Annotated in this window: 41 protein-coding genes, 1 tRNA gene and 2 pseudogenes (2 of these 44 running past the window's edge); 22 read left to right on the top strand and 22 right to left on the bottom strand. The window is 54.7% G+C overall.

The genetic code is table 11. The features are described 5' to 3' along the window. Window positions 1-654, bottom strand: partial view of a hypothetical protein gene (locus NMAG_RS20765; protein ID WP_004213847.1) — the 5' portion only. Its footprint begins 591 nt before the window's first position; only the first 654 of its 1,245 coding nucleotides appear in the window; its start codon is at window positions 652-654; its stop codon lies off the left edge, out of view. Window positions 655-824: 170 nt separating this feature from the next. Here NMAG_RS20765 and NMAG_RS01665 point away from each other — a divergent pair, with 170 nt between their 5' ends. The 3 genes from NMAG_RS01665 to NMAG_RS01675 are packed head-to-tail and all read left to right on the top strand — an operon-like array spanning window position 825 to window position 5,737. Beyond that, the gene (locus NMAG_RS01665) at window positions 825-2,141 is read left to right on the top strand and encodes an SMODS domain-containing nucleotidyltransferase (protein WP_237076804.1); all 1,317 of its coding nucleotides are present in this window, start codon (window positions 825-827) and stop codon (window positions 2,139-2,141) included. Window positions 2,142-2,160: 19 nt separating this feature from the next. Continuing rightward, entirely contained in the window at window positions 2,161-4,476 is a 2,316-nt protein-coding gene (locus NMAG_RS01670) for a ThiF family adenylyltransferase (RefSeq protein ID WP_004213849.1), read from the top strand. Between the two features lie 40 nt (window positions 4,477-4,516). Further along, window positions 4,517-5,737 carry an SAVED domain-containing protein gene (locus NMAG_RS01675; RefSeq protein ID WP_004213851.1) on the top strand — a complete coding sequence of 407 codons (1,221 nt, stop codon included), beginning with the start codon at window positions 4,517-4,519 and terminating at the stop codon, window positions 5,735-5,737. Window positions 5,738-6,351: 614 nt separating this feature from the next. On the opposite strand, the gene NMAG_RS01680 is transcribed toward NMAG_RS01675, so the two are convergent. Continuing rightward, complete coding sequence (locus NMAG_RS01680) at window positions 6,352-7,365, bottom strand: nucleotide kinase domain-containing protein (RefSeq protein WP_012996342.1); 1,014 nt, start codon at window positions 7,363-7,365, stop codon at window positions 6,352-6,354. Window positions 7,366-7,480: 115 nt separating this feature from the next. Between NMAG_RS01680 and NMAG_RS01685 the strand changes: the two genes are divergently transcribed. From NMAG_RS01685 to NMAG_RS01710, 6 genes are all read left to right on the top strand, one after another. Next, window positions 7,481-8,368, top strand: a complete 888-nt coding sequence (locus tag NMAG_RS01685) for a hypothetical protein (protein ID WP_004213857.1) — start codon at window positions 7,481-7,483, stop codon at window positions 8,366-8,368. Next, window positions 8,365-8,940, top strand: coding sequence for a hypothetical protein (locus NMAG_RS01690; protein WP_004213858.1), 576 nt, complete (start codon window positions 8,365-8,367; stop codon window positions 8,938-8,940). The genes NMAG_RS01685 and NMAG_RS01690 overlap by 4 nt, the downstream gene beginning before the upstream one ends. Window positions 8,941-8,955: 15 nt before the next feature. Continuing rightward, window positions 8,956-9,396 (top strand): DUF4231 domain-containing protein, encoded by a 441-nt coding sequence (locus tag NMAG_RS01695; protein ID WP_004213860.1) that lies wholly within the window; start codon window positions 8,956-8,958, stop codon window positions 9,394-9,396. A gap of 44 nt (window positions 9,397-9,440) precedes the next feature. Further along, window positions 9,441-9,911 (top strand): TIR domain-containing protein, encoded by a 471-nt coding sequence (locus NMAG_RS01700; RefSeq protein WP_004213862.1) that lies wholly within the window; start codon window positions 9,441-9,443, stop codon window positions 9,909-9,911. Between the two features lie 596 nt (window positions 9,912-10,507). Beyond that, window positions 10,508-10,708, top strand: a complete 201-nt coding sequence (locus tag NMAG_RS01705) for an AbrB/MazE/SpoVT family DNA-binding domain-containing protein (protein ID WP_004213864.1) — start codon at window positions 10,508-10,510, stop codon at window positions 10,706-10,708. Beyond that, complete coding sequence (locus NMAG_RS01710) at window positions 10,701-11,450, top strand: recombinase family protein (RefSeq protein ID WP_004213866.1); 750 nt, start codon at window positions 10,701-10,703, stop codon at window positions 11,448-11,450. Before NMAG_RS01705 ends, NMAG_RS01710 begins: the two co-directional genes overlap by 8 nt. Before the next feature lie 160 nt (window positions 11,451-11,610). On the opposite strand, the gene NMAG_RS01715 is transcribed toward NMAG_RS01710, so the two are convergent. Continuing rightward, complete coding sequence (locus NMAG_RS01715; protein ID WP_004213868.1) at window positions 11,611-12,522, bottom strand: recombinase family protein; 912 nt, start codon at window positions 12,520-12,522, stop codon at window positions 11,611-11,613. Between the two features lie 4,925 nt (window positions 12,523-17,447). Here NMAG_RS01715 and NMAG_RS01720 point away from each other — a divergent pair. Beyond that, window positions 17,448-18,719 (top strand): Cdc6/Cdc18 family protein, encoded by a 1,272-nt coding sequence (locus NMAG_RS01720; RefSeq protein WP_004213870.1) that lies wholly within the window; start codon window positions 17,448-17,450, stop codon window positions 18,717-18,719. A gap of 472 nt (window positions 18,720-19,191) precedes the next feature. Here the strand turns inward: NMAG_RS01720 and NMAG_RS21905 are convergent, their stop codons facing one another. The 4 genes and pseudogenes from NMAG_RS21905 to NMAG_RS01730 all read right to left on the bottom strand — a co-directional run bounded on the left by NMAG_RS21905 (window position 19,192) and on the right by NMAG_RS01730 (window position 21,205). Beyond that, window positions 19,192-19,353, bottom strand: coding sequence for a hypothetical protein (locus tag NMAG_RS21905; RefSeq protein WP_012996345.1), 162 nt, complete (start codon window positions 19,351-19,353; stop codon window positions 19,192-19,194). A 504-nt stretch (window positions 19,354-19,857) separates the two neighbouring features. Then, window positions 19,858-20,244 (bottom strand): serine integrase family protein, encoded by a 387-nt coding sequence (locus NMAG_RS22310; RefSeq protein ID WP_004213878.1) that lies wholly within the window; start codon window positions 20,242-20,244, stop codon window positions 19,858-19,860. A gap of 30 nt (window positions 20,245-20,274) precedes the next feature. Further along, window positions 20,275-20,415 (bottom strand): annotated as a pseudogene (locus tag NMAG_RS22735) (recombinase family protein); the annotation flags it as partial. A gap of 607 nt (window positions 20,416-21,022) precedes the next feature. Continuing rightward, window positions 21,023-21,205, bottom strand: coding sequence for a hypothetical protein (locus NMAG_RS01730; protein ID WP_237076805.1), 183 nt, complete (start codon window positions 21,203-21,205; stop codon window positions 21,023-21,025). Between the two features lie 717 nt (window positions 21,206-21,922). Here NMAG_RS01730 and NMAG_RS01735 point away from each other — a divergent pair. The 4 genes from NMAG_RS01735 (at window position 21,923) to NMAG_RS01750 (ending at window position 27,030) form a co-directional block, all read left to right on the top strand. Next, a complete protein-coding gene (locus NMAG_RS01735; RefSeq protein ID WP_049939262.1) occupies window positions 21,923-22,741 on the top strand; it encodes a hypothetical protein in 819 nt (272 codons plus the stop codon). A gap of 114 nt (window positions 22,742-22,855) precedes the next feature. Beyond that, entirely contained in the window at window positions 22,856-23,422 is a 567-nt protein-coding gene (locus NMAG_RS01740; protein ID WP_237076806.1) for a hypothetical protein, read from the top strand. A gap of 615 nt (window positions 23,423-24,037) precedes the next feature. Then, window positions 24,038-25,270 (top strand): AAA family ATPase, encoded by a 1,233-nt coding sequence (locus NMAG_RS01745; protein ID WP_004213885.1) that lies wholly within the window; start codon window positions 24,038-24,040, stop codon window positions 25,268-25,270. Continuing rightward, a complete protein-coding gene (locus NMAG_RS01750; RefSeq protein ID WP_004213886.1) occupies window positions 25,270-27,030 on the top strand; it encodes a 5-methylcytosine restriction system specificity protein McrC in 1,761 nt (586 codons plus the stop codon). The genes NMAG_RS01745 and NMAG_RS01750 overlap by 1 nt, the downstream gene beginning before the upstream one ends. A 9-nt stretch (window positions 27,031-27,039) precedes the next feature. Here NMAG_RS01750 and NMAG_RS01755 read toward each other — a convergent pair whose 3' ends face one another. Continuing rightward, window positions 27,040-27,423, bottom strand: a complete 384-nt coding sequence (locus NMAG_RS01755) for a hypothetical protein (RefSeq protein ID WP_004213890.1) — start codon at window positions 27,421-27,423, stop codon at window positions 27,040-27,042. 240 nt (window positions 27,424-27,663) lie between these two features. On the opposite strand from NMAG_RS01755, the gene NMAG_RS01760 reads away from it, so the two are divergent. Further along, a complete protein-coding gene (locus tag NMAG_RS01760) occupies window positions 27,664-30,348 on the top strand; it encodes a DUF1156 domain-containing protein (protein WP_012996351.1) in 2,685 nt (894 codons plus the stop codon). 328 nt (window positions 30,349-30,676) lie between these two features. Then, window positions 30,677-31,475, top strand: a pseudogene (locus NMAG_RS01765) (IS5 family transposase). A 45-nt stretch (window positions 31,476-31,520) separates the two neighbouring features. Here the strand turns inward: NMAG_RS01765 and NMAG_RS20775 are convergent. From NMAG_RS20775 to NMAG_RS01775, 3 genes are all read right to left on the bottom strand, one after another. Continuing rightward, window positions 31,521-31,979, bottom strand: a complete 459-nt coding sequence (locus tag NMAG_RS20775; protein ID WP_004213896.1) for a hypothetical protein — start codon at window positions 31,977-31,979, stop codon at window positions 31,521-31,523. Next, complete coding sequence (locus NMAG_RS01770; RefSeq protein ID WP_237076807.1) at window positions 31,976-32,974, bottom strand: phospholipase D-like domain-containing protein; 999 nt, start codon at window positions 32,972-32,974, stop codon at window positions 31,976-31,978. Before NMAG_RS01770 ends, NMAG_RS20775 begins: the two co-directional genes overlap by 4 nt. 196 nt (window positions 32,975-33,170) lie before the next feature. Continuing rightward, window positions 33,171-36,377, bottom strand: a complete 3,207-nt coding sequence (locus NMAG_RS01775; protein WP_004213898.1) for a DUF499 domain-containing protein — start codon at window positions 36,375-36,377, stop codon at window positions 33,171-33,173. Window positions 36,378-36,520: 143 nt separating this feature from the next. Between NMAG_RS01775 and NMAG_RS01780 the strand changes: the two genes are divergently transcribed. Beyond that, window positions 36,521-38,275 (top strand): DEAD/DEAH box helicase, encoded by a 1,755-nt coding sequence (locus NMAG_RS01780; RefSeq protein ID WP_004213899.1) that lies wholly within the window; start codon window positions 36,521-36,523, stop codon window positions 38,273-38,275. Further along, window positions 38,268-39,434 (top strand): hypothetical protein, encoded by a 1,167-nt coding sequence (locus NMAG_RS01785; RefSeq protein WP_004213900.1) that lies wholly within the window; start codon window positions 38,268-38,270, stop codon window positions 39,432-39,434. The genes NMAG_RS01780 and NMAG_RS01785 overlap by 8 nt, the downstream gene beginning before the upstream one ends. A 1,259-nt stretch (window positions 39,435-40,693) precedes the next feature. On the opposite strand, the gene NMAG_RS01790 is transcribed toward NMAG_RS01785, so the two are convergent. From NMAG_RS01790 to NMAG_RS01800, 3 genes are all read right to left on the bottom strand, one after another. After that, entirely contained in the window at window positions 40,694-41,329 is a 636-nt protein-coding gene (locus NMAG_RS01790; protein WP_004213902.1) for a hypothetical protein, read from the bottom strand. A 455-nt stretch (window positions 41,330-41,784) separates the two neighbouring features. Next, window positions 41,785-41,859 (bottom strand) — tRNA-Val (locus NMAG_RS01795). Window positions 41,860-42,073: 214 nt separating this feature from the next. Further along, on the bottom strand, window positions 42,074-42,607 hold the full coding sequence (locus tag NMAG_RS01800; RefSeq protein WP_004213903.1) for a cob(I)yrinic acid a,c-diamide adenosyltransferase: 534 nt from the start codon (window positions 42,605-42,607) through the stop codon (window positions 42,074-42,076). A 123-nt stretch (window positions 42,608-42,730) separates the two neighbouring features. Here NMAG_RS01800 and NMAG_RS01805 point away from each other — a divergent pair, with 123 nt between their 5' ends. The 3 genes from NMAG_RS01805 (at window position 42,731) to NMAG_RS01815 (ending at window position 45,654) form a co-directional block, all read left to right on the top strand. Next, complete coding sequence (locus tag NMAG_RS01805; RefSeq protein WP_004213904.1) at window positions 42,731-42,910, top strand: DUF7838 family putative zinc beta-ribbon protein; 180 nt, start codon at window positions 42,731-42,733, stop codon at window positions 42,908-42,910. A gap of 90 nt (window positions 42,911-43,000) precedes the next feature. Next, complete coding sequence (locus NMAG_RS01810; protein ID WP_004213905.1) at window positions 43,001-44,824, top strand: NAD(+)/NADH kinase; 1,824 nt, start codon at window positions 43,001-43,003, stop codon at window positions 44,822-44,824. Window positions 44,825-44,991: 167 nt separating this feature from the next. After that, on the top strand, window positions 44,992-45,654 hold the full coding sequence (locus tag NMAG_RS01815) for a GNAT family N-acetyltransferase (protein WP_012996353.1): 663 nt from the start codon (window positions 44,992-44,994) through the stop codon (window positions 45,652-45,654). Window positions 45,655-45,714: 60 nt separating this feature from the next. On the opposite strand, the gene gcvPB is transcribed toward NMAG_RS01815, so the two are convergent. From gcvPB to NMAG_RS01855, 8 genes are all read right to left on the bottom strand, one after another. Then, on the bottom strand, window positions 45,715-47,214 hold the full coding sequence (gene gcvPB, locus NMAG_RS01820) for an aminomethyl-transferring glycine dehydrogenase subunit GcvPB (RefSeq protein WP_004213907.1): 1,500 nt from the start codon (window positions 47,212-47,214) through the stop codon (window positions 45,715-45,717). Then, a complete protein-coding gene (gcvPA, locus tag NMAG_RS01825) occupies window positions 47,211-48,560 on the bottom strand; it encodes an aminomethyl-transferring glycine dehydrogenase subunit GcvPA (protein WP_012996354.1) in 1,350 nt (449 codons plus the stop codon). The genes gcvPB and gcvPA overlap by 4 nt, the downstream gene beginning before the upstream one ends. 260 nt (window positions 48,561-48,820) lie before the next feature. Continuing rightward, complete coding sequence (locus tag NMAG_RS01830; RefSeq protein ID WP_004213910.1) at window positions 48,821-50,098, bottom strand: AI-2E family transporter; 1,278 nt, start codon at window positions 50,096-50,098, stop codon at window positions 48,821-48,823. 187 nt (window positions 50,099-50,285) lie between these two features. Further along, window positions 50,286-52,910, bottom strand: a complete 2,625-nt coding sequence (locus tag NMAG_RS01835; RefSeq protein ID WP_004213912.1) for a heavy metal translocating P-type ATPase — start codon at window positions 52,908-52,910, stop codon at window positions 50,286-50,288. 60 nt (window positions 52,911-52,970) lie between these two features. Then, window positions 52,971-53,864, bottom strand: a complete 894-nt coding sequence (locus NMAG_RS01840; RefSeq protein ID WP_012996355.1) for a sulfite exporter TauE/SafE family protein — start codon at window positions 53,862-53,864, stop codon at window positions 52,971-52,973. A gap of 260 nt (window positions 53,865-54,124) precedes the next feature. Next, window positions 54,125-55,462, bottom strand: a complete 1,338-nt coding sequence (hmgB, locus tag NMAG_RS01845; RefSeq protein ID WP_004213928.1) for a hydroxymethylglutaryl-CoA synthase — start codon at window positions 55,460-55,462, stop codon at window positions 54,125-54,127. Window positions 55,463-55,776: 314 nt separating this feature from the next. Beyond that, window positions 55,777-56,355: a DUF2150 family protein gene (locus tag NMAG_RS01850; protein WP_004213930.1), complete on the bottom strand. Its 579-nt coding sequence runs from the start codon at window positions 56,353-56,355 to the stop codon at window positions 55,777-55,779. Window positions 56,356-56,428: 73 nt separating this feature from the next. Then, window positions 56,429-57,301 carry a TatD family hydrolase gene (locus tag NMAG_RS01855; RefSeq protein ID WP_004213931.1) on the bottom strand — a complete coding sequence of 291 codons (873 nt, stop codon included), beginning with the start codon at window positions 57,299-57,301 and terminating at the stop codon, window positions 56,429-56,431. A 200-nt stretch (window positions 57,302-57,501) separates the two neighbouring features. Here NMAG_RS01855 and NMAG_RS01860 point away from each other — a divergent pair, with 200 nt between their 5' ends. Continuing rightward, window positions 57,502-57,671: the 5' portion of a DUF7127 family protein gene (locus NMAG_RS01860; RefSeq protein ID WP_004213933.1), read on the top strand. The gene runs 79 nt beyond the window's last position; 170 of the gene's 249 nt are visible here — the first part of the coding sequence; it begins with the start codon at window positions 57,502-57,504; its stop codon lies off the right edge, out of view.

Below are 57,671 nucleotides of genomic sequence, written 5' to 3' on the forward strand. Positions count from 1 at the left end.
AATAAGCATTAATGCACCAAGTATTAGCTTAAAAATAGGTGTTCCACCACCTGTTCTGTATTCATTACCTTCAAACCATTCTTCCTGATATATATCAAATAGTTTCCCTGTTATATCAGGTAATTCAAGGAGAATAGCATCCCAATCTTCATCTATACGTTCGTATAATTCTCCTTGGTCAAATTTATCATCACCATCTAATCTCCTAGAATATTTGAGGATTGAATTTACGGCGTTGTTTTCATCCTCTATTGGAGAATTTCTAACAACATTTCTGATCCAATGTCTAATCGAATGGTATTTTGGGTTCTTTGAGTTTATCGTTAATTCATGATAATTAAGTTCATTCCCTTCTGGTGGCAGGTTTCGAATGTGCTCCACCCCATATGAAGATAGTAATTTATTCATTTTTACAATTGAATCATTTATATTTTTAATTGATTCTCTTATGTTTGATGGATGGAATTTATGTGAGAGCTCATCTCTTTCATTTCCTTTGAAGTTGCCGTATTCATGGAGAGTCATAAAGCCGTCATAGAATATTTCAAGTTCATTTTCTAATTCTAGCGCAACTCCTCTTGGAGATTGTCCATCCAAACTAGCTAATGGTGAATCTGGGTCTAAATTAGAAAGTTCATGTCTGCAGTTTCCCATACATGATTGATGCCATAACCCACATAATATTCTATTGATTGATGTCTGAATAACATCTTGATTGCAGAATGGATGTTTAATCAAATATGTGGATGGTCTATTGAGAACCTACTTAATTTGAGATCAAAGCTAGCTGTGGTGTGTGACAGGCTCGTACATGGTATAGGGATTTGACCAGCGGATCACTGGTTTCGTGGAACCTGTCGATCCTGCCTCTTGGGAAACTGAGTGGCCACGAGTTCCACACTAAGCAGTACGTTGAGCACACCGACGGCAGAGCGAAATCAGGATTTGCTAGCTATTTTTGGGACCGACCACTTTCACCCTGCTCTCACCACATATTTGAACAGGCAATACGTGACGTCATTATGGCGACTCTCCCGTCCCTCTTCGAGCAATTCTTATCGGACATCCGGCCGACAGAGGAAAACAAGCAAGATTACAAAGACGGCCACGAGACACTTCGTGAGCGGTTACGAGAGGATGACACGGTGAGTGAGTTCTACGTCGGAGATTTCCTTCAGGGAAGTTATCGACGCTGGACCGCTGTGAAGCCGATTGGTGACGAAAAATCCGACGTGGACATTATCCTCGTTACGAACCTCGACAAGAACGACAATTCTCCCGCTGAGGCGATGGAGAACTGCGAGCCGTTCCTAGAGGAACATTACAGCGGACAATGGGAACGGAAACACCGGGCCTACCAAATCGACGAGGAGAGCGTCGAACTCGATCTCGTATTGACCGCCGCACCAAGTGAAGCAATGCAGGACGCGATAGGCCCAGACGGCTCCATCGGATCACTGTCAGTCGATGCAGCCTTGGACATGGGAGAGACCGAAGAATTGCTGCAGGGTCTCGGATTCGAACCTAGTACGAAAAGCGACGAGTGGAAAGTCGATCCGCTCGATATCCCCGACCGCGAACTCGAAATCTGGGAAAAAACCCACCCACTCTACACCATCGCTTGGACCATCGACAAGAACGCCCGCACAAACAAGCACTACGTCAACGTCGTCAAGACCATCAAGTGGTGGCGGCGAACCCAAGTATCGGAACCAGAGCGCCCGAAGGGCTACCCACTTGAGCACATCGTCGGCTGGTGCTGTCCGGACGACATCGAGAGCGTCGCAGAAGGTGTGACTCTCACCTTCGAAGACATCGCGCAGCGCTACGACACTCATGCACAGAACGAGGAAACACCATTCCTCGGAGCCAGGGGCCTCCCCGACAACAATGTCTTGGCCCGCATCGATGGCGAGGATTTCGCTGCGTTCCATGAGAACGTCGTTGAAGCCGCCGAACTCGCCCGGCAGGCCCTCGATGAGGAAGACCCGTCTACCTCCCGTGATCTGTGGCACTCTCTTCTTGGAGACGAATTCCCACCGTACGGGAGCGATGACGACGACAGTGACGGCGAGCGTCAGTCTGCACAGTTCCGCTCCTCGTCAGGATCTACCAGTGTTTCCGACCAGCGATTCGCCTAACACACTGCTGAACTAACGTATGCCACCTAGGGAACTAACGCAGGCAGTGGATACTCTTGCCCAACTCGACGCAGTCACGGTACGTGAAGACCTCCGACAGAAGGAGGACGGGCGCAAATGGATACTCAAGGTCCAGCTACGCCTCACCGACCCCCCAGCAGACACGCAGGTGCCGCGAGAGACCGACTGGTATGTCCTGATCGAAGATACCTATCCGTGGGGATCAATCGAGATCCACCCGTCTAAGGAAAACAGCATCACTGCAACCTTCCCCCATCAACGACGGAACCACCCCGGTAGTGAAGAGGAGCCGTGGCGAAACGGGAACATCTGTGTCTCTCAATACGGCCACATCCTTGGCCGGTCAGGTGCAATTACCGAACCACGCGACCCAGACGAACGGCTCCGGTGGCACCTAGAGAGAGCCGTTGCGTGGTTGGAGACTGCCGCAAACGGAAACCTTCAGCAGCCAGGTGATCCGTATGAGGTGCCAGAATTCGATACCAGAGCAGCCCCGAATCGAACCCTTGCCTTCAATGAGACCTATGACTCATTCGAAGACTGGCAATCAGTTAGCGGATCGTGGGGTACTGTCGAGCTTCGACAGTTAGCGGAGCCCACGGGAACACTCGCCACCGGCGAGTTCAGAGATCTGGACGATCACGTCATTCACCAACCTGAGTGGGGCGACTACATCAAGGACAATACCGAGGACGTATTCCACGGAGCTTGGATTCTCCTCGATTCGACACCGTTCGAACCCCCATGGGAAGCACCAGAAACATGGCGTGAATTGGAGAACGTCCTCGAAGACGCTCCCATTGAACTGTACGAACTCTTGGGGAAGGTCAGTTCAACTGTCACGGAGGAAGACATCCAAATCCTACTCATTGGGTTTCCCATTCCCGAAGAGATTGGTGACCCTGACGCTCTCATCCGGTGGCAGGCTGTCAAGCTCCCCAGTCTCAAACAACCAGCCGAGCATGCCGGCGGATTCCGGAACACTGAGCGAAACCGCGAAATCCTCGCCCGCGTCGATTTAGTGAACAAGGAGATTCAATGGCTGGACTCGGAGAATTGGGCACACGAGCAACTCGCACGGCGTGGATCATTGTCGAAGCCGCTATCTGAGACGAAGGTCCTCCTCATTGGGACTGGAGCGTTGGGGAGTACACTTGCGGAGTGTCTTGTACGAGGAGGCGTTCAGGAGTTGACGCTCGTTGATGGTGAAACATTCGAAATCGGGAATCTCGCGCGCCACACTCTGACGCTTCCCGACGTTGGCGAAGAGAAAGCCACTGCACTTGCTGAGCGACTCCAGTCACTCACCCCGCATGCCAGCGTCGAAGCGATAACCGAGGATTTCCCACCGACCGACGAATCACGGGATGCAGTCGCTTCATCAGAGATCGTTATCGATTGCACTGGGTCAAACGCTGTGCTGGGAGCACTTCGCCGCTTCCCGTGGAAGCAACCAACGTTGTTCACCTCCGCCTCGATGGGACGACGCGGCAACCGGTTGTTCGTCTATTCTGCGTACGATACTGCCTTCCCACATAATCGCTTCCGAGAGGCGCTCGAACCGTGGCTACTCCAAGAACGACTAGAGTGGTCTCACGGAGAGGATGCTGTGCCGGAACGAGTTGGCTGCTGGCACCCGGCGTCCGTTATCCGGATGGACCGAGTGACCACGTGGGCAGGTACGATCTCCCGGTACCTCGACCAAACAACAGACCTCGGGCACGGCCAATCCAAACTCACTGTTCTTGAAACGCAGGCAGAAGGTGAAGTACCACTTGTGTCTGAAGCCGAGCCACCATTCCAAGACTCGATAGAGTGGGCATCCGCAGACTCGTCGATCACTGTGAGAATCCCGGCGGGTCGTCTTGCTGCTGTGAAAGACTTGTGTGCTGAAGCAAAGGAGGTTGAAACCGGCGGGATTCTAGCAGGGACATACTTCTCGGGAGGTGAAGCGCTTGTTGTTCGGGCGACAGACCCGCCGAGCGATTCGACTCACGGGCCGACGACCTTTCACCGGGGAACCGAGCAAGTGGATGAATGGCTCCAAGCGGCTAACGAACGCCTCGGCATCCAGTATCTCGGAGAGTGGCATTATCACCCGGCCGCACCACCGGAAGCAAGTGATGACGACTATGACGAGATGGTGTCCATCGCTACGAACGAGAGTTACCATTGCCCCGATCCAATCCTCGTCATTATCGGCGGATCACCACCCGATGATCTCTCTGTGAATGTGTACGTCTTCCACCGCGAAGGCGACTTCGAAGAGCTCCATCGTGCGAACCCGGAGGACGAACCGGAAGATAGTCAGTGAGATAGGAGTAACTATCTTTTCAGATCAACAGTGACCGACTATGACTGACCCAACGGGGAAAATGTTCGTCAGCTATCGAAGGAGCCAAGCGGACATCGCTGAAGCGCTCATCACGTCGTTACACGAGCATGGGATACGGACCTGGCAGGACATTTCCGATCTGCCTACCGAGCCAACCCAGCCCGAGATCAGGAACGTATTAGAGGTAGAGAATCCTGAACTTGCCGGTGGCATTGTACTGGTGAGTGAGGATGTCACCAAATCGGATATCATTCTCGAACTGGAACTCCCTGGTCTTCATAACCGATGGAAGAACGAGGAAGAGTTCTTCGTGGTAGTCGCGCTCTGTCCTGGGATTGACTATGACGACGCGAACGAGATCCTCTCCGAATCTCCGACACTGCTCGACTTCTCCGATTGGAACATGATTAAACTGGGGTCTACAGCGGATACGCCAGCAGCAGCCGATGATGTCGCTACTGCCGTTCTCACTGAACGGGTTCGTCTCAACCATGAACGACTTGATGAGGACCATCCGTTCGACATATCTCTCGATACGTACGCTCCTCCCACCCATGCATCTCGACCAGCGGTTACCATCGATTGGTCATCGTATTTCGCAGACGGGGCTCCGACGCCTGATCACTGGAATCAACGGCTTCTCCCTCGACTCCAAAGGGTCATCGACCTTGTGGAAGAATCTGCTCCCGGGAGATCTCTCCGCGTCCGCGGACAGGCTCACTTGCCAGCCGCGTTCGCATTAGGACACTGCCTCCAAACGACCAGAGCGATCGACGCGACGTGGCTGCAATACAGCGCAGGCCAGCATAACCCATGGAACCTCCACACCGATCAGCAAGACAGTGGATTGGAGAGCGACTTCCATGTGAATGACATTACGGGTTCTGACTTGGCCGTCTTGGTCAGTGTCACGAATGAGGTAGACGCAGCTGTCGGGAGATCCAAATCATCGCTTCCTGATTTCAGCGGCGTTCTTGAACTCTCGCTTGGCGATGTCATTGGATCAGCACTTAATGCTTCAGAGGCCGCACACGCCGCGCATATGTTTCGCCAAGAGGTGCAAAGGGCACTGAATGAACTATCTGCCACATCAACCATACATCTCTTCATGGCGGTCCCAGCGGGCCTCGCGTTCCTATTCGGTCAATTGAGTAACACCTTCCCCGAAATCCAGACCTATCTCTTCGAGACTACGAACGGAGCAAGAACCTACCAACCTGCTGCCTCACTAGGAAACTGACTGTGCTTGAAAGCACCTTGTTGTGCCCAACTAAAGACTCCGGTAAAGATGACTGAGGACTCCAACGACTCAGAGGACTTTACAGACCTATCAGACGAGGAGATCTAAGACCTCTCACAGGAATTCACCGAAGCAGTTCCAGAGGCGCTGGGGAAAACATTGGGTCTAGACTTGTTTAGTGGTGCTGGGGTGGGTGACACAGATGAGGACGAAACTATTCGAAGTGGCCTTGTTCCTTAAGGAGCTCCAGTATGCAAACTTCGGTGGAACCCACCCTCTCGTTTGACCATCAAACGAAAGCAAGACCGTGCCTGTTCGACCGATAATCGCTGTCCTATCTGGCGATTATGTGAAATCCCCCATACCACTTGTTGCCTGCACACCACACTGGCATGATGTACACGGTCAAAGCAGCTCACACACATAATTTACTTGCTACCATCATTTGGAATATGCTTCACTCATCAAATTAGCAAAACCACTAGGCAGCGGCGGTTCTCATTTGGAATCTACACACCCCCCACCCATGAGCCGAGACGGATCTTAAAACGCTAATTCAGCGATATCGGGACATAGAGGGGGTGGTAGGTGTCTTGGATCGGAAATGAGGTGTTCTAATCGGCGGAGTTGGGAAGGCTAATCACTGGCGCTCGTTCGTACATTTCACGTAGTTCGCCATGTGATCGTGCTTCGGTATTCCGGAAGCAGCGCCGAGCACGACCGTTCGAATGTCGAATCTTATGATACTTGTAGAACTCGCAGAGGCAGTTCTGGATGTTTGCTAATGATAGCTCCAAGCCGCCCTTGTCTTCTGTCTCCAGATAGGGAAAGTCCAGATCCAACCGTTCAAACTCCTGTTGCTGGTTCTGGCGGAGCCACCGCATCACGTCAAGACGACCGAAACCGTTGAACTCCGTGACAAGCTGTTTCAGCCCCTTCTGAGCACCCGGACCGGGAGCCGACCAGTCGTTCGGAGAAAACGGGAGTACGGAGTTCCCATCGTAGTAGTCCACAGGATACAGAAGATCAACAAGAACCTGATACGAAAGAAAATTTCCGAACCCGGGCTGTGAACGGATCAGCTTGTAGGTGCCTTCCAGCGATTCGGTAGAAAGCATGTCGTCAAAGAACTCCGGATCATCCGTGATTTCGCCGAAAAGCGCAGCCACGTTTTCTACTTTGTCAGAAGACCCCATCTGATTGTAACCACTCACCATGTATGCGCCAGTGAACACCGTCTCCCCCAAACCGTCCCGTCGATGTTTCAGTTTCCCCTCAAATTCTGCTGCATCGAAGGTTTCCCGTGACTGAAATCCGAGATGCTCGTGCGTTTCGAGCCGGCCGATCAGCCGGTATAGCATCACATTCAGAATCTTGTCCTGACGCGAGGCATCCGCCTCCAAGATGTTCTGAATTACGTACTGCGTCCCGGGATCCAGTTCGCGGTAGACGTTCGTGAATCGATACTCCTGCAAAATCTCGTCATCGGTCCATGGAGACGGTCGTCCCTCAATCACTCGACGATACCATACCTTCTGCCGTTCGGTGATGAACTGCCAGAACAGATCGAGTGATTCCTCATCAAGACTGTTCTGAATATTATCAGGCTGTGTCAAGGACTCAGACATTACTCCTACTCTGAAAGCCAGCAGTTGACTCATTGAATCTTACGGCACACCCGTCCTCACCGAACATTCGGTTGGAGAAACAATTTATAGGAAGAATACATCCACCAAACATAAAATGAGGTATGAATCAGATAGGACTCCTGATTATGCGCCTCCCAACGACCCGTGGGAGGAGCATCAGGCATCGGAAGATGCCCAAAGTTATCTAACACTGTACTACTGCGAGGACGAGATCAGCAAATATCCCGTTCGAGAGGTCACCAAGGTCAACGACAATAAGAGCGACCCGAATCTTGAGACGATGAGTTACGGATTGTGCTCTACCTGTACTCGGGACATCCGATCCGGCCTGGTGAGGAACAACCGGCCCTACCTCTTCTTCTGCACGAACTTCAAAGGAGAGCGGCATCTCGCTGGGTACTACCATATTGGCTGGTACTCGTTGGGTCCACCGTTGCTCACCAACTACCGGAACGGTAGCATCCAGGACGACTACCGTCTCGTGGCGGACGAGATGAAGTGGATTTACCCTCCGATCAGTTTCGAAACCATAGCCGACGAAACCGGATTTGACGGTATCTTGACCGGGTTCAGAAAGAAACTTGTCACACCCGAGACAACCGATGCTCTCCTCAGCCTTTTCGAGGATAGGGAGGACTATTCCCAGCAGTACCTTGATGAGATCCAGCGACTAGAACTGATTAACAAACGGTACCATGAATTCCGGTACCCGACCTGGGAGCGGAAGGCCGGATTCGATTGGGAATCTGTCCAGAGCTACGTCGGAACGATGCAGACCGAAGAAGATGACGAGACCAAGGAGATTCTTGAAACAAAGATGGAGGAGATGGACATTGACTTTTCTCTTATCGCCTCAGAGGGCGTATCTGACTGGTTCTGTCTGATATGTAATCACGACTTTGAAAATAAGGCCCCGCTGAAATTATGCCCAAACTGTGATAACAATGGAGGGATTATCCCCGCAAGAGCGATCAACGAATGAACGACTCCACGGAACTACTTGATCTGCAGAAACGTCAGCAAAAACATGATAAGGAGCATCACCGCGACATCTTCACACTCCCATATCCAGAGAGGATGAATCACTACGTGCTCCACTTTTCGAAGTACGTGGGCCGTATGTCTCGTGACTATGCTGATGATGACATGCGGATTGAACAAATCGAAAAGACGCTGGCTGATAGCTTCATCGTCGGACTGGCAGCGGCGAACACACTCAACTTAGATCTTCAGAATGAACTGGAGAAGATGTTCGGCCTTGAGGCAAACGGAGTTGCTGAATGGGGAGAAGCATTGAATCCTGCCGATGACGTGATGGATTCGGAGGAACTGAAAGAATGGCTGTTTACGCGGATGGCCTCTCCGGCGGGACGTATGGCGAACGCGATGGAATCGCTGGACCACATGGAGCCAATGAATACCCGCGAAGTCTTGGAAGAAGAGACAGTGGAAATCATTTCTGACCTTCTCATCGCTGCAGAGAACCTGGGTACCGACCTTGAGGAGATACTAGACGAGAGATGGACCGAAATTGAGGAAGAGTCCATTCTGTAAGTCAGGATTTCGAACATGGTAGAGAACTTCGACGAATTCTACGAGGAATTCTATAAACCGCAATTTGAGTGGTACGATACGAAGGCAATTAACAACAAGAAGTACCATCGAGGGATGAAGATTTCCCAGATTTCCTTAGCTGCGATTCTCCCGGTCGCCGTCACGTTGTTTCCGGTGACATCCAGCGCGTTCTGGCAGAACACGATCATCATTGCTTCTGTTCTACTTATCATCCTCGAAGCCCTCGAATCATACCTGAACTACCAGAAAAAGTGGATGAACTATCGGACCACTGCTGAGGGACTTCGGCGCGAGGAGCAAATGTTCAAAACCAGAACGAAAGAATACGAAGGCGTGGAAAATCCTGAAAAGCTGTTTATCAAGCGGGTGATGGCGCTCACAAGCCAAGAGAATCGATACTGGGAGATTACTACGCGAAAAGCACAAGAGGCCTAGCCACATTGTGTCAATTAGAACGGCTTACCAGGCCGCATGAAAGAATGACCACCCGTCGAGTCTTCATCAGTTACGAGGGAAGCGACCGGATGAAAGCCAAGGGCTTCCGGTTGCTTCGATGGAACAAGAATGTTGACGTCGAGTTTCAGGACCGCCACCTCCTTGATCCCGTTGACAGCACGAACGACCAGTACATCCAGCAGTGTATTCGGGACGAAATCAAGGGAACCTCCACTACCGTCGTTCTGGTAGGCGAGAACACGAAGGACAGCGACTGGGTTGACTACGAAATCGAACGGTCGCTGAAAGAAGGGAACGGCTTGGTGGCTATCAAAGTAGATGACGAAATCACCGACGAAGATGTACCGGACAAATTGAAAGAGAACGGTGCAGAAATCGTCGATTGGAATCCGGACGAGTTCGGTGATGCGATCGAACGGGCGGCGAGCCAACGGAGCAAGGTTGGTGAGTCAACCGTTAGAGGACGTGCAGGTGCTGGATGCGGACGGTCCTAATTACTGAAGTAACCTTCCGGATGTTCGGGGCCAGGTGAAATCGCTAAGGTTAGTGTCTCAGTGGGACTCACCCCGCGTCTTATCGTACGCTGACGATCGATAACAGTGAGTGGAATCTGTTGGTGTACGCTTTCTGAGCGGATGTGACCATATTTCACTAGGCGATCTCATTTGGAATGCGCTTCAACAATCAAATTAGCAAAATCGACAGAAAGCGTACGATTCTCATTTGGAATCTGCGTACTCTTCATCCACAAACCAGAGGTGATTCTCAAAACACTAATTCAGAGAAATCAGCGTATAGAGGATCTTAGGAGGGATCTTGGAGCGGGTCTGAGGGGTGAGGACACCGCGGATTCCAAATGAGATACTCCTTCGTGAGGCACTGAGAGGCGGACCCAACCACACCCCTCGTACCGAGTGAGCATGTTGGGAACTCTCAACGCAGAGAAAATGCAAGGTATCTCTTGGGAGAGGACTCACTGAATTACTTGGAATGATTCTGCAGCGACAGCTTGACTGTTAGCGCTGGGGGTGTAGCTCTAACACACTTACGTAACACTATAATTAGTTCAACACGTAACACTAAACAGAAGATGCCCAAAACAAAGGTCCAAGTCACCGAATCCGAGGTTACTGATCGGGATGGCAACACACGCGAAACCAAACAATATCGAGTCACCATCCCGAAGGACACTGCCGAGTTCTTCAGCCTAAAACAAGGCGACGAACTCGAATGGGAGATGGGGCGAGCGCGAAACAAGATGGAAGTCACCATCCACCATAACGATGACTGACGAGCAGGAACCGTTAGTCGTAGATGGGTACACCCGGCTCTCCCAGGACAGCGACCGCAGCATTCCACGCCAGAAAGAAAAGATCCAAGAGTACATCAACGAGCTAAATGACCGTGACGACCACCCGCCAGTCGTTCTGAACACGATCTTCGATGACGGCCGATGGTCTAGCGGATTCAGCACCGCTAATCGAGGCGAATACGGACAAGTCCTTGAACGAATCAAAAACAGCGAAGCAGATCTGGTCGTTGCCGATGGAAAGCGCCGGTTTGCACGCGACTTTGACGACACAATGGATCTAATCCTGTCGTGTCGCAGCACTGGTGTTGAACTTCACGACACATCAACTGGCACGTTAGATCTTGACGATTCGATGAACGTTGCTATCGAGCTCTTACAGGCAGCGACCGAACACAAAGCTATGCGACGGTATATCGAGAAAAGCATCGAAGAGACCAATCGTCGCACAGATGCTGGATATTATCACGGGCAACCTCCAGTCGCGCTCAGGTTCGATGAGAACAAGCAGTTTCTCGTTGCGGATGAGAATAGGATTGACGACGTCCTCCGCGTCTACGAGTTACGAGATGCAGGCGAGTCGTACCGCTCGATTGCTGAAGAGGTCCCGTGGAGTCCACCGACTATCGGTAAACTCATCGATCGACGTGATCAGTACGAAGCAGTTGTAGAGGGTGCGAAACTCGGGTTCAAGTTTACTATTGTTGAGCCAGAACTCACATGACCACCGCGAGTGGTGTGCATAACGCTACCCATCTTGTCAACAAAAGGATATGTTAGAAGCATATCTGGTGAATTCTGACCGGTCCTGTTTAAGACTTTCTCACAAAACCCAGAAACGATGCGAAATCGATGGTGGGTTTGCTGAATTTAAGCATAGAAAATTAGTTGATACCATAGAGTTCCGAGCAGCCCAGCGCTCGGTGAATAGTTTTCCGGCTGACGTCAAGTTCGCGTGCAGCTGCGGATTTGCTGAGATCCTCATACTTGACTGCATGAAGGACCTCGCATACACGGTCGTAATTGTTTGCAGGGACACGTCGTCCTGCGTCATCTTTGTCGAAGCCGAGCCTTGCCCGACCTGGGCGTATATTGTTATCGCCAGAGAGCCGGTCCTCAATATCCACACGCTCAGTCTTCCGCTGAATATCAATCCCAGCTGTATCAATCGCTTTGAGGAGTTCCGACGCGATCGTCTTGTCTTTAGAGCAGAGGACGAAACCAGAATCGACAACGTGAATCTCACAACCAGCATCAAGGATAATTCGAACGCGTTCTTCAATCTCTCGCACGTCGCGCCCGAAGACGCTCAGTTTGTCAACTATTATTGTGTCGAGATGTGTACTCTCGATCATAGCAGCGAACCTTTCACGTGAACTTGACCCGAGGACGATGCGCGGAGCAAACCAGATTTTAAACACTCGGCAGTTACGAGACCCACTATCAGTATCCTTGATGATGAATTGGGCATCTTCTCCTGTCGTTTCGCAATTGCTAAAGTGTATGTTCTGGATCGAAGGCTGGCGTTCACGGTCAGCGTGCAGGGCTTTCATGTAGTCAATCATATTTCTAACATCGTCGATTGGCTCGCGCGATGGGAATTCAGAGACTGCGAGCGAGTACCACGGGGTATTATCCGCTGAGAGGTGCACATCGTCTCTCTCTGTGGAGTCTTCGATTTCAGTCTCTCCCGTCTCACTGTCCCTCACGTAGCTGTCATCATTGTCCGACGATAAGGAGCGACTCATCATTTCCCTGTGTGCATCATCTTCAGTTCCAACCATTTCCTTCGACATATTTGATCTTGTCAACTCCTGCGGCATAAGTCCTCATTCCTAACGCACATCTAATCGCACAGTGTGCAGTTGACTGTGCGCATCCCATTCCAGGTGTGCGATAAGGATGTGCGATCACGAGAATGGATGTGCGATAAGGATGTGCGATAGGGGTCAAACGGGGATGGAATCTTCAAACCCGTGCGGCTGTTTCTAATGGCCTTATAGGGTGTATAGGATGATCTAAACCCTCAAATGACGTTTGCGGCTGTTCTATACCCCCACTGAAAATCCGTAGTTGGTACGAGGTATAGGCATTTAGCCGATGAATGAAACTGACCCAAGGGACGAGAGGAAGAGTTTCCTCCACGCTCATACGCCGCACGGCTTTGAGAATGATGTACCTGATGGCACGGATCGGGCATGAACTAACTATCATCGACACAAATGCGCTTACACGCCACGACGAAAGAGACAAAACATTATTCTCGATGCAACTATGTGAACGCTCACATTCCGCAAGGTTCCCGCACACCACGCGTCTTAGTCTTCAGGTTGAGAGTCACATTTTCGTCACAGCTAGGTTGCTCACGCTATTTTCTGGTTTGATTACAGAGCAGGACGAGTGCTTCAGACTTGACTCTATGACAACTCACCATAGAGACTCGTATCTCGTATTCTCGAAGAGAATTGTGAGCACATCATTATAATGCGGCCAAGTTCCTGATCAATGTACCAGAATCATGTACCGAGTTACAGTACCACAGTATAACTCTTCGGTACTGTACCATGTCACTGGGACATGACGATGTGTCGTAAACCGCGGAATCTATAGTAACAACTGTAATGATTTACACACTGAGCACGGAGGGGCCTAGCGATCTGGTGTGCAATGACTTGCAGTGACTACTATAGTTTGAAATTCGGGTGAACCGATTTCTGCGATGGATCCGAGTAATCGAGGAACTCTTTTGCGGTTACTCGTTTGGAATCCGCGCACCTGCATGCGTAAATCAGAAACAAATCTCCAAAAGACTAATCCGTCGAAACGGGCCACAGAGAGGACGATGAGGTGTCTTAGAGCGGAATTGAGGGAGATTATGAGTTTTAATGGGATGCGACACTCAAAGCAAAGATATTGACACACTCCCAGTGGATCGATCGTTTCTAGTGCTGACCAGATTACGAACAAGTCCCACTCTGTGGACTTGCCGGATAGGTGGCTGACGACGTGTTTATTAGGACACCACAGTTCCAAATGTGAACACCTGTAAACGACGTTTTGAGTCCCTATGAGTTCGTATCTTCATCACGGCCACACCCCTCATACCGAGTGAGTATGTCAATATTGATTAACGTAAACAGGGCCGAATCAAGAGTCTATCTTCTTGAGGCGAGGGAATCCCTTCGTTCACGACGGGCGTGAATCGTCGCACGGTGGATTGACGTGTTCTAAAGCGGTAGCGGGTGCTGACCGACGCAAAACAAGCCAGATAACTCCGAGTCAGCAGGGCAGAACCACGACCCCACTGCCGGATAGGAGTAGCGGTTGCGTGGCCCCGCCAGCACCCCGTCGGTGTGCAAACGTAAGTTCCCACTACAGCGGGCCTCCGCTCGTGGGAAGCCTCGCCGTCGTCGAGCTACGCCCGACTGCCTGAGGGATCGAAGATCCCTCTTCGTTTACGTCGAGGAGGAGGTCACCTCAGTTACGTCAACTAGCTTTGACCAACAACGAATCAACACTCATTTTCTGAGGGCTTATTGAACAATTGGTATCCTCAAATCGATTAGGACACCGCGGATTCCAAATGAGTAGTGTCCCTAAACGACGTTGTGAGCCACTATCAGTTCGGTTTTCATCACGGCCACACCCCCCGTACCGAGTGAGTGTGTCTCTCAATCTTCACACCAACTGTCTCTACGGCTTCTAGGGGGCATACTACTGCCTGCCCAGCAGTGGTTGCTGAATGCATCTACTCCATGCAGATTCCAGTCATAAGCAGTGATCGCTTCGATCCCGGGATACTCGCGTTATTCTCTGGTATATAGGCAGAATAGGGAGAGTGCTTCGGGACTTGACTGTAGGGCAGTTCACAACGGTGACTCTTATTTCTTAGCTCCGAACAAGACTGTGAACACATCACGCTAATAGATCAGATACCCGGGCTATGTATCACAGTATAGCTCTTTGATACTGTACCATAGTTTTGTACCAGGCCTCCGGTACATGTCGATGTGGCGTTGAGTGCAGAATCTCATTTGGAATTCGGGTGGACCGATTTGCTAAGATAGATCTGAATAATCGAAGTTCCCTCTTGCGGTTACTCATTTGGAATCCACGCACCCACATCCATAGACTAAAAACAGATCCCCAAAACACTGATTCGTCGAAATCAGGTTACAGAGGAGACAATGAGGGATCATGGAGCGGAACTGAGGGGTGCTATGAGTTTTAGTGGAGTATGATGCTCAAAGACAGAGATATTGAGACACTCTCGGTAGATTGGCGGTTTGAGTACTATCCCAATTGTAAACGGATGCCAGTTCCGGCTGACTTCTCAGGTAAGTGACTTTGGTATGTCTGCTAGAACTCCGCGAATTCCAAATGAGAAGGACCTATAAACGACACTGTGACCCTCTATGGGTCGGGTCAACATCACGGCCACACCCCTCGTACCGAGTGAGTATACTGTCGGCAGAACGGTTGGGACCTTCGGTAGAGACATTACCGGCGAAGTCTACCAAAGCCCTTGTCCGATAGTATATGTCTTGTTGCTCTGTATGCCGTGTAATCTTCACTCAGCAGTCTCTACAGTCATAAGCCGCACACCACTTACTGCCCTGCTCTGCAGGGATCGTACTACATGCCGACCCCACCAACAAGCAGTGAGCGCTTCGATCTCGGCCGTGACCGTTCGGTATTCGCCAAGAGCAAAACTAAATCGCTCATTTGGAATGTGGTCAGTCCATTTTGTTTGCAAAACCCCATGACAGCGAGCAGTTCTCATTTGGAACTCGGTCCACACTCCGATAGAGACACATTCGGCTGCCCTACGGCGATTCTCATTTGGAATGTGCGCAGGTAGCAGTCCATCTTCTATATACAACATCTTACAGTACCACTCTTTCACAATAGTGCGAGACAGATACCCCAGGTTTTGACCCCGTAGCAGTTGGCACACCCTCCCCCCTTATTTCGAACGTACTATTGGTCCAAGCAGGGGGAGGGGGTTAGATTCCAATCAATGGTCCAACACCTTTTCTTCGCCCCGAACGTACAACTATGACGATGAAAGAGTGAGAGTTACTGTAATATGAGGACAAAAACAGCGCCCCCACACCCCTAATTTCGATCGTTTTAACCTGAACGAGGTGGGTGGGTCGAACAATCAATCGATACGACAACGCTAATTCTTGTTGGGGTATTGTATCGAGCAGTCAGTTTTGGTTGCGCCAAATAGCCGTATTCTCATCACTCCCTGAATTTCAGCCACTCATATGATCTCTACGAGATTAGATCGGCATTCACTACTAAGTTCTACATTGCAATTGCACAACGATCTGTGTTCTTCACAGTAGCGTTACTCGCTTCACGCTATGACGGATCAAGAGGTAGTGATAGTGGGTTTCTGATAGTACAAGCGTCTATAACTTCTTTAGGAAATAAGATCCTATACCATAAGAGTTAAGTTACTATTATATATTAACATTTATTAATTTATAACAAGGTAATTAGCCACAATCATCTACACTAAAAGCATGTCATAGAAGGGTTTCCGTGAATTCAGCCAGTGGTCAGTACAGACGCTACTCATGTGCTGTCGTTGCTAATGAAAACGCTCGTATCACATTCTATTGCTGTTTCGAATGCTCCCACAGCTTTCTTCATCGAATCAACGATATCGTTACCCGACACTTCTCGTACCTCCGCCCCCTTATTTTTCCACATCAATACTATCGTATGTTTTGATTTCTCTTCATTATCCATAACTGCGTATTCGTTCCTCGACGGATTAAGAAAGGCTGATCATAGACTTCTCGGTTCTCACCGTACACTGTAACTGATCGACTGCAGACGATTCTGTAACACACCGACTCTAAAGATAGAAATTCTACATGGTACACAAGCACCTCACAGTATAGGACCGCTTACCCCCATCAATAGCTCTAGCCCACGAACCGAGTTTAGATGCCATCCACGTTGTTTAAATGTGGACTATTCGATTTCTTTGACCCTACCCACCCCCTCAAACCCGATTACGCTCGAAATGAGGGGTGGGGGTGTTGAGAGATAGTCCAACAAGTTCAGGTAATCCGCCTCAAGATAGCGGTAAACAAACCCAGATCCTTTGACCCCCACCCCCTCGAACTAAATTACGTTCGAAATGAGGGGTGGGGGCGTTGAGAAATCGTTCCGGATCTCTCACTCTATTTTTAAGGAAAGAATCTGACTATTCATGGCAGCGTAAATCCGACAACACCTGCGCAGCCTACATTCCACAATAGCACAGTCTTTAATCTATATAAGGATTCTAATTTTATATTACACTAAGGGGGCACGTATGTCCACTTATTCGGATAATATTGGAACTCCAAAACCGGGCAGGTTCGAGACACTCTCTCGAACCCCTGTGTATCTCGTTACAAAATAACTCCAAGTCCTCTGCTGGGATACGAGTGACGGCGGTGTGGCCCCACCAGTAGCCTTGTCGTGCCGACCGAGAGACAAATCAGCATATCCCAACCCAGTGGTACAGTGCCGTCGGAAGCCTCACCGTCGTCAGGTGTAGCCCGCCTGCCTGGGGGCTCTTTGATCCTTCTCCGTTTTTAGCGAGGAGAAGGTAACTTTGCAGTCAAGTAATTCGAGATGGGAGAAACGCGCAGCAGGTGAGTTTGTCTGACAGTCGGTGAAACCGTTATATGTAAACAGGAACTGGCATACAGCCATGGAAAATCCCTTCAAAAGATCGAGTGTGCCGACTTCTTCACCGCGAGCCGAGAGTGACCAGATATTCGAGACGAAGGAACCCTTCTCGAAGGATTTCTGTCCTGACAAAGTGTTTGGCCGAGAGGATGAAATTGATAGACTTAGCATTCTCCTCAGTGATGTTGTCCAGGAGTTCGGGGCACCAAACATCCTTATCGAGGGTCAAGAAGGCTTCGGCAAAAGAACAGTGACAACGTATGTATTAGACGCACTTCAAGAGGAATGTCCGACCCAGATCACTATTCTTGATGTAGACTGTAAGGAACACAATAGTATTTACCAAATTCTTCTGCATTTGTCCTATGAATTTGGTGAGTCATTCGTTAAACAAGGACATCCAACTAGTACATTACGAAAAATCGTCTACAAGAAACTGAATGAGTTCGGTGGAACAGTTCTTATTATCCTCAATAATATTCAAGAATTGGGTCCAGATGATCAACCCGTCGCTGAGTTTCAAGAAGCGTGCACAGATGGAGATATTAGTAACGCTGAGGTGGGTGTGATTGGCCTTTGCAATAGAATTCGCCTCCCCTATCATCTTGCGGAGTCGGTCAAGAACCATGCTCAAACATCAAAAGTAACCTTTGAACCATACCGATCACCAGAACTTCGGGCTATTTTGGAGTATCATGCTGAAATAGCTTTCAAAGATGATGTCTTAGCTCCTGGTGTAGTACCAAAATGTGCAGCGATTTCGGCTCAACTCACAGGAGACGCTCGAACAGGCTTAACTCTGTTAAAATTGGCAGGAGAAATCGCTAAGGAATCCAGTGATGAACAGATTACTGAAAAGCATGTTGATAGAGCTAACTCTAAGCTTGATACTACACAATTTATTGAGTCATATGTTGAAGATTTCTCCAGAGAAGAACAGCTCGTTGGGCTGATCATAGCATTACTTGATATGAGGAACGAGTGCGAAATAGAGTTCAGACACGTTTATTCGCATTACTACGAGTACGCCGAGAAAGTAGGATTGAATCAAGTCAGCGAGCGTCGTGTCCGTGATTTTTTGTGGCCATTTGAAGAAGAAGGAGTGGTTTCTGTCGAGAGACATAATGCAGGGAGGCAAGGCGAGAAAACCGGTGAACGTGGAGGTATCTGGCATACATATTCACTAGAAGTTCCAGCACCAGAGATAGTTGAAGCAGCCAGATCCGCATTTACGCCATTTCAAAAGCTAATCACATACGAAGAGGAATCGAATTGGGAAAACTACGATAGGTAGAGTAGGAACTAATTCGCTATTAGGGGCGTTGTCCGCGTTCTCGCGGACCTTGGCGTCTCACGGTCGTGCTTGTATCGCAACCCTCCCAACCCAATTTTTCAAAAGTGAGTCACGGCACAGCGTTCTGTGATACAGTCATTGGGCACCCTGTCCCGTAGGGTTCCCTCGAATTAAATCCGCCCCCATAATGACGGAAAGTAGTTGCCAGCACGTGGTGTGCGGAACTGCACTCGTGCAGTTGTACGTACGGCCGAATGTACGCTCGAACGTGCAGTTGTACGTACGGCCGAATGTACACTCGAACGAATACTGGCGTGTACACTTGGTTATACTTCGGTAATATGGGTAGTACGTACATCTGGACGAACGACTGTCGATACATAGCGTCGTGCGATCGTGCGTTGACAAGATCAACCGGACCGAATAGAAGTGGACTCTAAGTAGACCTGATAGCAATTACTCAGGTATCCCGTCATCCTCTATGTCCTGTTGCTAATGTTCCTTCCTCATCGAGAATCTCATCTAAGTCCTCGAAATAGTGATTATCGATCACCCGATCTTCCTCTTCCTCGCTGTCGAGAACATCGTCTAAGCCTTCGAAACCAATGTCACCTGCCTTATCTCTGTTAGACATGCGATTCGTACGATTCGCGGCCTATAATTAACGATATCTGGGTTTGAGTGTCCCATTGCATTGGTACTGTACCTCGGTGCTGTACCATGGTACTGCGACGTGGTACTGTAACGTGGTACTCTCCGCACACCACACCGCGGTTCAGTCGCGTGGATTTTAGACCCATCGCCGCATACATGCGCACGACATGGCGCATGAGGTTCGTGATGTGATCGGGATTGAACAAGTTTTGATCCTTGCGCTCGGGATCTCTATGATAATCGTCGGTGTCGCAGGGCTCGTCTGGTTCTGACTCTCAACGATCGATCTTGCGTGCGTGGTGTGCGGCTAAACATGGGTCACTCGTCAGGCACCCACATCGTGATCTCCTCTCTATCGTAAAATTCCACAGCTGGTGGGTCCTCATCTATGCACGGTTCGGGTGGGTCTCGATTGAGAGACTCTTGCAGAAGTGGGTGCATAAGGTCCTTTTAGTGATCTCTGATGTTAGTCGTTTCCAAGAAGCTACCTTCCGAGGGGTTCGAGTTGTTTCTCCCCGGCTTCGACCTTCGCACGTTCGCCCTTCCACTCGTCATTGTCGAACGAGATTTCGTAGTTCTGCTCAGCGCGCTTCAGGATCGACTGGACGGCCGACTGCGGGATTTCGAAGTAATCCGCGGTCGTACTCTTGGACCGTCCTTTCTTGACTTCCCTGATGAAGTTCTGAGCGCGGTTGTACTCGACCGGATCCTGGTACATGAACCCGTCTTCAACATAGTAACCGAAGGGAGGTCTCCCGACTCGCTTCCCATCGCGCCGGGCTTTATCGACTCCTTGCTGCACGCGGTCTTGGATCATCTTCCGTTCGGCGTCGTCCAGCACTATCAGCATGTTCAGTAGCATGTCGGCCATCCAGTCGTCTTCGCGCGTGGTGTCGATCAGTTACTGCGTGAGATTAAGACCGATGTTTTTCTGCCGTAGGTCCTCGACGAAAGACGCGAGTCCACTGAACGATCGTCCGAGTCGATCAATCTCTGTAGCAGTGATGACGTCAAATTCATCGATCGATTCGCGCATGTCGTTGTACTGGTCACGGAAGAGTCACGCCCCTGACTCGATGTCCACGAACCACTGGACTTCATCTTCGTCGTATTCGTTGAGAATCGATTCGCGTTGGCGTTCGGCGTCCTAGTCAGCTGTGCTGACTCGGACGTAGGCTGCAGTGTTCTGAGGAGGTGTTTCGTCTATACCCAACCTAATCGACGTACCCCTATCAAAGAGGTTAGTTCTCTTGACGGTATGGAATAGATTAGTTTTCCTTAGTTAGTCGCGCAAGTCGTGTGCAAAATCCAGTAGGTTTGGTTGCGTCGCAGCGTCGATGGCGTACGCTCCCGTGAGCGCTGCTGGTGTGAGTAGTGTATTAGCAGTGCACCGGTGAGTATTCACGTGATGCGGTTATCCCAGTTCATCTGTCCCATACCTCCAACGGGTGCTCGCTCGGTGTGCACGCTGAGTGCGGGGCCGAGTGTCTTGGTGGTTGCGTGCAAATCAACCGCCTGTCCGGTGCACGGCGTCGCACGCCGGGTTCCCGCACAACCGGCGTTCCGGGCTGCATTCGCAGTGAGTGTTGCTTGCCCCATACTCGATACTCCGGGTTACACCCGTGAAGGAAAGATAAGATAGTTGATGTCTAACCCTCGTCGTCCTGTAGGAAGTCGCTGGTATCGCACATATCGACCGCCTCTTCGAAGGCCTCCCGGTCCTCCCGCATCCCGTCGATCACGTCGTCACCAAGTCGCTCCCGCACTTCATCTTCCGTGATGTCTCCTGCACGGTAGCGTTCGTACGTAGCGATTTTCTCCGCGTCGCGCATACTCATAGTTCGACTCAAAGACTTCTAATTCTTCCTCCGGGACCGTGGATTCCAAATGAGAGTGTAACAAGGTACAGTACTACGTCTCGGTACCTTGGTACTGTAAGGAAGGTAATTCGATCCAATAACCATCAGCGCTGCATACCACTGCAGCGTGATGGCATGAATCAGGGTGGGAACGGGCCACCACGCCCGCTCGTCTCTCTGTCAACCGGGCCCAACCACGCGCCCGGCACTTGTCGACACAGATACTGGGTACTAATACCTCCGGATTTCTACGAGGTGCCTCGGCTTCAGCACGTCACCGTTGTCGTACCCAACCAGCGTCTTGCTAATTGGAGAGCATTACGAGGACTACGAGGAGAGGCTGAACGATAGCCTCAGTAACGTCACGCACGGGCGTTTCCGCGCGTACTGCGACGTACAGGTCAATCAAATCTGCTGTACTCATCGTCGTTGATCATTAAAACTCAAGCTTGAATTGGTACGATAGTAGTGGTTCCAGTGGTGCAGAGTTTTGGAAAGATCATTGTTCTGGTGACCGATTTAAACGCAGATTGTGTGCTGGCGCGCGCGGTGTGACCCAATAGCTCTGGATTTTGGAAGGGCTATCGAGTGGCGTCAGGAGTAATTTGGGTGGGTTTGCCGCTTTCTCAGGATAGTCGATTCCTCAGAGGCCAAGGTGTTTTAAATGACCACGAATTTACCCCAGGTGCGATGAAAAGCAACGAGAGCCCGAATGCTGCCGCCAGAGGCGGTAACAACGTTGAATATGCAGATGGACAAGAACAGGTGCGATCATATGCTGAGGTGAAGCGTAGTCGAGATACTGTTCGATCCTATTCGGCTGGCGGGAGATTGTACGCGTACCGAGAAGACGATGAACACGTAGTTGTGTCATGCGGACAAGAGCCTCAGACACAGTGGGTGAAGCGTGTCCAAGCGGAGAGAACGACCGTAGAAGAGAATGAGAAACTCTGGACTATTCCGGAGAACTGGAATCATCAACTCACCGTTCGTGAGACAGACCTTGCTAGGTATTGGGTGTACAGAATCCCGGAGACCAATGTTGATCTGAAGGTAGCGGTACCGACAAATGACCGTTTGGTCGATGCTTGGTACCAAGTCAAGGAAGTAGGGACACTCACTGCGAAATACGATGATGAGTGCAATTGGGATCGACTGGACGAATTGATCAAAGATGCCCGTGCCGAAGATTGGGAGACAGCTGTTGTTGAGGCTCTTGATGAAATTGCTGCGAACGGGGAACAGATCGAGCAGGAACTCGTTGAGGAAGTCAATCTGTCCGCAGTAGGCGCAGTCAAAGCTGGCCGGGACGTCACTCCTTCGTTTGATGGATGGATTGTCGATCCGTGGGTCGAGACATGGCACCAATACTACACCGACATACTGGAGACAGTACTGACTGAGCAGAACAGCGATGCTGACACTCAGACTGATGCAATCAACATCGTCCTAGATGCTAATGTACTGCCCGCGTCGCCTCGCGTTCGCCTACAAATCGATGATCACTGAGGGAGACCTTATCAAGACTGGAGCGGACCACTTGCTGCCAACTGGTGGTGAGGCGTAATGGCAGCTACAGCCCCTATGCCGATCAACTTGAACCTCACCCCCCGTGAGAAATCGATGATACGCGCAAACTGGAGTGAGTTCACGCAGTACCTCGCACCCCCCGGTATTGCGTGGAAATGGGGCAAGAGTGGACTATCGGAAAAGTCGAAACAGTACCTGAAGCATCACAACCTCATCGTTCGAGACCCCAATGACGAGAAGTGGCAGACGACCGAGGACCTGTGGCTGTTCATCATCAGTCGAGCAGGAGATGATGAGATCATCGGGACGAATGCTATAGGGCAGTGCAAAATCCCAGATGCGGCAGTTCGAGACCCGAAGACGCGATTACTCCAATCGGAAGCGAAACACAATGGACAACCGAAGCGAGACGAACAGCAAACGCTCACTGGCGACACGGCCAACTCTGTCAACGCCCTCCAGTCAATCGAACATGGGGAAGTGAATCAGACAAAGGACCCAACTCACTCGTCAGACCGTGAGCAGGCCGCACCCCACACGGACCAAGCCCCGCTCACCGCGTGGTGTGCGGCGGATAACTCGGCAATTGACGAGGACCTAGTCGTATGGGACGGTCCGACCGTCCGGAGCGAGATAGCGATCCGAACACCTGCGGACTAATTTTCCGTATCAACCCGGATTTGTTGCCGTTCTTGTAACAGCAATGCGACACCGGATTAGAGTTCTATATTATAAGAATCTGTACCACGATCGTGTACCTCCAGAGTGTATCACGGTACAGAATCGTGTACCAGATCCACTTGGGAAACGAGTACCGAACCTGTATCGATCACGCTGGAGGAATTGGATGATGTACCCGGTTTGAGCTGCACACCACACAGACCGCGAGTGGTGTACGGGCTTCCCCTTTGAGTCGAGCCAGTGCATAATTGCACATGTTTTCCAATGATGACAGTGCTTGAAAGAGCTCCAGTCCGACAATATCGAAATCGACGACAAGTACTGTACACCATGTGGAACCGCCACGAGTGGTAGAGGGAAGACACCGACCTCGACAGACAACACCAACCAAATGGGAGTCTGTAAGGTGCACTGACAGCACGACCGTTCTACCGGTTACTCGTGATCGCTGCGGGTAATCCAAGTACTGACGCAAGCGATACTGCCAACTGTCCTAATTATGACCCCTCATCAAAATCGAGAGTTGATAAATGGAAATGTCCTCTACGAGCAACACGTGAGATTTTATAAGGACTGCACATCCTTTATCTGAAAATGGGTAATTCGTCCGACGATACATACACACTGGAGGGCGCCAAAGAGGAGATTGACATCCTTCGACGTGTCGAGGAGGACGTTATAGACGCGATTGAAAACGCTGAAGATGAGGACGTGTTACAATATCTCATCGAAGACGAGAAACTGGACGAGACACACGATGGAAAGCGTGGGCTCGGCAAAGTTCGACGTGCAGTTCTTGAATCTACACTTGCGTCTGACCGTCTCAAGCGCGTCGTGAGTCTCCGAGGTGACGAAACGCCCAAAGACATCCTGGTTCCTGAGGACGTTACGCGAAACGCCAAAGTCGCGCTTGAGGCAGGGAAACCCGTCGTGCTCTATGGACCGACGGGAACGGGCAAGACGACGTTTGCGAAGCAGTTGGCCCGAGATACGGGAATCGGATACTCACTCCACACCGCGACGCCTTCGTGGACACCCTCGGACATCATCGGTGGAATCAGTCCCGACTACACTGGTGAATCGCTAAGCTATCGGACCAAGCTCGGCTGTGTCTCGGAGGGTGTTCAACGGGCTCGGCGGTTCGACGTCAAATACGGTGTCATCCTCGACGAGATTACCCGGGCCGACATCTCAAAGATCTTCGGGCCACTTTACACCGCCATCGAAAACCCGCACCAGACGATTTTCGAGACCGATGAGGGAGAGACCATCCAACTCGACGAGCGGGTAAACATCATCTGTACGATGAACATGTCGGACCGCACAGTAAACGAACTCGACAACGCGATCACCCGCCGGTTCGCCATGATCGAGTTGGACGAATACGAGGAGGACAAGCGACGGCAGCTGTTCAGAGACTGGCTCGACACACACGTTTCAGGACAGACTGATATCGACGACAGCGAGTTGCTCCGTCTCTTTGAGCGAGACTACGAGGGGATCAACCACGGCAACGAATCCACGGCACAGGGAGCAATCATGCGGTTCGGTCCGATGCACTACCGCGACGTCGCCGTGTTCGTCGGTGTCGCCTGCCGAGAAGGTGGGGAGTACGAATACGACCAAACCGATTCGGTCGGACAAGCCTTCCGAACGTACATCGTTCCCCGGCTGCTGAACTCCGCAGCGTTCCCACAGGTGGAGCGAATTGCAGAACACTACCGGGCGCTGAACGACGAGTTTGAGGAATTCGACCTCGCCCCGGCGGCTGAACTCGCTGAACGGGAACTTGAACAGGAGCGACGCCAGATGGGTTCATACGAGTAATGAGTAGCATCGACGAAGTCTATCAGTACGGCCGGGATACGTTCGACGTCCCCGAGCGAGGGGAGATCCGGATAGAGGACTGTCCGTCGACCATCACTGATCAACTTCGTCGCGCGTCATTCACGCAGGAGAGCCCCGGCGTGTTCACGAAGCGCCAGGAGGCTCTCGACTCCGACCAACAGTACGATGTCATCACGGTGACTGTGGAGGGTGACGACGGCGACGTCATTCACGTTTCCGCGACGGATATCGTCGGAGCGGTCAGTCTAACACCGTCATCGAAGGTGACGATCTCTCCGAAGATCGACTGGGGACCGATCTTCGACATGCTCCTGGCAGTGTACGATCAGAACCGGTCGATCGACTACCACGGGATCCCACTTCAGGACTTCCTCTCTGACGATATCGAACTCGACGACGTGCTCGTGGTGATGGCGATCAACTACTTGGAGGGACTTGAGACCATCCAACGCAACGGGTACATCCGGGACCTGATCCTTCGACGGACCAACAGCCTTGAAGGTCGAGGAGAGATCGACGTCGAACAAACCCTTCTGAACCACGCCCGCGGGACTGTCGAGCCGAATTGGATCCGAAACGAAACGGAGTACGACAACGCTGCGAACTCGTTACTCCACTACGCAGGGAAAACACTGCTTCGGCTGTTCCGTCAGAACGCCTCGGAGTACGACCATCCCGGTTACGATCGTATCTTCTCAGAAGTTCATCGGGAGATCGAACGGTTGGAGGGGATGGGTGTTGACAGCGGGTTGGACCGTATCGACGAGTATCGGCGCATCACTCTCGGTGACTTGCCGAAACAACGCCAGTACTACCGAAAGGCGTTCGACGTCGCAAAGGCAGTGTTGTCGTCATCGCTCGGTCAGCAGCTCAAGGACGGACCTCGGGAGTTGGTTGTGGACTACGTCCTGAACATGGAGTCACTGTTCGAGCAGTACTCACAGGTGGTGATCGAGCGCGAACTCTCGTATATCAAGTCCTACGATCATTTCGATTCGATTGCCAACGTCAAACCTGCGTCGTCACCGTCAGTAAATCCGTTCGAAGGAGAGAACCAAATCTACCACGAGCCCGATCACGCGCTCCAAGAGGGCGAAGAAACGATCGCCGTTCTTGACTCCAAGTACTACGCAGAAGGGCACGATCCCGTTAAGGAGTCCCAGTCACGGTCACGGCTGTTCAGCTACGCCTACCTCCTGCACGCCGACAGACTCGCATTCCTGTGTCCGTTGCTCGAACCACGACGCCGTCGAGTTACACAGACTGGCGCAGAGTTGGAGATCGTCTCTCCGACGGGCGACTTCTCGCTAGACAAGTATGACGAAGTCGTACACGAGTACCTCCATAGCGTTCTCGTAGAGATCCACCCAGAACTAGAACCGTTCCACGCCATCGCAGAGAACAAGCTGTGTTTGGATGGGGTGGACGAGAGCGATCTCAGCAAAGCTGCCGATATGAACGGCCCCTTTGCATTCCAAGACCCCCGAGATTTCTCACTTCAGGTGGTAAAAGCGGCTGCTGATGAACACTCGTACAACGTTCGGAACCGGTACGACTTAGAACATGGTGGCGATTGGACGCGAGAACAGATCGAAACACGATGTGGCCGACGTAACGAGTACACGTGGACTTGCCTTCCCGTATTTTACGAGGGGGGAGGTGAAGACTGGGTAGACCTGTACTTCCTCAAACGAGATACGGGGGAAGTCGAGAAGGAAGGTCCGTTAAAACTCCTGTAAGTAGACGCCTCAGAAGGGCGTAAGGAGCCAGTTTCCATCCTCTTTCCGTTCGAGTTGAGTCCCAAACACGTCCTGTAACGAGTGGAGCTGGTCATCGTAGCGGAGATCGTACGTTTTCCCCTGGCGATGGAACGACCCCTCAACGACGAACTGAACCGTCGGATTCTGGTACTCCAAATCGTTCGCCCGTCGATCCATCGCTCTCTTCAGATCTGTTCGGAGTTCGCTGTCGGAGAGAGCCTCTTCAAGTCCAATTACGGAGACTTCGTCCGGAACGTCGTCATTCTGAAGCCGATTGATGAACTCCTTGATGGGCATGCGGTGATCGAAGGTATCGTACGCGCCTTCGATGACGAGATTGTAGCGTCCGGGGATACGTCCGGGTCCTGCCATTGGTCGATTTACAGTTTCACAGGATAAATAACGGGATGATGTCGCTTAGCCAGACAGACACCTGTAACCGGGTTGTTGGAGTCTATATTCAAGCATACCGGATAATGGGGACATTGTGTACGAAAATGTTAAACAAGGTACTGATAGGGGTATTATAAAAACATCATATTTTGTACTGTCTGTGTCGGTGCCGGTGATGTGGATTTATGATGTTCGGATGGTTTGAATGGCATATCCAAAATGTCTCAGGAAACGGATCGCTCTGCTGACCGAGAGGAACGGAATGAACTACCGATAGAACGCGGGTACCCGATTGAACAAGTCAATGAGATTGTTGACCGGGAAAATCGAGCAAAGCGATACTACCGTCCACTATCCACCCTTCATAAGTGGTGGGCACGGCGACTGGGGAGTGTCTTCCGCACAATTTGCCTCTACACACTCTTAGATGACCCAAAGGAGGTATCGGTCATAGAGTCCGGAAATAACGAGACACTCGGAGATTTTGGTGGCGGACACAGCGAAGTTCAGCAGTTATTGGAACAGGTTGATTTAGCAGACCCTGAGAGCCTGTGGGAACTCTACCCAAAAGATGTACGAGTAGATGACAAGAAGGTACTTGATCCGTTCATGGGTGGTGGGACATCACTTATGGAAGCATCGCGTTTCGGAGCTTCTGTCGTTGGCAATGATCTGAATCCTGTTGCGTGGTTCGTGACGAAGAAAGAGCTTGAAGCGGGGCAAACCGACCCTGATACGTTGGAATCTGCTTTCGATGAAGTCGAAGAGCGTGTTGCAGATTCTATTGGTGAACATTACAGTACCTCTTGTCCGACCTGTGAGAAGGATGCGGATGTAATGTACTATCTGTGGGTGAACGAACTTGACTGTACATCTTGTAGCGAGACTGTTTCACTATTCAAGGATTATCGTGTGGCAAAAGGTCGGTATGATGACAAAGACAAATACAATATTCTTTGTCCCGACTGTGAATCTATATTCTTAGTCGATGAGTGGCGGGAAAGCTGTACGTGTCCTGCGTGCCAAAATGAGTTTACACCATCACAAGGAACTGCTGATGGTGCAGACTATTCTTGTCATGATTGTGGACAGCGTTATCCTGTCATGGACGCGGTAAATGAACAGGATGGACTCAAGCCCCGCCTCTACGCAATAGAATACTATTGTCCACATTGCGACGACCGGGGATTAGATCGCAGCGAAGTGAAGGGGTACAAGGTGCCCGATGACCGAGATATTGAGCGACATCGAGAAGCTGTTGAGGAGTGGGAAAATAGCCCGGAACTCCGGTCATACGTTCCATCACTCGAAATCCCGCTTGGAATAAAGACTGATAGTGCAGCATTTGATGAAAGCGTAGGCGGCGGGCACAATCTCCTACGATATGGGTATACCCAATGGACAGACTTATTCAGCGAGAGACAACTTCTTTGCCTTTCTAAACTGTTGAAAGCAATAGATGAAGTTGAAGATAATAATGCACGTGAGTATCTCCTCACAGCGTTTTCTGATTCACTTATGTTCAATAATATGTTCACAATATACAATCTTCAAGGGCACAAGATAGAGGGCGTCTTTAGAGGAAATTATTTCAAACCCTCTAAGGAATTTGTTGAAAATAACCCATGGGGGACAAAGTATGGCCGTGGTACATTTATCAAGTCATGGGACAAGATAAAAGCAGGTGTCGACTGGGCTAAAGCCCCTGTAGAGCGCCATATTATAGATGGCTCTACCGAAAAGACTGAGCCTTTCGGACAGCCTGTTGGAGAAGAATTTGAACTTCTGTGTGGAGATGTTCGTGATCTTGAATTCCAAGATGAATTTGATGCAGTTTTAACCGACCCACCATACTATAATAACGTGATCTATTCAGAACTTTCTAATTTCTTTTATGTGTGGCTGCGACTGTTGCTATCTGAAGAATATGAACAATTTGAACCGGAGTCCACACCAAGAGCAGACAGTATTGTTACTAACCCCGCTGAAGGAAAGACAGAAGAGGATTTTGAGAAAGAACTGCGAGAATCCTTTTCAGTCGTTCACAGCGCCCTCAAATCAGACGGTGTTCTCGCTTTCACATATCATCATAGCAACGTAGAATCATGGGGTGAACTCCTCGAAGCCCTTTGTGATGTTGGGTTTGAAGTTACAGCTACGTATCCGGTAACAGCCGATACGAATCGGGCGACATACAAACTAACGGAAGGTGATGCGGTTTCGTTCGATATAATCATCGTAGCCCGTCCTGCATCGGAGCGGAAGCCTATTTCGTGGAATAGCCTCCGACGGCAAATATACCGGACAGCACAGCAAACCCGCCAACGGCTTGAAGAGAATCGTAATATTTCACGTGGTGATATTGGGGTCATTGAGATGGGTGAGTGCTTCCATGAGTATTCCAAACACCACGGAAAAGTCATGCGGGCGGGCGAGGAGATGAGCGCCAAGGAAGTTGTCGAAGAAATCTATGGCGTTATCCAACAGGGAAGTGAGATTGGCGAGATTGATGTATTCTTTGACCTACTTGAGACTGATGAACCGACCTACGACGACCTGAACAAACTCACGCGAGGAACGAACGCGAACCCTGAGCAAATGGAAGATATGCACCTCTACCGGAGAGATGATGGCGAGTTCCTTCTTGGAACATGGGACGATGAAAAGCGCATGGCCTACATCCAAGAGCGTGTGAACGGAGACGGAGATAATGGCCTGAACGCTCTTGAAAAGGCACAATTCCTTCGCTACCGCTACGAAAAGGGCAAATCCACACAAAACTATCTTGAGAAGTGGGACATAGACGACGAGCTCCGCGAGCTGTGTGAAGGATTAGCCGACGCGACTGGCGACGACACCTACCGACGCATCCTTGGAGCCGACTCTTCACTGAGTGAGTTCTAAATAAACCACTCCATCGTAAGAGTTCTTTTCGGGCATATCACGCCGCGAACCGGCATATATTGAAGTATCTGTCGTGTTCAAATGAAGTTGGAACGCTTGGGGGTGTCGGGGTTCAAACAAACCCCGGTTGAAATCAGATCGTGGTTTCGAGCGTCAAACCGCCTGAAGTCTATGCTGTCCGGTGAATGAAAATTACATAGAAACCGGATGCCGCCTATTCTTTAATCAGAGGAATCAGCAATAGAGAAGATGGCTCTGGTGAATCACTAGGCGGCGTCGGTTTAGTCCGGTAGAACTAGGGAGTTGAAGCGGGAAGCTTCCGATGTTCATGTCGAAGATCTCTCGCTTCACTGGGAACGTCGTGACGTTGGCTAAAAATGCTGTTGGTGGCCGAGGCGAAGTCGCCGCCCCGCAGGGTGGCGGCGGCTTCGCCGACTACGCCGTTGTTTCGCTGCATTGTCTGCAGATTCACCTAGAGAAATCCTACCGCGAGGCCCTATATCTCCTGAGCGAGATGCCACATATATTGGCGGAGATCGGCCTCGACGCTCGTAAAGGCGTTTGACAGAATCAAGATGGCGGTCTGGCGAGTGCTGCTGCGCCGACAGGCGCAGCTGCACGAGCCATCTGGTCACGCTGCGATGGACGCGACGTTTTTCGACCGCGAAAACGCCAGCAAACACTACTGCCGCCGGACGAATTACCGCGTCCAGACGCTCAAAACAACCACTCTCGTCGATACAGAGACACAGGCTGTCCTCGACGTTCATTGTACGACCGAGAAACGTCACGACACCCAACTCGGCTGGCAACTCGCCCGCCGCAACACGGGCGAGTTGCACAGCCTCGCTGCCGACAAAGGTTACGATTGGCAGCGATTACGTGAGAAACTGAGGGAAAAGGGCGTGAGGCCACTGATCAAGCATCGTGAGTTCCGCCCCATCGATCACGCGCATAACGCGCGGATCGATGGAACTCTCTACGGCCAGAGAGCCCTGTCTGAGACCGTCTTTTCGGTGATCAAGCGCACGCTCGGCGACGCCGTGCGTGCGCGATCCTGGTATCGAGAGTTCCGTGAAATCGTCCTGATGTGTGTCGTCTACAACATCAAACGTGCTGTGAGCTAAGCAAATCCAACGCCGTATGGTGATTCACCACGGCCGAGAAGATTGTTATCTGCAGACTGGGCAAGAAGGATCGTCCTCGTCCCTTCGTACAGCATAGCGGAAACTACACTCAGAACAAGTTACCTGTACAGTTTCAATCGATAAATGTGGAGATGGAGCATTCCGTGAACCGAAATCGATCTCATCAGTATTGGTTTCCACCTCGATGAAATCGTTCGAGGATAAGCCGTTGAAGGCGTCTTCCCACATCTCTGCAAATTCTTTTTCCGCCATTCTCCGTAGCTCTGTTTCAGCTACTGCCTCACTATACGTTGCTTGTTCTTCAGTCAAGAACTCATCCACCTCTTCTACCCACTCACAGTATGGGCATCGAAGATTCAAATATTGCTGTTCCTCAAAGGTCTCAGAGTGAATAGTGAACTTGCCGTCACAGTGTGGACACTGGCGAGGGATCAAACCGTTTTCGTCCGTCGGCAAAGTGATATTCACTTCTTTCTTCGTCATACGATCACACTTCCTTTCTGCCAAGCATTTTCGAACTGGCCAATAATCGTCTCCCGGTTAATCGGTCTGAGTTCTGAAGCCGTATGCTGTGTATCTCCGGCATCATGGAATGAATGACCCCACGCCCAACCATCTTCTCTATCTCGAATAACATAGCGGTCATGGAAATCCCAGTCACTATCGGGGAGAAATCGAACCTCAATAGTCGAATGATTCTGAACGAACTGGTTCACCCGTTTCTGATAACCACCTCCCGTAACACGGTCGGTCGTAACCACCTTGATCTCAACACCTTTCGGTACATGCTGTAACAGATCGTACAGTCCCTCACGGGCAAAACGGTCGATAATGATGACCTCGTCACGCGCTAACTCAGCGAAGTCTCGAAACAGATTCTCCGCCTTCCCCGACTCACCAGGACCAATCGATGCCTGCCGAAACTTCTGCCGGCTGCCGATACGTGGGATTTCAACTCCGTCCTCCTCAAACTGCTCGAACCGTTCACTACCACTCTGAGTAATCTTGATCTGGTGATAGAAAAGACCGCCACCACCTCCTCTGGTCTCTACAAACCGCTTCTCCTTCAAGTACCAGATATTCTGATCAACTTCATCTTCGTTAGCGTCGGCTTCAGCTATCAACTGATCTCGGTCGATATAGCCCCACCCAGGATCCTCTCTAATCGCTTGATACAGAACCCTCAAAATTTCGTACCGAGTATCCGATTCAAGGATCGTCTCGTAACCTTGGGAATACAGCTCCTCAATCCCAGCTGGCGTGATCTGTATCCGTGCAACCTTACTGCTCATCGTCGGCTCGTTCTCTAAAAATTCTCCGTTGAGCCGTTCTACGTTGTATATGATATCTTCCCTGCTGTACTCGCTGAGGCTTTCGAATATCTCATTCCCGCCCCACTCTGTTAACGGATCGTCGTTGAATCGTTCATACAACCATTTCAGGATTTCACGTTGGATCTTTTTGTCCTGCTCTGCCATTTTCTTGTTAGAAAAACAGCGAGTCAAGAGCATAAATATACTGTTGATGCAGATTCAAATCGCTAGATTATTCGACTACGGCACCTCTCGATAAATTGTAGCAGTTCAGGTCTGAATCCGCAATACGTCGCATATCTCGGTCAGTGTAACTGTCGAGTCTAAAAATGGGATTACACCATAGCCAGTTCCGCGTCCCTTACTTTTGGAAGCTAATCTCGACTTTCAAACTCGACGCCTCGTCGGGCATACGCTCGAACAAGTCCTGTACCTTGGTGTAATCCTGTTCGGAGCGGAGCGTCAAGCTCACTTGCGAACGTTCGATGTCGGCCGTCCCCTGAAGCGCGCCGGGTACACCCTCCCGGTCCGGGAGCATGAACGTGACGTCGCCGTACTCGACAGTCCCGGTCTGGTGGTCTCTTCGCCATTTTCTGCGCATGGCGGCGACGTCGTCGCCGTTGTACTCGAATCGCCACGTCTCTGAACCGACGTCGGGGATCCGGAACGGATAACCCGGCACCCAATCGGACGACTTCTCGGACCCTGTGGGCCCGACGACGTACACTGGCTCCTCCTCACGGCCGAGGTTCTGCAGAAGGAATGTTTGTACCATGTCCTCCGTAACGGAGCTATCGAACCGATCGGTGACCTTGGTCACGGTGAACTGGTCACCGATATCAAGGTCGGTTAGATAGTCTATAATCTGTTTGCCGATACGGTCGGAGACTGTCGGAACGATCTTCACCGTCATCGGATTCCGGTCGCCGAGAGAGTCCAAATACCGCCCGCCAGCTTCTAGCACGTACTCGTCGATGAGGAATTCATTCACTGCCTCGCGGGCTGCCGTCTCGGTTTCGTCCGGCGGGAGGAACACAGATTCGTCCGCGCGGATCTCGCCAATGATCGTTTCGAGGTTTGCGTACCCCTCTGCATCGATCGCCTCTTCAATACGCTCGGCGAGATACGACCCACCGACAGTCGTCGCACTCCCGACGTCCCGGAGTGTCCCATCCGACTGCGGCTTATCGAGAATCTCGTTGCCCCGAACGACCACGTATTGGTCCTCGCGGTTCAGCCGCCCGATAGCACGCATCACGACGTCGTGGCTGTCGCCGTCGAGCCAGATCTCGCCATCCTCGACCAGTTCCAACTCGAAGTCACCGATATCAAGCGCCGTCGTCCCGCTTCCGAACCGCTGGCGGAGTTGCTGTTCGACGTCGTCAACACCCCACACGTCCACGTCCTCCTTTCGGACCAAGACGGTGTCAAGCGAACTTCCGGAGGGGTCGTCACGGAAGCCGCCGGAGTCACGAGCTAACACTGGCTTCCCTTCGAGGGCTTCCACGGTTGCGTTCAACACGTCGTTCGCGCTTCCGGGAATCGGGAGTTCCGGATCACGGAGGAACTGCTCGTACACGTCCTCGATCGAGATCTCGCCGCGACGCTCCATCAGGTCCGACACGATGGGCCACACGTGAGACTGCAGGTCGAAGGGATCTGCCGCCGCGGAGTCCGCGATGTTCGAAGCATCGAGTTCCGGTCCATCGGAGACATAGACATCGAGGTCCATCGGTGCTACGAGATCGAACTCTTGGAGCAGGTTGTCTCCGTCTAGAACCTCTCCATAGAGCAGCTGCAGTTCTTCACGGAGCTCGCTTACCTCCTGGTCTTTCATCGACTGAATTGACTCGCGGATCTCGTCATCGAGGGACTCATCGGCGAGGACCTGACGGGCACCTTCGATGTACCGTGCTTTATCGATGTATCGAGTCCCCGATTCAATCGCCTTGTCGCCGGAGGGCTGCACGAACACGAGCGTGTTCCGCCACTCACGCCCGCGGCTGTCGTTTGTGATTACGCGCTCAACCTCCTCCTGTGTCCATTGATCGTCCTTTACCACGACCTTGATGTCGCGGTCGTCCGGGACGTCCCGAATATCGTCAGTTCGGAAGCCAACGGGAGATGCGTTCGACCCGAAGATGTCGGTTATGAAGTCGGCGGTTTCGGCCTTCGCTGATCGCTCGGAGACATCGACTGCGGCGTTCCGAATGAGTGCGTTCGGGTTCTGACGATCCCGGATGGCGTATTTCCCGTTCAGCTTGTGGAGGTGCCAGGCGACGCCGTGTAGTCGCTCAAGGTTGAGCACGACATCGGAGACGAGGTCGCCCGTCTGGTACGCCCCCATCACGATCTCCGAGACCTCTGCGCCCTCTCCCTCGCTCGGCTTCAGTGAGTAGAGCAGGATGGTGTTGAGGATGCGGCGACCATGGGGGACATCGTCCTCATCCACCCGATTCTTGATGTCGCCGGTCGCAGCGTTCAGTCGTTCGTAGTTAATCTTGGAGAGTTCGCCCTCAAACTCGATCCCATCGATATCCCCGTGTGTGATCAGGTTTGTCTGGTCCTGCATTTCGAGGAGGACCTTCGAGAAGAGGTAGATCATCCCGCGCGTGTTCTGGTTCCCCTCGTCAGCGTAGTACCGCGTCTCAAGCGCATCAAGGAGGACAGGATGGAACGGGTAGAGGTCGTGCATCTCCGAGAGGAGGTCGTCAGGAATGGTGACGTGGTCCGACTGATCGTAGGCGTCGAAGTACCCGTTCACGATCTCACGAGCAGCTGATTCGTCAGTGTCCTCGATCAACCGGTGGTGGAGGACTTCGCGCTTGTCCACCTGGTTGTTCATGTTGACTTCGACCGCCTGTTCCCGGTTCAGAATATCGTGGACCTCGGAGCCCTCACGAAGAACAGAGACGATAGTGTAGAGCTCTAAATCGGACAGTGCTGTCGATTCGAGCAGCGATTGGAGGAAGGCCTTGTTCGCGCTCTTGCGGTCCCCTTGGAGCGTATCGAACCAGTCCTCAAGCTCGTCGACGAAGAACGCGACGGTGTCATCGCCGACGGCGTCCTGAATCGTCTGCATGTCCGGATAGCCGCCGGACTCGTACGTCCCGGGGTCGTAGTGGAGTGCCTCGAAGAACGGCTCCCAAAGGTACTCGTACTGTTCGTTCTGCATAGCGACCGTGATTGGGACTGCAGACTCCGGAAGCGATGATTCGAACTCCTCAATTTCCTCGGTTGCCCACGAACCCGCAGCAACGGGATCATCGAAACAGTGGTACAGCGCCACCATTTGGTGGGATTTCCCACTCCCATAGGGGCCATAGAGGATGTGCGTCCCCCGTGGGTCATCGCCAGTCAAGGAATCGCGGAGGATCGAGAGGGCCTCTCGGAGCCCCTGAGTCATCAGCGTCCGTTCGAAGAAGAGCTCCGCGTCGGACTCGAATTCGTTGTCGTCGTCGACGTTGTAGAGCTTTACTTGACCATCTATTTGTCCGTCTTCTCGAAGTTCACGGCTGAGGGTTACCGTGTCTTCGAGGGTATTTGATAAAGATCCGGTTTGTGCCATCTTGATACTTACCAGACTCCTTTGACACCCAATAAGCACTATGGTCCTGTGGGTTCAGTCTGCTTTGTGAGTACCATAAGATGTACTGATCAGCGTTTGTCGGTCACAAAACGTATTTCACGCATACTTGTCTCTACGAAAGTATGAGAGGCTACGACCTCGTCGATGTTGAGGTCTCGCACGAGCCTGCGGACGATCTTCTCGACTCCCTATCTACCGACACTACCGATGGGAATCATCTACAGAGTATCCAGGCCGTTCGTCTTCATGCGGGTCAGCCGGACTCTGAACTTCGGTCGTTGAAGGAGTTAGACGAGAACGCCGTTAAGCTACTCGAACATCAGGTGGATGCAGCCTACCGGGCTCTCTTCGAGATGGATGGGAAAGCCCTTCTCGCTGACGAGGTCGGACTTGGAAAGACCATTGAGGTCGGGATGATCCTCAAGGAGATGCATTTTCGGGACACGGATGAGTCCGTGCTCGTTCTCACGCCTGCACAACTGGCGAAACAGTGGCAGGCTGAGCTCCGTGAGAAGTTCGGCCTCGACTTTATATGCAACTATGACGACGAGTTTGAGGATTTTGATGCGCACGACTACATCATTGCGAGCATCGACACTGCGAAGAGTGAACGACACCGACAGACGGTACTCGACCGCAGCTGGGACGTTTTAGTACTTGACGAGGCACACTACGTCAAGAACGAAGAGACAAACCGATACGACCTGATCGACCGGCTCTCGTACAACTACGCGTTCTTCCTGACGGCAACACCAATCCAGAACGAACTGACGGACCTGTATAATGTCGTCTCACTGCTCCGCCCTGGTCTGTTCGGTACGCGCGATGTGTTCCATCAGTACTTCGTGAACAGCAACCAAGAGACGCTCGTCAATCGAGACGAATTGCAAGACCGGTTGAACAAAGTGATGATTCGGAACCGACGGGAAGACACGGACATCGACTTCACAGATCGAACTATCGACACACGAACGTTTGATCCCACTCAAAAAGAGCGCGAACTCTATCAGGCAGTCTCCGATTACGTCAAAGGTGCATACAGCCAAGACCAAGGGCAGAAGCTAGTGTTGATGCTCCTCCAGAAGGAGGTTGTCAGTAGTCCTGTAGCGCTTAAGGAAACAATCGAGAAACGACTCTATGAACAGTCCGAACTCACCCACGCGGACGAACTGGAATCGATTCTTGATCTGATCGAAGATATTGATACGGTAACGAAACAGGAGCGTCTCCTGGACATCGTTGAAGAGGCCCGCGACAATGTCGAGATGGGGCGCGTGATCGTCTTCACGCAGTTCCGAGCGACCCAACGACAGGTTCTCGACCGACTTGCCTCGGAAGGGTATACAGTACACGCGTTCCATGGCGGGCACTCCAGTAGTGAGAAGGAGAAGATCGTGAAGAACTTCGAGGAGGAAGGAGGAATCCTTGTTTCAACCGATGCGATGAGCGAAGGCCGTAATCTTCAGTTCTGTAATTTGCTAGTGAACATGGATTTGCCGTGGAATCCGATGCGCGTCGAACAGCGGATCGGGCGTGTCCACCGTATCGGGCAGAAGCGGGATGTCTTCATATTCAATATGGCGCTAAAGGATACTGTTGAAGAATACGTGTTGGAGCGCCTCTACCACAAAATCGACCTGTTCCAACAGAGTGTAGGAGAACTGAGTTCAATCCTGAGTCGATTAGAAGAGTCCGGAACGAGCTTCGAAGACCAGATTTTCGAGCGGCTGGTTAATGCTGATTCAGAAGTCGATCTGGAGAACGATTTTGATGCGATGGCCGTCGATCTACAAGAACAACGCGAACTTGCTGACAAACTAGAGGAGTTCAACAGCGGTGTTTTCGAAGGCTTTGACCTGGGTGAAAGCGATGACTGATGCAGCCCTCGCGGTCACGCAGTCTGCAGTCGAGGAATTTACCGAACGCTATTTAGAGTCGCTTGGCGGCACCATCGATAAACAAGGGGACAAGTGGGAGGCTACCATCCCCGATAATGAGGACACGGAATTACCAGCCGGGAGGATGTCATTACTCACTGGCGACGACACCAATGAGGGGGCTACTGGAAATCCTCTTCATCCGGAGAGTGAGTTTTTCCAGCGAATTCTCAGAGAAGCGAGTGAACGTCGTCCCACGGGAAAGTTGACCATAGAAGCCGACCAGGCCAAAGTAGAGCTACCACAATGGGTGGAGGGAAGCGACGTCGAAGTGAGAGAAACACAATTCACTCCGTATTACGACCGAGCGGCGATTGTGGTACTCTTCGAGGTGAGTATCGAGACTGTCAGTGAGTACCAACAAGAGTTCCTTCGGGCCATTGCCATAGATGGCCGCTCGGAACAGAGACTTCCAGAGTTGGAAGAGACGTTTCTTCGAATGACGTCTATTACCACGGAAACGGAATCCACTGCCTCTCAATCGGCGTTTTCGGAAGCAGACGTACCTTCACTTCTCGACGTTGCCCAGAATCAGCTAATGGCGAAAGTGCAGACCGAAATTGACGAAGTTCACAGAGAGGCATCCAGAGCTGCAGACGCAGAGGTCGAAGAGTACCGCCAGCTGCAACAACAACGGATCCAAGAGCTGGAAGAAGAATGTTCGAAGCTATCCTCAAAGATCGACGAACTAAGTGAAGCGATCAACGGTAGTGACCAAGATGACCGCGTAGAGGCACTTAAGGAGAGGAAAAAGGTGAAAGCAGAGTACGAGAAGGTTGATTCGGAGTTAAGTGACCTCCACAAGCAGCGAGATCAGGGATATCCTCAGAAGCAGGAAGAAATCCGTAAACGGCATGCGTTAGACGTTCGAGTAACCCCTCTCACGGTAACACAGGTAGAGTACGAACGAGGAGAGATGGATATCGAATTAGCTGAGGAAGGAACGACTCAGACAGTCACTATTGGATATGGAAGCGGTATCGGACCCATGGAAAACGTTCGATGTTCGTCTTGTGATCAAGAACTTACTGCAGAAAACTCTCTACAGACTATCAAAGGCTCACTTCAGTGTAGAAGATGTACTTCGCCTAATCCTTAAGAACAGAATTCAGTCAAAGGGTATGGTCAGTCCGCAATTTAGGGAGCAGCTTGTCGGCGCTTATCATAAACTGGTTTAGTGGCTGTGAGATGTACTGAGTTGGTGTGCCATGTGGTTAGAACAAGTATCGAAGCCATGGCATCGTTCCTTGGTACAGTTCCAAGATAGTGTACCAAGACTCTGTACTGTGTAACGGTACTCCGTCACTGTACCATGAACCGGTACTATAATTCTGTACCATGCTTGTGTACCATGAGATAGTAACAGGACTCTGAACCGAGACTGTGTTCCATGCCGTCGCGTCAAGGTACTGTACCGCGGTTTCATTCGGAACGTGCGCACTCACCCAGCACTATCAGAAATAGACAAGACCGACGACGCCAGCAATGATCATGGTGAGCTCAAAGGCGAGGATCAGTATTTGCTCAAATCCGATCACATTCCGGACCAATATTAACATGAAGATAGATCGAGACGGCAGATCCAACGTCGATTCCGCGCAAATAGTTCTCTTCACCGGAAGCACGTGATCCTGTTTGGCGATGCGTCAGTCCTCCCTCCATTGATCAATCGCACGCACTCAGCAACTGCGTCCTGACCATGTTCCTCAACGGCGGTATGAGCGAGTGAGTCGGCATGCACACCCTCCCTTGGTGAGGAAACTCGACGAAGCACGATCGAGACGACATCCCCTACCGATGGGTCAGCCGAATCACCAGTGACCTCACTCACATCGTACACCATAATCTTGAGTGTCTGACTGTATGCGCCGACGCGTCTAAAATCTCATCCGACTGCGCGCGAGTAGTAACCGTCTTTGCCAGCGTCATGGGTGAGCAGTAGGTTCCATGTAGCGTGCGCTTCAGGCAATCCAAGCAGTGATACCGAAAAAGAATTGCGGACACCCCCCGTCCCTATAGTTGAGTTTCGGGAAAGTCGCGTGATCTGCAGGAACGCAGACACTGCAGGCAATCCAAGCAGCGATATGAGCGAATAATTGCGGACACCCCCCGTCGTCCGGTCCGAACTGCGGGCAAGTCGTAGAACCCGTAGATCTGCGGTGACGCATCAGCAATCCAAGACGGCGCACGCGATCGTGTCTCCCTCGGTTCTGTTGAGCAGGAGGATATGCTTCACTCTGGGTGGCTACGGCCATTGTCTTGGACAGGAGTGACGTGTCGCCGGATATCTTGGATGAGAATTATAACGAGCTCATGGAGTCGGAGAAGGCCGAAAGTAGGGGGATTCCTCAATAACATCTAATGCATGACGTATGGGTAGAGCGAATCTGCCGGCCACTCACCGTTACCATCCTCAATCCATTTCAGGTAATCTCGGTAGGGATATACGTGGTATTTGTTATATTCCTCTGGCGGAATCCTGTCCAGATGCTCGTTCAACTTCTCATATCGATCGTACTTTTCCTGGTGGCAGAGGGCGCTGTAGGACCCGTACGCGGAAACCTGCACGTCTTCTATCCGGATGCGGCAGATGATGGCCGCTCCTCCGCGATCTAAGAAAGAGGTACCGAAGTGATTACTGTGGGGCCAGAGAAACACGCATCCGTAGCGTACGGATCCGGGTACGTGGTAGAGGTCGCTATGAACGTGCTCCAAGGGGTCGCCGAACCCATCCTTCAGGATCGACTCGGCTCGGTTGGGCTTGGTCTGGTGTACCAGCACTGCCTCGCCTAGTTCCACCTCTACCTCGCTTGCCTCCCTCGCTACCAGCTTTCTGGCGTCGTCGTTGTGCGATTGTGCCTCCACCCATTCGACTGGCTGGACGTGACTGGGGTCAGCCATTGCTTCGACAGGGCCGTTCTCGGCACAGACCTCCGCGAGTCGCCTTAGGTTGTCGTCAGTGTTGCGGATTTGTTCGAGTTTCGAGTGTTCCATCGGCCGTTAGTTCCGATTTGCGTTAACCGTCTCTCCCTCCTGGCCTCCTGGCTGGTTATGCTCTTGACCTGCACGCCGGTTCCAGGGTGGTCGCTACTACGGACGAACGGAGCGACTGGAGGATTGCGATGCACAGACCCAGAATAGTAGTCATATTTCGACGTAACCCACTCTACTCACTTAAAGCTATAAGGAAATAAAACAGTCTAACTGACCAACTATCTCCGTATATGGCAACCGAAGGATCGATTGATTAGCAGTGTGTGAGTCGTTCTCATTGCATGTGAATTTAAGTGCTCCTTCAACCTAATGCGCAGACGTGCCTGGGGTGCGGGACAGAATCGCTATGTTCGTTAACGAATTCAAAATCGGCCTCCGCTCAATGAGAGCGAAAAATACCGATTCAGTAGGCTCAGGATGCGAATCCCGGTCCTTCAAGATCGCGTGCGAGAAAATGGGTTGGGGCAGATTTGAACTGCCGACTTCCTCCGTGTGAAGGAGGTATCATAACCGGACTAGATCACCAACCCGCACCCGGTGCTATCCGCGCATTCGACTTAAGACTTCCTTTCAGTCGGCAGTGTGACCTGCCGACACAGGCACATCCGGTGTCTTCCCATCACCGAACCCGCTGGCTCCCTCACAGCAAATCGCGGCCAAACGCTTTGGTATCATGCGAGCGGGGACTCGAGTCCCTCTGTCTCCCAACCCCCTGTTCCCGTGTACCCGCGCCGCCGCAGTCTCTCAGTACTCCGGCGCTTCCTCAGGCTCACCCTCTCGTGCATTGACGACGCGGCCGAAAGTGAACAGGCCGTCCGACAGCCGGTTCAGGTACTGGACGGCCTGCTCGTTGATCTCCTCGTCCTGTGCGAGGTCGATGGCCCGGCGTTCGGCGCGCCGACACACCGTTCGTGCGTGGTGCAGTCGTGCGCCCGTATCGCTTCCCGAGGGGAGGATGAACGAAGTCAGCGGCTCGAGTTCCTCGTCGAACTCGTCGATCCAGTCTTCGACGGTGTCGACGTGCGCGGCAGTGATCGCGGGGTCGTCCTCGTCGGGATCGGGATTCGCGAAGTCGGCCTGGACGACGTGGAGGTGGTTCTGCACGCTTCGCAGGCAGTCGTCCACGTCGTCGTGGCCGGTCGGGCGAATCGTCCCGAGCAGCGCGTTGAGTTCGTCGACGGTGCCGTACGCCTCGATGCGGGCGCTCGTCTTCGAAACGCGGGTCATGTCCCGCAGGTCTGTCTGACCGTCGTCGCCGCGGCCGGTGTAGATCGACATAGCCGAACCGACGGATGGTGCTTACTTAATTGCTAGCCGCTCGGCTGTCTCGTCGCTTTGCAGTCCCACTTACCAGCATCCGGAACCAGTACGTTCAATTCGCTCCGCGCGCAACCGCCTCGTATGGCGATGGAACTCGATCACGACTGTCCCGACTGCGGCGAGGAACGGACGTTCTACCGTGCGGCGAGTACGACTGTCCACCTCGGCGAGAAGGTCAAGTGGCACTGTCCCGACTGTGACTACGGATTCGTCCGGATCAGCGATAATGGAACCACGGTCGACTCGAGTGCAGACGCGTAGTTTCTCATTCTCCCACCGCCTTCGGAAACTCGTTGGTCGTCACACCAGGAACACCAACACCCATAGTCAGTCAGTTCCACGGATAACGTAATGCAAGGACGTAGACTCGCGACGACGGAGGAGATCGTCGCGATCGTTAGTCCCGACAGCGACGATGTCGTCGCTCGACTCGAGTCCTGGACGGCCGAGCGCGACATCTCGCTGTCGACGGTGGCCGTCGGCGACGATATCGATCACGTCTACGACGAGAATCGGGCGACACTCGGCGTAACGATCGGCGGCGACGGCACGTTCTTCGAGGGGATCAAGACCTTCGCACCTCGGAACGTCCCGCAGATCGGCGTCAACACGGGCACGCTCGCCTTCCTCGCACGCGTCGAGCCCGAAGATCTGGAGGCTGCACTCGACGAGATCATCCACGGCCGCGCCAAAGTCGATAGCCGCCAGCAGGTCGTCGTCCACGGAGAAGGTATCGACGCGACGGGGATCAACGATGTGATGGTCGAACACGTGCCGCCCGAGAATCCGATCGACCGCAAGATCACGCAACTCGACGTCTACGCCGACGACGAGTACATCGGTGAGTTCGAGGGAACCGGCCTCGCGGTCTCGACGCCGACGGGTTCAACCGGTATCTCGTTGTCCGCCAACGGCCCAATTCATTATCCGGTCGACAACCACACGCTCCAGCTTGTCCCGTTACACACCCACCAGATCGGTGTCCGACCAATCATTGTCTCGTCCTCGACGGAGCTTCGGCTCGTGACCCGCGGGCCGGCAACCCTGCTGGTCGACGGCGGTCGGGCGAACGCCACACTCGAGACTGGCGAGGAGGTCCTGATTACGGGCGCAGAACGGCTTGCCCACGTGGTCCGAACGAGTTACGACGACCACTTCTTCACCGCGATTTCGAAGAAACTCGGGTGGGGAATCCGCGATGTCGACGAGCCCCAGCGCCAGTCAACCACGGCGGCGCGCGAGCAAGCGGGAGATTTCGCTGCCGAGTCGGTCGGCGACGACCACGGCCTTCCCCCTGGCCCTGCCCCTACTCCGTCTCCTTCGCGTGCCCCCGGTTCCGACTCCACGACTCCGGCGCTGACGGACGGCGATTCCTCGACGGTACTCGAGCACGCCCACACGATTGCAACGGAGGCTGCCGAGGCAGCCGGCGAACCGCTGCGCGAACTGCACGGCCAGGTCGAGACCGTCGACGTCAAGAGCAACAAGTCGGATATCGTCACCGAGGCGGACCATCAGGCCAATCGGATCATCACGACCGTTATCGACAACGAGTTCCCAGATCACGGCATCGTCTCCGAGGAACAACCCCGCAGGAACGGTAAGAACGGCTACACGTGGGTCGTCGATCCCCTCGACGGAACCGGGAACTTCGCCCACGGAAATCCCAACTACTCGATTTCGATCGCTCTCCTCGAGAACGGCACGCCAGCGATGGGTGTCGTCTACGTTCCCGAAACGGACGAGTTGTTCAGCGCAATTGCAGGTATCGGTGCCTGGCGAGACGGCGACCCGATCGAAACGACGGATCGCGACCGACTGGACGAGAGTATGCTCATCTCGGGCTACGATCCGGACGGCACGTTCCTCTCGCACTTCTACCAGGAGTCACGCGGTGTCCGCCGGCTTGGCTCGGCCGCGCTCAACCTCTGTTATCTCGCGAGTGGCAGCGCCGACGCGACCTGGGAGCACGACACCTATCCGTGGGACATCGCCGGCGGCCTCGTCATCGCTCGCGCCGCGGGTGCAACGATCACCGACGAGCGCGGCGAGCCGTTCGTCTTCGATCTCGCGACCGACAAGCGGACAGCGCTGCTCGGCTCGAACGGGCCGCTGCATCCGGCGCTACTCGAGCACCTCGGGACGGGGTTGCCGGACCGAAGCGGAGACCGGTAGCCCGAAACTGCTGGTTTTGACTCCTCTACTGTGGCCGTTTTCCAGGGCCGGTTGCTGGTTTGCATCGCACGCAGCGAAACGGCACAAAGCTGTTTCGGTGGTGTGACCACCGGTTTCATCCCTCGAATACGCTTATCGTCACCGCTGTTCGTCGTAGGTGTAGGAACATGTCACTCTTCCCGACCGAGATGGAGAGCGAACGCCTCCGGTACGAGCGAGTGCACCCGGAAGAGTTCGACGCGTACGAACTCTACGAGTACGTCCAGGCCGGCACCCCTCACGTCGACGAGTTGACGGAGTATATGCCGTGGGACCCACACGCTCACCCAAAGGAGTCGTTCGACTGGGTCGAACAGTCCGGTAAGCAGTTCGACGACGGCGAGGCCGCAAACTACCTGGTTCGGCTGGCGGAGGATGAGGCCGGCGTCAAAGTCGAAGACGAAGACGAAGACGAAAACGAAGACGAAAACGAAAACGAGGGCAAGCAAGCCGGCGAACTGGCCGGTACAGCGGGACTCTCCGTGGACTGGGACTGCAAACGGGCGGTCTTCGGCACGTGGTTCCGGAAACCGTTCTGGGGCCGTGGCTACTCCGGTGAGCGCGCTGCTCGCATGCTCGAACTCGCCTTCGACCGACTGGATCTCGAACTGGTCGCTGTTGCACACGACCCGGAAAACGACAAATCGCGTCGCGCGATCGAGAAGTACGTCGATCGCTTCGGCGGCCGCAAAGAGGGTCGACTCCGAAACAAGGTCGTCATCGACGACGAGCCGCGAGCCCTCGTTCAGTACAGCATTTCGCGTGAGGAGTGGGAGCGGAACTGCGAGTGAGTCTGCTGGACGCTGAATCGTGGACCCCGAAAAGAAAACCTGAACCGGAAAACGGCTCTCCTACGTGTCTTCCTCTGCTAACTCGTGCCAGGACAGCCGCGGGCTCCGCGCCGCGCTGGTCTGGTCGATCCGTCGCGCCGTCGTCCGCTCGGGGGCGTCCTCGAGTACCTCGTCACTCTCCTGAGCAACCGCGTTGAACGCCGCCGCGAGGCGATCGAGTGTGTCCTTGCTCTCGATCTCCGTCGGCTCGGTCATCAGCGCCTCGGGGACGATTTCGGGCCACTTCGTCGTCGGCGGGTGGACGCCGTAATCGAGCATCCGCTTTGCGACGTCGGCTGCGTCCTGGTCGCCCGCGCTGGCGACGAATTCGTGGTGGAACGGCCCGTAGGGAACGTCGTACTCGATCTGGCTCGCGAGGTAGTTCGCGTTGAGTACGGCCTTGGCGCTGGCGTCCGTCAGTCCCTCGTCGCCGAGGCGGGCGATGTAGGCGAACGCCTTCACGAGGACGAGCCAGTTGCCCTGGAAGCCGTGGACGTTGCCGATGGTGTGGTCGGGATCGAACAGTTCGTAGGTCGCCTGCCCGGAATTCGTCTCCGCGTCGGCCTCACGAACGCGAGGCGCAGGCAGGAACGGCTCGAGTTCAGCCACGACACCAACGGGTCCCGCACCGGGACCGCCGCCGCCGTGGGGCGTCGCGAACGTCTTGTGGACGTTGTAGTGCATCACGTCGAAGCCCATATCGCCCGGTCGTGCGCGGCCGAGCAGCGCGTTCAGGTTCGCGCCGTCGTAGTAGAGAAGACCGCCGACGTCGTGGACCATGTCGGCAATCTCCTCGATATCGCGCTCGAACAGGCCGAGCGTATTGGGGTTCGTAAGCATCAGCGCAGCTGTGTTCTCGGAGAGGGCGGCCTCGAGCGCATCGAGGTCGACACGCCCGTCTTCGTCGCTCGGCAGCGAGACGACGTCGTAGCCGCCGAGTGCGGCGGTCGCGAAGTTCGTCCCGTGGGCACTCTCGGGGATGATGACCTCGTCGCGGTGGCCCTCGCCGTTGTGTTCGTGGTAGGCCGCGGCGACGCGGATGCCGACGAACTCGCCGGCTGCACCTGCGGGCGGCTGGAGCGTAACGGCATCCATGCCACCGATTCGGCCGAGGTAGTCCTGCAGTCGATACAGCAACTCGAGTGTCCCCTGAATCGACTCCTCGGAGCGATCAGGGTGGACCGCAGCCGAGGGCAGCGCCGCCACGTCCTCGGTGAACTTGGGGTTGTACTTCATCGTACACGAGCCAAGCGGGTAGGGGCCGCTGTCGATCCCGTAGATCATCTGCGAGAGGCGCGTGTAGTGACGGGCGAGCTCGGGCTCCGAGAGTTCGGGCAACTCGAGGTCGTCTCGTGTGAGGTCGTCGGGGAGTGGTGAGTCGCCGGCTCCGATGTCGACGCTGGTCTGATCCTTCTCGGAGAGTAGCGGTTCGTACTGGCCGTCGTTGACGTAGCGAGCCTGGTCGTAACGGACCTGGCTGGCGTCCGTCGTTGGGTCGTTGGTCGTCTGATCGTTACTCATCGAACCACCTCCGTCATCGCCGCGACGAAGTCGTCGAGATCGTCGTCAGGGACGCCGGCAACACAGACCTGAATCTCGTGCTCGCCGACGACGTGGACTGCGAAGCCGCGTTTCTCGAGATCCTCGGCAATTGCCGGCGCGGGCTGGTCGACGCGTGCGACGAACTCGCGGATGTGGTGGCGGTCGTGGACCGGTGCCTGGACGCCGTCGAGGTCGTCGAGTCGCGCCGCGAGTTCATCCGCGCGCGTGACGCCGCGCTTTGCGAGGTCGACCATTCCGTTCGGGCCGAGAGAGGCCGCGTGCATCGCGGTTCGCAGCGCGACCCAGGCCTGGTTCGTACAGATGTTACTCGTTGCACGCTCGCGTCGGATGTGCTGCTCGCGGGTCTGCAGCGTGAGGGTGAACGCCCGCCGGTCGGTCGCGTCCTCGCTCACGCCGACCAGTCGGCCGGGCACCTGGCGCAGGAACTCCTCACGGCAGGCGAAGAGGCCAAGCCCCATGCCGTAGCTCGTCGGCAGGCCGAGGACACTTGCGTCGCCGATGACGACGTCTGCGCCCACGTCCGCGGGTCGCTGCAGGAGCGAGAGTGCAACGGGGTCCGAACCGAGAACGAACAGCGCGTCAGCGCCGTCTGCGACCTCGCCGATCGACTCGAGTTGCTCCTCGATCGTTCCGCGCACGGTCGGATTCTCCGCGTAGACCATGACGACGTCGTCGCCCTCGTCGACAGTGGACTCGAGTGCGTCCACGTCGACGGTGCCGTCGTCGGTCGGGTAGGACTCGACGGTGAGGTCGGTGCCGGCGACGTAGTTTTCGAGCGTGCTTCGTCGGCCGTCTCGCAGGAGGTCGGGGACGAGCACGCGGTGGCCGCTCGTCGAGCGGACGCGCTCTGCGAGTGTTGCGGCCTCGCCGAGTGCCGTCGCGGCGTCGTACATCGAGCAGTTGGCGATTTCCAGTCCTGTGAGTTCGACCAGCAGCGACTGGTACTCGAACAGCGCCTGCAGGAAGCCCTGGGAGACTTCGGGCTGGTACTGCGTGTAGGACGTAAGAAATTCGGACCGATCCGCGAGGTGGTCGACGAGCGAGGGGATGTAGTAGCCGTAGTGGCCTCGCCCGAGTAGTTCCGTCAGGTCTGCGTTCCGATCGAGCACCGAGCGCACGAGCCGGCGCGTCTCGCGCTCGGACCGTGCGTCGATCCCGAACCCGTCGGTGAACCGAACCGCTTCGGGAATGTCAAAGAGCTCGTCGACGGAGTCGACCCCGATCGCCTCGAGCATTGCTGTGCGTCCATCGTCCGTGTGGGGAGCGTAGGGACTCCCCGTCGTGTATGTATCAGACTCGTTCATACCGCCTCACTGCGTGATTGTACTGGGTGATTGTACTGCTGGTACTGGTCGCTGGTACTGATCGCTGGTACTGGAATGGTACTGTACTGGTATCCGGATTCGCCCGTGCAGCCGGTGTGACCCAGCGCCCTCCTCGTCCCGCTCTCGGAACCGCGAACTGCCGTTCGAGACACGATAGCTGTCTGTTGCAGCTAGGGGATAATGAACGCACCCGTTCCGGTGAGCGCAACCGTCATCTGGTGTCGAAATGCACGGTGGGGTTACTGGGTACTTGAATCCGAGCCGTCGGCGTCGGCGGTGTCGTCTGTTTTGTCGGTCGCTTCGTCCGTGTCGGTGTCGTCTGTTTTGTCGGTTGCTTCGTCCGTGTCGGTGTCACTCTCGCCTGCACCGCGGGTCTCGTGGTCGCCGTTGCTCTCATCGTCGTCGCCGTTCCTGTCGGTTCCGACACCAGTACCGACCGTCTGCACTCCCTCGTCCTCGCCCGGTTGTCCGGCACCGGTAACTGGCTGGGTACCCGCCGCGCGCTCTCGGGCGAACAGGTCGAGGGTGATCTTCGCGCCGCCGAGGACGACCGGTCCGATGAACAGACCGACCGCGCCGAAGATGATCAGCCCGCCGAAGATACCGACGACGATGATCGCGGAGTTGAACGCGCTCGTCCGGCCGATGAGCGCAGGCCGGATGTAGGTATCCGAAGCGCTGACGATCGAGCCGTAGGCGACGAGTATGCCGGCCACGACGAACTGTCCCGTTGCGAGTAGATACAACGAAACGGGGACCCAGACACCGAACGCACCGATGAGCGGCAACAGCGCGAAGACGAACGTCACGACCGAAAGCAACACGACGGCAGGAACTTCGAGTAACGCAAGCCCGATACCCAGGAGAATAGCCTGAATTGCGGCGACTGCAACGTTGCCGACGACCGACGCCCACATGAGCTGATCGAGCTCCGAGAGCAGTTCTGAGAGCAGTTCGTCTTCGACCGGCAGGACGCGCGTGACCCACTCGGCGAACTCGCTGCCGTCTCGCAGAAGGGCAAACAGGACGAACAGCGTCACGGTAAGGCCGATGAGTATCCCCGGCACGCCGCCGGCGATATCGAGCGCGCTCATCGCGAGTCCCTGCAGTCCCGTCGCGATGGGCTCCTGGTAGGTCTGGTAGAATTCGACGACGTCAATCGAGTAGCCGGTCGCCTCGATCTGAGACTCGATCGCCTCGATGTCGAGTTGCCCGTTCTGGATGGCACCGACGAGACCGAGTGCTTCCCGAAATGCGACAATGAGGACGTAGGTGAGCGGCAGGAGAATCGCGAGAATCGCGACGGCGACGAGTGTCAGCGCGGCGATAAGCGGACCCGTGTAGCGCTCGAGCCAGCGCTGTGCAGGGCGGAGAATGTACGCGAGGACGACGCCGAGCAGCACGTACTGTAGATACGGCAGGATGACAAGAAGTCCGAGTAACGCGGCGACGACAGCGACAACGGTCAGCCCGGGCCGTTTTGCATACCAGCCGCCGGTCGGGGGACGATCGGCCATGGTATCTGTCCGTTTTGCACTCATGACGCATTATTTTGGTGATATGATCGTCGTAAGCGGACCAGCTCCCACGTCCTCACGGCCACGGTACCGTTGGACAGGTTCGTTGCTGCCCCAACTGCTGTCTGGCAACGCTGCTCCAGTCAACGGTGGCGTAGGGTGAACTCGAGTGCCACGTCTCCCGGGCTTAATCGAGCAGTGGCCGTGAGGAGTTCGTGACGACGAGCAGGCTGCTCGCACCCATCGCGATGGCGGCGAACAGCGGGTTCAGGAGTCCTGTCACCGCGAGCGGGATCGCGATCGCGTTGTAACAGAACGCCCAGCCGATGTTGCCCTTGACGCGGCGGTCCGTCGCCCGCGCGAGTTCGAAGACGGTGTCGACCGACGAGAGGTCGTCATCGACGAGCGCCACGTCGGCGGCGTCGGCTGCCATCGCCGTTCCGCCGCCGAGTGCGACGCCGAGATCCGCGCTGGCGAGCGCCGGCGCGTCGTTCGTCCCGTCGCCGATCATCACCGTCTGGCCGGTCCGCTTCAGTCGGTCGACGGTTTCAGCTTTCCCCTCCGGCGGGACGCCGGCGAACACCTGATCGACGGCGTCGTGCTCGCGGAACTGCGCGGCTGCGCGGCGGTCATCGCCGGTCAGGACGACGATATCAGTCCCCGACTCCGAAATCGCGGTGAGCGTCTCGTCCCAGCCCTCGCGGAGATCGTCGCCGACGACGATCAGGCCGTCCGCAGCGCCGTTGCGGCCGACGGCGACCGGAACGCGCCCGGTTTCGCGCGCGTCTGCGATCTGCTCAGCGAGGTTGCCCGGCACGGTCCACCCCCGATCACGGAACAGGTCCGGATGCCCGACGATGAGGTCGTCGCCGTCGACGACGCCGGAGACGCCGTTGCGATGGGATTCGAACGAGTCGATTCGGTCGTCGCCTCCAGTTTCGCGACCCTCTTCGGTCGCCTCTCCGTCGGCTACAGCCAGTTCGTCCTCCGATGACGCAACCGCTCCACCGTCCGCTACCGGCGACGCTGGCGTCGCTGCCGCAATCGCCTCACCGACCGGGTGGGCAGAGCGGCTCTCGAGTACCGCCGCCTGTTCGAGCAGGTCGTCCGCGAGGTCGGTGTCGACGACGGTCATGTCGCCGGTCGTCAGCGTGCCGGTCTTGTCGAAGACGACAGTGTCTGCGTTCCGGATGCGCTCGAAGACGCTGTCGTCGAAAACGACGATGGAACGCTCGAGTGCGTCCCGGATCCCGGCGGCGACGGCGAGGGGGGTCGCGAGGCCGAGCGCGCACGGACAGGAGACGATCAGGACAGTGAGGCCGACGAGCAGGGCGTCGGCAATACTGGCACCGAGGAGGAGGTAGATGCTTGTCACGACGAACGCGAGCACGAGGACGAGCGGGACGAAGATCGTCGCCAGTTTGTCCGCGAGCTTCTGGATGCCGTGGGTGCCACTCTGGAGGTCCCAGACGAGTTCGCTGATCCGGTCGAGCGTGCTCGTGGCGTCCTCGCCGACTGCGACGGTGAGCGAGCCGTCGGAAACGATCGAGCCGCCGACGACCTCGTCGCCCGACTCCTTGGTCACGGGCAGGGATTCGCCGGTGACGACGGCTTCGTCGACTGCGGCCTGACCGCCGACCACGGTGCCGTCGATAGGGATTCGCTCGCCGGTGCGGACCAGGACGTGATCACCGGACTCGAGTTCATCGACGGCGACGGTTGTCTCGCCGTTGCTGGTGGTGTCAGTGTTTTCGTCGTCGGTGACGGTGCTGCTGTCGACGGCGGTGCCACTGTCGATGGCAGTGCTCGTATCGCCGTCACCACTGGTGTAGACCCGGCGGGCTTCATCGACCTGCACCGCAGTCAGATCGGAGAGGCGGTCCATCGCCTTGCGTTTGAGCGTCGACTCGTAGTAGCCGCCGACGGTGACGATGACGATGATGGCGACGGTCACGTCGTAGTACAGTTCTGGATCACCGACGACGATCGAGAGCGTACTGTAGAGGTAGGCACTGATGGCTGCGATCGAGACGAGCAGGTCCATGTTCGGCGATCGAGTTTTGATCGCCACGTAGGCGCCCTGCAGGATCGGCTTCCCGGTGATCATCAGGATGATCGTCGTCAGTGCAGCGATGCCGATGTAGAACGGCGTCGCGCGGCCGCTCGCGAGCGCTTCGGTGAGGAACTCGGTTGTGCGGTCGTCGTAGAACAGCCCACCGAAGTAGGTCGGGTAGATGATAACGATGTACTGCATCATCACCATCATCCCCATCAGGACGCCGACGGCGACGCGTCCCATCTCCCAGTTGTCGGCTCGACGGCGGCTGATGGCGTCCTCGCGGTCGTAGGCGCTGTAGCCGAGCTTGCTGATCTCTTCTTTGAGCGTTTCGACCGACACCGTCTCCGGATCGTGGTCGATCCGCGCCGTATCCGTCACGTAACTCGAGCTGGCGTGGCTGACGCCCTCGGTGTTCGACGCGACGGACTCGATGAACGCCTCGCAGGTCGCACAGTACATGCCGTCGACCTCGAGGAAGGTGGTCTCGTGGCCCGGTGGGACCGTTCTGTCTTCGACCTCGTCCTTCCCCTCGCTCTCCGCGTCGGGCGCCGAACGTGCGTCCCGGATATCCGTCGCGTCAACGTCCTCGACGTCGCCGAGCGCGTCGTAGACGTCTCGACAGCCGACACAGCAGAACGCGTTGCCGTCGTCGACGACGCCGCTGCCCTCGACCGGCAGCTCACAGAGCGTACAGCCGGTGTCACTGTCCGCCGTGGCGTCCGGGTCTCGGTTCGTGTCGTTCGTCTCTGTCATTGGTTAGTGCGCGGTAGTGATCGTGGTAATCGTGGTAATCGTGGTGCTCCCAATCAGTGCTCAATGGTGGCCGTGGCCGCCCGACTCGACACCCGGTGCGTCGATACCGTCGTAGAACGGCAACTCGGGGTGTGGAACGTGGATTCCAAGGCTCATCAGCCCGTGAGCGAACAGGACGTAGCCGAGGACGACGAACGCGACCCCGAGGAGCTGGTGTACCCGGCGGCGGTGTGCCACGTCGATAGAATCGATGATCGTCCCGTACGCGAAGACCGCTGGTACCGTCCCGAGTCCAAGGGCTGCGAGCGCGATCGCCCCGCCGGTCGGGGACCCAGTTGCGAAGGCGTACAGAAACGCCGGGTAGAGAATTGGGCAGGGCAAGAGACCGTGAAGCGCACCGAGACCGACGATACCTGGCCCGTTCGCGAGCCGATCGACGTACGTCGTCAACCAGCCCGTCACGCGCTCGAGCCCCGGCAGGTGAATCCCACCGCTAGCCGTCTTCCCGAGCACGTAGTAGACTCCCGTTATCATGACGAACGCACCGATGAGCAATCCGAGCGTTCCGCGAGTGAACTCGAGTGCCGGCGTCAGTTGCTCGGTGGTCACGAACAGGAGGCCGCCGAGTGCGCCGAAGGCCGCGCCGAGGAGGGTGTAGCTCGCGGTGCGCCCGAGGTTGAACAGTGCGTGTTGGCGGACTTCGTAGGTGGTGAGGTGACCGGAGCGGGAGCGGGTGGTTGCTGTGGCACCGCTGCCGTCGGTTCGGACGGAGCCGTCGCCGTTGCTCTTGTCCGTGCCCGTGTCGTTTCCGCTGGTCCCGTCACTGTCGTCGGTCATCCGACTCGCGTAAATCGTCACGAGCGGCCCACACATGCCGATGCAGTGGGCACCGGCTAACAGACCGATCACGAAGAACAACACGACGTCGATGCCGAGGAGCGAGAGTGGATCCATGCGAATCAGTGCGCAGTCGTTAGCTGCCCTAGTCACCCCACCGGGTAGTGCGTTTCGCCTTCGATCCGCTCAGTGTGGCGCTCGTGGGAGATACAGGCCGAACGCGTTCGGAATTCGAGGGCTGAAGTCAGTAGCCGAGTGTCGGAGACACTGCTGGTGCCTAGCAACTGACGGCACAACTCGAGTGCAATGCACAATTTGTGTGTCCCGCGCTGATCAGCGACAAACCGCGAAATACCACAACGAAAAACAACAGTTCCTTACTCGACGTAGCGGTATTTCCGCTCGCCCATCCGACCCCAGCCGTCGAAGACGAACTCGTCTTCGGGCGTCGTGAACTCCTCGACGTCGATGTCCATCTCGTGGTTGTGCGCGTCGTGGATCTGCTCGTAATCCGCCCAGTCCATATCGTAGCGCGCCTCGAGTTGCTCGTCGACGTTCAGCGCCTCGATTTCTTCCTCCCAGCCGTCTTGGACGATTTCTGAGTGAATCTCGGCCTGCGCACCGCTCCCGTAGGAGCCGATCAGTAGCGTCTCGCCCGTCAGATCGCGACCGGACTCGAGGGCCTGCTTCAGCGCGCTTGCGCGGGCGATGTGAACCGAACCAGTGTACCAGTTGCCGACCTCACGCGAGAGCGCCAGTGTGGGATCGATCGTCTCGGCGTACCACTCCTGGTACCGGTCGGTCTCCTTGAGCGCGTCCATGTACTCGCGAACGGCATCGCGGAACGCCTCTTCGTCGTCGAACGCCTCTCTACGGGGCTGTCGACCGATCTCTTCGGCGAGTTCCTCTTCGACCGCCGTATCACGCGTAACGTGGCGATACGCGAGCATCGCTGCCTTGCGCACCATACCTGGGAACGGCGTGTGGAACGGCGCGAACACGAAATCGTCGGGATGGACGTCGCCCGCGACGCTCTCGTAGTCCTCCAGAGCTTCACGCATGCGTGCGAGGTAGACCTGCACGGAGCGCTTGCCGTCGACCGAGGGGAACTGCTGATTCGGTTTGAGGAAGTCGGTTTCGTCGGCCGAGCCGTAGCCCTGTTCGGCGGAGAGTTCGATCAGGTCGGGGTCTTCGTCGATGTACATCGCGACGGCACCCGCGCCCTGGGTTGCCTCGCCGGCGTCGCCGCGGGCGTAGAGTGCGGTGTCAGTGGCGATGACGAGCGCGCCGCGGCCGCGGTTGCGACCCGCACGGATCCAGTTGAACGCGTCGTCCAGACTCTGCGTGCCGGCGATGCAGGCGAACTTGCGCTCGCCCTTGTTCGCGTGGTGGAAGTCGCCGTCGTAGACTGATTCGAGGCAGCCAGCGACGTACGTCGAAACTGGCTTCGAGTTGTCGAACGAGCTCTCGGTTGCGACGTCGATACGGCCGATATCGTCGGGTTCGAGGCCCTTGCGCTCCATCAGGCGGTGGGCCGCGTTTGCGCCCATGGTGACGATGTCCTCGTAACTGTCGGGGAACGAACTCGCGTTGAGGCCGAGCCCTTTCGTGTACTTTTCGGGGTCTTCGCCCTTCTGCGGCGCGAACGTCCCGGGAAGGTCGAGTTTGAGGTTCCCGGTCCAGATCTCGATGGCATCGATACCGACTGCTGTCATACTGGAATACTATGCAGCGACCTATATGGTATTGTCGTTCGATGTTTCGACAACTGACGTACTTTCGGCGCAAGTTCTGACGCCGTTCTGAGGGTTTCAGCGTGCTTCTCGATCACACTACTCCCATTGTTCTCGTGCTTCTCACAGTACACCCTTCTCACATTACATATTTCTCACACTGCACATACCCACACTACGCATATTACACATACTTTACACACTTCTCATACTATACTCAGACCACTCACACTCGCCAGTATCCGTTCGAAAGCTGTGTGGCTTAAAACACGGTCCGATCGTCGGCTCTCGGATCGCTATTCGTCTTCTTCGACGACTTCCGGATCGCTCATCGCACTCTGGAGGCTGTCGAGGCCGTTGATCCACTCCGTGACCAGCCCGTACTCCAGATCTTCCGCCACGGTCATGTCGAGTTCCGCGTCGTCGACGATGAGTGTCCCTGCCTGCGCGGCGTAGCCGAGTGCAGCGTCTAGGTCCTCCTCGGCTTCCGCGTCGGCTGCAGCACTGAGGTAGTCGCCAACAGTCCCGTCCTCGGCAGGTCCGTGTGCGATGTACTCCTCCGCAGCGAAGAAGACGCAGACGAGGCTCGTCTGGACACCATCGACCAGGATCAGCTTCTCCTCGTCTTCGATGTCGACCTCACCGAGGACGATCTCGCGCACGTCTGCGATCTCCTCGAGTGCGGCCTCGTCGTCCAGGTCCCCGTCGTCGTAGGCGGCAACGATCTTTGCGATGGCGATCGCCGTGTCGTCCTGTAGGTTCAGCAGGAGACGGGCCGACGATTCGTCTTCGGGATCGATCTCTTCGTCTTTGATGCGATCGATCCAGTTCTGCCATCGTTCCTCCGAGTAGTACTCGGTCGGGGGATTGCTCATACAGACACCTACACCGGCCGCTTGAAATGCCTTTCTCTACTTGTACGCCGCCACGACAGAACCAGAAACGGCCTTACTGGCCGGTAGCGCCCTCGAGCGTGCCTTCGGTGTCGATTCCGTAGACGAGCTCGGGGGTTTCAACGTGGGCCGTCCGGACCGCGTCGTCACGACCGTTCTCGAGTAGCCATCGAACGCGACGGGGGACTGTTTTCGGTCCGAGGACGGCTCCTGGCCGGCCGGGGTCGTCAACGTAGTCGGTTTCCATCAGGAACGGCGCGTTCTGTTCGACGGCGCGTTCGGCCGCGCGTTCGAGACGGTCCTTGTCGCTCATGACGCTGGGTGTTGGACCTTCGAGTCGGCCCGCGGCGTAGTGTTTGACGACTTTGTGTGCGGGCAAGCCGCGGTCTTCAGCCCACTCGGCGACCGCGGTCAGATCTTCGCTCGCTTCGGTGTGGAGCTGAACCGCACAGTCGAGGTCGCCGCCGTGTTCGAAGGCGCGGCACATGACGGCGTTCGAGGCCTCCCAGACGGCCTCGGCGACGTCGTAGTGGGGCCGACCGGATTTGAGCGCGAGCGCCTCGCCGCGTTCGACGAACTCGGCGGCGACGTCGATCCCGCCCTGCATGATCTCGCGCGCCTCGTCAGGGCTGTAGCCGCGATCATCGACGAGTCGCGAGATGAGCCCCGGATGCACACCAAGAACGGGCCAGGCGCGGCCTGGCAGTTCAGCGGACGCGTCGGCGACGATTTCGATGGTCCGCTCGAAGACTGGGCGAAAGTCCTCACCAGTATCGGCCTCGACGCCCAGATGCCAGGAGGGCTTGTTCACCACGAGCAGGTGCGTGCCACCGACGCGAGCGAAGTCACGAACGGCGTCGATTCCGCGGTGGGCGTCCGGATCGAGGTGCAGGTGGTTGTCGAGAACCGGCGTCTCGTCGTCGAGCATATCCGCTGGTGGGGGCGCGACTCGGGAAAAGTCACCGACTCCCGGTCGAATCCGTGTTGACCGAGCCTATATACGACTTCGATCACAGTGGAACCAATGTGAACTACGAACAACGGTCTTTCAACGTATCGGCACCCCGTACCCGGATTAACTGGGAAAAGATATTTATAGTAGTGGCGATTACGTTGGGTTAGTAACGAATGACTCTCGAGCAATTCACCAACGACGAAGAGCAGGTTGCCCGTCGGTACGAGTACGACGACCAGCTCGTCTTCGTCGTCGACTTCGGCGCTGCCATCGCTGATAGCGCAGTCGACGTCGTCGACGGGACGGTTCTGGCCGTTCTCGACGGGACGCAGTACGAAATCGA

The sequence above is a fragment of the Natrialba magadii ATCC 43099 genome, from assembly GCF_000025625.1.
Classification (GTDB): Archaea; Halobacteriota; Halobacteria; order Halobacteriales; family Natrialbaceae; genus Natrialba; species Natrialba magadii.

Excerpts from the sequence above, each read along its gene's own strand:
- NMAG_RS01670 (WP_004213849.1), top strand. The coding sequence starts at position 2,161 with ATGCCACCTAGGGAACTAACGCAGGCAGTGGATACTCTTGCCCAACTC.
- NMAG_RS01675 (WP_004213851.1), top strand. The coding sequence starts at position 4,517 with ATGACTGACCCAACGGGGAAAATGTTCGTCAGCTATCGAAGGAGCCAA.
- NMAG_RS01680 (WP_012996342.1), bottom strand. The coding sequence starts at position 7,365 with ATGTCTGAGTCCTTGACACAGCCTGATAATATTCAGAACAGTCTTGAT.
- NMAG_RS01685 (WP_004213857.1), top strand. The coding sequence starts at position 7,481 with ATGAGGTATGAATCAGATAGGACTCCTGATTATGCGCCTCCCAACGAC.
- NMAG_RS01690 (WP_004213858.1), top strand. The coding sequence starts at position 8,365 with ATGAACGACTCCACGGAACTACTTGATCTGCAGAAACGTCAGCAAAAA.
- NMAG_RS01695 (WP_004213860.1), top strand. The coding sequence starts at position 8,956 with ATGGTAGAGAACTTCGACGAATTCTACGAGGAATTCTATAAACCGCAA.
- NMAG_RS01700 (WP_004213862.1), top strand. The coding sequence starts at position 9,441 with ATGACCACCCGTCGAGTCTTCATCAGTTACGAGGGAAGCGACCGGATG.
- NMAG_RS01705 (WP_004213864.1), top strand. The coding sequence starts at position 10,508 with ATGCCCAAAACAAAGGTCCAAGTCACCGAATCCGAGGTTACTGATCGG.
- NMAG_RS01710 (WP_004213866.1), top strand. The coding sequence starts at position 10,701 with ATGACTGACGAGCAGGAACCGTTAGTCGTAGATGGGTACACCCGGCTC.
- NMAG_RS01715 (WP_004213868.1), bottom strand. The coding sequence starts at position 12,522 with ATGTCGAAGGAAATGGTTGGAACTGAAGATGATGCACACAGGGAAATG.
- NMAG_RS01720 (WP_004213870.1), top strand. The coding sequence starts at position 17,448 with ATGGAAAATCCCTTCAAAAGATCGAGTGTGCCGACTTCTTCACCGCGA.
- NMAG_RS21905 (WP_012996345.1), bottom strand. The coding sequence starts at position 19,353 with ATGTCTAACAGAGATAAGGCAGGTGACATTGGTTTCGAAGGCTTAGAC.
- NMAG_RS22310 (WP_004213878.1), bottom strand. The coding sequence starts at position 20,244 with ATGGCCGACATGCTACTGAACATGCTGATAGTGCTGGACGACGCCGAA.
- NMAG_RS01730 (WP_237076805.1), bottom strand. The coding sequence starts at position 21,205 with ATGCGCGACGCGGAGAAAATCGCTACGTACGAACGCTACCGTGCAGGA.
- NMAG_RS01735 (WP_049939262.1), top strand. The coding sequence starts at position 21,923 with ATGAAAAGCAACGAGAGCCCGAATGCTGCCGCCAGAGGCGGTAACAAC.
- NMAG_RS01740 (WP_237076806.1), top strand. The coding sequence starts at position 22,856 with ATGATACGCGCAAACTGGAGTGAGTTCACGCAGTACCTCGCACCCCCC.
- NMAG_RS01745 (WP_004213885.1), top strand. The coding sequence starts at position 24,038 with ATGGGTAATTCGTCCGACGATACATACACACTGGAGGGCGCCAAAGAG.
- NMAG_RS01750 (WP_004213886.1), top strand. The coding sequence starts at position 25,270 with ATGAGTAGCATCGACGAAGTCTATCAGTACGGCCGGGATACGTTCGAC.
- NMAG_RS01755 (WP_004213890.1), bottom strand. The coding sequence starts at position 27,423 with ATGGCAGGACCCGGACGTATCCCCGGACGCTACAATCTCGTCATCGAA.
- NMAG_RS01760 (WP_012996351.1), top strand. The coding sequence starts at position 27,664 with ATGTCTCAGGAAACGGATCGCTCTGCTGACCGAGAGGAACGGAATGAA.
- NMAG_RS20775 (WP_004213896.1), bottom strand. The coding sequence starts at position 31,979 with ATGACGAAGAAAGAAGTGAATATCACTTTGCCGACGGACGAAAACGGT.
- NMAG_RS01770 (WP_237076807.1), bottom strand. The coding sequence starts at position 32,974 with ATGGCAGAGCAGGACAAAAAGATCCAACGTGAAATCCTGAAATGGTTG.
- NMAG_RS01775 (WP_004213898.1), bottom strand. The coding sequence starts at position 36,377 with ATGGCACAAACCGGATCTTTATCAAATACCCTCGAAGACACGGTAACC.
- NMAG_RS01780 (WP_004213899.1), top strand. The coding sequence starts at position 36,521 with ATGAGAGGCTACGACCTCGTCGATGTTGAGGTCTCGCACGAGCCTGCG.
- NMAG_RS01785 (WP_004213900.1), top strand. The coding sequence starts at position 38,268 with ATGACTGATGCAGCCCTCGCGGTCACGCAGTCTGCAGTCGAGGAATTT.
- NMAG_RS01790 (WP_004213902.1), bottom strand. The coding sequence starts at position 41,329 with ATGGAACACTCGAAACTCGAACAAATCCGCAACACTGACGACAACCTA.
- NMAG_RS01800 (WP_004213903.1), bottom strand. The coding sequence starts at position 42,607 with ATGTCGATCTACACCGGCCGCGGCGACGACGGTCAGACAGACCTGCGG.
- NMAG_RS01805 (WP_004213904.1), top strand. The coding sequence starts at position 42,731 with ATGGCGATGGAACTCGATCACGACTGTCCCGACTGCGGCGAGGAACGG.
- NMAG_RS01810 (WP_004213905.1), top strand. The coding sequence starts at position 43,001 with ATGCAAGGACGTAGACTCGCGACGACGGAGGAGATCGTCGCGATCGTT.
- NMAG_RS01815 (WP_012996353.1), top strand. The coding sequence starts at position 44,992 with ATGTCACTCTTCCCGACCGAGATGGAGAGCGAACGCCTCCGGTACGAG.
- gcvPB (WP_004213907.1), bottom strand. The coding sequence starts at position 47,214 with ATGAGTAACGATCAGACGACCAACGACCCAACGACGGACGCCAGCCAG.
- gcvPA (WP_012996354.1), bottom strand. The coding sequence starts at position 48,560 with ATGAACGAGTCTGATACATACACGACGGGGAGTCCCTACGCTCCCCAC.
- NMAG_RS01830 (WP_004213910.1), bottom strand. The coding sequence starts at position 50,098 with ATGGCCGATCGTCCCCCGACCGGCGGCTGGTATGCAAAACGGCCCGGG.
- NMAG_RS01835 (WP_004213912.1), bottom strand. The coding sequence starts at position 52,910 with ATGACAGAGACGAACGACACGAACCGAGACCCGGACGCCACGGCGGAC.
- NMAG_RS01840 (WP_012996355.1), bottom strand. The coding sequence starts at position 53,864 with ATGGATCCACTCTCGCTCCTCGGCATCGACGTCGTGTTGTTCTTCGTG.
- hmgB (WP_004213928.1), bottom strand. The coding sequence starts at position 55,462 with ATGACAGCAGTCGGTATCGATGCCATCGAGATCTGGACCGGGAACCTC.
- NMAG_RS01850 (WP_004213930.1), bottom strand. The coding sequence starts at position 56,355 with ATGAGCAATCCCCCGACCGAGTACTACTCGGAGGAACGATGGCAGAAC.
- NMAG_RS01855 (WP_004213931.1), bottom strand. The coding sequence starts at position 57,301 with ATGCTCGACGACGAGACGCCGGTTCTCGACAACCACCTGCACCTCGAT.